Genomic DNA, 57,671 nt, shown 5'->3' on the forward strand with positions numbered 1-57,671 from the left:
CCCAGAGTACAACTACACCCACCAAACCCACCACACCCCAGAGTACAACTACACCAGCCAAACCCAGTACACCCTCTACCACAACAACACCACAAGCTACTCCCAAACCAGCAACTACTGCCGGCGGGCAGGAACGGGTTATCTTAGTACAAATAAATCAATACACTAAGCCACATCGCTATGATTGTTGGATGCCTAAGCATGAACTTAAAAAGGTAACTATCTTCGTTAATGACGATGATGTGTTGGGTAGTATTGGAGATGATGATAATGACGATGATGACGACGAGCAGTATAACGAACTTGGCTGTATGGTGCCAACCTTAAAAGTTATATTTAAGGATTATACCTATGTTTTTTCAACCTATTGTACCGCCAGTTTAAAGTTTAAAAATTCATCTCCTTATATTCCTTCCGGAATCTCTGTCCCCACAGATTTTATCTATAATGCCAATACACTTTCGTACTTAGAAAAACTACAACTTAAACATTTTGGTATTCAACCACAAAGTGCCTATAGGCAAACAGCGGCTACCTATCGAAAACAAAATGCAGATGACGATAAAGATGAAGATATTGACTTAGATGATGATGACTTAGACTCACAAATTGATTCGGCAGGCGGAAATGATGATTATTTACTTGATTCCGATGATGATGACCTACTTGACGATTTAGATGATGATTTTTAAGGGCGTTTTATCCTAAAAAAAACAACAGATTTGGTATCAATTTTGATACAATAAAGCAATAAAAAAACTGGAAGTTTGTATTATCCTTCGCTGCTGAACTAATTTAGGAAGAAATCTCTGCGGACTTTGGGGTTTGTAAAATAAGGTAAAAGTAGGAAACTGCCCCCAATGAAACCAGCATCAATAACTGAGATGTATGTAGAAAAAGTGCTAAAATACGCCCCCAATCGGCAGCAGAGACCCCTAAAAATGCTATAAAAGTAAATATCACTGCATTATGAAAAGGCCCTACCCCCCCCGGCACTGGTATTACCATACCAATACCCGTCATTGTCATGACTATCCACGCAAAATAAAAACTTAACTCAGACGTAGGGGGGTACGCAACAAAAGCAAGGTAAGTAGCCAATGTGTATAAACCCCATAACAAAACTGTATATACCAAAAACAAACGTACCTCCCGAAGATTGCGAATACTCGCTGCTGCCTGTAAAATATTCTTTACCAAAGCTATTATTGCCCGAACAAATGTGATTTCAGCAATCCTTTTCCGCAAAAGCCAAACGACACCGGCTAAAATTCCACCAATAATCAGTGTATAAAACCAAATAGTTTGATAAAATGGCGTTGTACTTTTTTCGGTCTTGTCAAAATAACTTAATAAACGGCTGGATTCCAGCAGAAAAGCTATTAATACTTGCAGTGCTAATGCAATAACATCTAAGGCTCGTTCTGTGAGAACAGTGCCGGCTCCGGTAGTGAAAGGCACTTTGTTTGAGCGTGTTAAAATAGAGCAACGGGAAACTTCCCCTAAACGTGGTACGGCATTGTTAGCCATATAACCTACCAATAATGCCGCAAACGTATTCTGAATAGGAGGGGAGTATCCGGAAGCCTTTAAAAGCAGATTCCAACGTAATGCCCGAACAAAATGGCTGGATAATGAAGCCAATAAACCGACTAACAGCCAAAGATAACTTACTTGACCTAAAGCATCTTGTAGTAATTTCCAGTCAAAGTCTTTAAAAGCAAGATATAGCAATCCGCCTCCTAAACCCAAACCTAGTACATATTGAATTATTGTTTTAATCATTCTAATAAAAACATATTATCAATTAGGCGAGTAGTTCCAATATATCCGGCAACTAAAGCTATGGGCTTTTGTGAATGTTCTATTCTATCTAACCCAGATAGTGTGTAGCCATTCCTGATCTCAGCGTATTGTAACTGAAAATAGCCGTCTGACTGAGCAAACATCGTTTCCATAAGCTGATTCAGTAACGGAAGAGAGGCCCCTTCTTGAGCTGCTAAACGAACTTGAGATAGCACCTGATGTAGCACTAATGCTTGTTTTCGCTCACTTTCACTTAGATAGCGATTTCGGGAACTTAAAGCTAAGCCGTCTAAATCACGAATAATTGGACAAATAATAACTTCTGTATCTATACAGAGTTCTTGAACCAACTTCTGTATCAAAATACCTTGTTGATAATCTTTTTGGCCAAAATAGCTTCGGGTAGGTTTAACCAACAACAATAGCTTTGCTACAACTCTGGCTACTCCTTCAAAGTGATTCGGGCGAAATTTATCACACAATATTCCGGTAAGAGACGGAAAAATAATCTTAATTTCTTCATCCGGAGAATACATTTCTGCTGTAGTAGGTACAAAGACAGCGTGTATTCCGGCGGATTTTAACAAATCACAATCAGCCTCGAAAGTTCGGGGATATTGAGAAAAGTCTTCATTCTGGCCAAATTGGGTTGGGTTTACAAAAATACTGGCTATTCCGTAGTCATTTTCTGCGACTGCCTTTTGCATCAAACTAAGATGACCTTTATGCAGCGCACCCATTGTAGGCACAAAGCCAACACTTTTTCCTGCTTGAAGAATTGAAAGCAAATATTGCTTCAGATCTACCCGGGTTGAAATGATTTTCATTCAGTATTTTGCAACTTGGCCTACAAAAAGCGGAAAGAGTTGCCGCCGTATTGGGCATATTCTCCTAAGTCTTGTTCAATACGTAGAAGTTGATTGTATTTTGCGACACGGTCAGAGCGGCTTGCTGATCCGGTTTTAATTAAGCCGGAATTCATTGCTACTGCTAAATCTGCAATAAAAGTATCTTCTGTTTCTCCGCTACGGTGGCTGATGATATTGGTAAATCCGGCACGGGTAGCCATCTGGATGGCCTCAATAGTTTCTGTTAATGTTCCTATCTGGTTTACTTTTACTAAAATAGAGTTAGCTGCTTTTTCGCGAATGCCGCGTTGTAGCCGTTTGATATTCGTAACGAAGAGGTCATCTCCCACAAGCTGAATACGATTACCGATTGCTTGCGTAAGGGTTTCCCAGCCACTCCAGTCGTCTTCATGGAGGCCGTCTTCAATCGAAATAATGGGGTATTTTTGGCACCATTCTTTCCAAAAACTGACCATTTCATTAGAGGTTAGTTTTTCTTGGGAAGATTTATGGAAAATATAGGCTTGTTGTTCTTCGTTCCACAGTTCGGAGCAGGCGGCATCCATTGCGATAAAGATGTCTTCGCCGGGGCGATAGCCGGAGCGTTCTACGGCTTCCAAAACAAGTTGGATAGCTTCTTCGTTAGAGGCGCAATTTGGGGCAAAGCCTCCTTCGTCTCCTACGTTGGTGCTGAAACCGCGCTTCTTTAAGACGTTTTTGAGTGAGTGAAATATTTCTGTGCCGGTACGTAATGCCTCCGCAAAATTTTCTGCACGAACCGGCATTATCATAAACTCCTGAAAATCAACTTTATTATCTGCGTGTGCTCCCCCATTGAGAATGTTCATCATCGGTATAGGCATTACGTAAGTACCTACTCCACCCAGATAGCGATACAGCGGTATGCCTAATGTAGCTGCCGCCGCTTTAGCCACTGCTAACGAAACTCCCAAAATAGCATTTGCACCTAAATGGGATTTGTTATCAGTACCATCTAAGTTAATCATCATCCGGTCTATTTTTCGTTGGTCAAACACTATTTGCCCAATGATTTCTCCTGCGATGTTGTTGTTTATGTGGTCAATAGCCGTTAAGACACCTTTTCCGTAAAAGCGTAGGTTATCAGAATCCCGTAATTCTACGGCCTCATGTTTACCGGTAGAAGCTCCTGAGGGTACAGCAGCCCGCCCAACAATTCCTTCGGTGGTGGTTATCTCTACTTCAACTGTTGGATTCCCACGTGAATCCAGAATTTCTCGACCTAAAATATTTGCAATAATACCCATATCTCTAAAATCGGGCAAAAATACAGAGTATTTCGAAAGAGAATACGAACAGAACTAAATTAAACGATTTCAATAGACCAAGCGATGAATTTTATCGTCAATCTAAGTTAGATTAGACATGGTTTAGTTAAATTGACCGCTATTTTCGCCACAATTAAAAGTTAAACATCAGGTGGCTTGATTAGTTCTACAATTAAATGGTTTGAGTCTATTGCGATGATTTTCACAGAACTACCGCGGGTAACAAACGTCCCTTTTGTCTGAACATCGCGAATCTTACCCTCAAAATCAGCTTGACCGATTGGTTTTAAATCCGTAACTGTAATTCCCTCTAAACCAATAAGTTTTTTTAACTCACTGGAAATAGAGGTAACTCCTGCAAGGGTGTTGGCATTTAAAACCGCACTTGAATAACCAATTGAGATAAGATAACGTGTTAGCCAAACTGCGCAAATAATACCTACAAAAAACGCTACTACCACAATGGCCGAAGATTCAAGTAGTTTATTGGTAGAAACAAAGGTTAAGTCAAGGTTGTAATTATGGATTAATCCGGCTACTAAGCCTAAGGTCATCAACAATATACCCACAACTCCAAAGAAGCCAAAACCGGGTATTATGAGTATTTCTACGGCCAGAAAAATCGTTCCTAATACAAAAATGGCTATTTCCCATATATCTGCCAAACCTTCTACATAATGGGGGGTAAAAAATAAAATAGAACAAACAAAAGCCATTCCTATGGGGAAGCCAAGCCCGGGTACTTTGAGCTCTAAAATAACCCCAATAAAAATCAACAGTAATAAAAATGACGATACGGCGGGGTGTACTAACCAACTTATGATAGTATCAACTGCGCTGGGTGTGTGTGTTATTACTTTGTAACCACTCCATTGGCTTTTAACTAAGTGGTCGAAATCTTCAAAAATACCTTTGGCATACTTTACCCGAACAGCTTCTTGAGCAGACAAAGTTAAAATAGTATTATCGGGAGCTGCCTCCGGAATAGAGATGCTGGCATCAACCATTTTTTCAGCAATTTTAGGGTCTCGTTGATTTACTTCGGCAGACCCGCGCATCAGCCCGCGCATATAAGACTGATATTTTTCGGGAGCCGGATCAGAACTATTCCCCATAAGAACCGTAGCTGCGCCAATAGTAGAACCCGGTGTCATATACATTTCCTTACAACTGATTGCAATCAAAGCACCGGCAGATGCTGCGTTATGGTTCACAAAAGAAACAGTCTGGAACGGGGCATTAAGTAATAATGAACGAATTGAATCTGCTGACTCTAATAAGCCCCCAAAAGTGTTTATCTCAACCAAAAATACCTGCGCCTCTGATTCCTTCGCTATCCTCAGTGCTTCACGTACCTGACGAACCATAAATGGATCTACATCTCCCTGAATCTTAATATGATACAAAGACTGCCCGCGTAATAATATCGGGAAAAATACGATGCAACTAAATAATAACTTTTTTATAAACACCACAACCTCAAATTATACTTTGCCCCAAATATACGAAAGATCAGATAAAATGTTTTGCATCCTGAAAACTTCTGTATAAGAAAGTGGGTTCTGATTCAGAAAGCATGATAAAAATTATTTAGGACACTATTGAAGTAGTAAGTATAAAATATCTTTACCCGTCCAATATTTTTTGGGTAGTGTAACTTTGGAACACTTTTTGACGTTTAAATTCAGTTGATAACAACGACACACACAACCATGAAATTTTTCGGATGTTTTCTATTTTGCTGGATAACTCTCTGGGCAACCGCACAGCCACAAAGACAGGGGGAAATCTTTTTAGCTGCCGACTCAAACGGGATTCCTATTTCTTTTTTAGACCCGGTTATTATTGAGGGAAAAACACCTACTAAAAAAGAGCGTGAAGCCTATCTAAAAAAGATAGAAGCCTATAAACGCTATGTGCGTAACATCGTATTGGTATATCCATTAGCCAAAGAAGCAGCCCGCATTTTAGCACAATTAAATGCAGAAATGGCTAAATTACCTACTGAAAAAGACCGTGAAAAATACTTCCGCCAGCGCGAAAAAGAACTCTTTCGCCAATATGAACATAAACTCAAAGACCTAACCGTTTCTCAAGGAAATTTATTGGTCAAACTGATAGACAGAGAAACCGGCAGCAATGCCTACAGCCTGATTAAAGACCTGAAGAGTGGACGTTCTGCTTTTTTCTGGCAAACAGTAGCCCGTATCTTCGGAGGAAATCTCAAAATGGAGTATAACCCCCAAGAAGAACAATTTATCGAAATGATTATCCAAAAAATTGAAAATCACGAAGATTTGGGATTAGAGTAAAAAAAGCCTAACTTTGGAACAAAAATTGCTATATTCAATAATAAACATTTAATTAGAACCGCCATGAAACTTAATCATTTAGCTATCATAATCTCAACTACCCTACTGTTGTTGAGTTGTAGTGGTTCAAAAAATACCACTGGCTCCAACTATGACGATGTGTATGCGTCTTCATCTAACCGGAATCAAAAGCAAAATAACCCTAATGGAAATACTACCAATCAAGAAAATAATCCACCTACCTACCGGCAGGATCAAGATTATAGAAACGATAATGGAAACAATAGTAATAACTCTGAATATGACTATACCAAAGCCGATAAGAACGGGAATAATTCCTATTACAACCAAAATGGATACGGAAATAACGGAAACGGAAGTTATTATTACGACCCAGATGATGACTTCTATTATGCAAGACGCATTCGCCGTTTTAGCCGCCCTACTTTCTACAACTATTATAGTCCCTACTATACTGATGACATATACTACCTAAATTATACCTACAACGGTTGGTCAAATTGGCAGTATTATAACTCTTGGAATTATCGGAATAATTGGTATAATTGGTGTTATGGCCCCACAACCAATGTTTCGGTTTCATTTTCAAATGGCTGGTACTCAACAACTTATTCTTATGGATACAACCCATGGTGGGGATATGATCCTTGGTATGGAACCAGAAGTTACTGGGGCTATTCTCCTTGGGCGATGCCTTATCGCTATAATAACTGGTGTAATAATTATTGGAATGGTTACAACTATGGCTATTACAATGGATACAATAACGGCTACTATCAAGGATACTATAATGGTTACAATCAAGGAGTTGGAAATTATTATGGCGGAAGTAGCTCCGATAATAGATACTATTATGGTCATAGAAATTCTGGTTCAAGTGCTAACACATATACCCCGGAAGGGAATAATCGTCCTGGTGGACGTTTTCGTGAAGGGAATCCCAACACCAATCCTGCTACAAATCCGACCAATAATACCACTACTCCACGTGGGCAAACCCAACCTACTGATTATACTACAGTTCGCCCGGGTAGTAATCCAACACCTTCGGGAAGCCCAAACGACCCAAAGAATACACCTACTCCATCCGGAAACCGCTCTGTTGATAACTATACACCAGCTCCTAATTCCGGCAGAACTGTAACCGACCAGCAATCTAAGGATAACACTATTTCTACTCCAAATTCCGGCCGCCAGACAGATAATAACGGCTCTAATTTTAGCACTCCTTCAACCGGCAGAGACTATCAGTCTGATGCTCCCAGCCGCAATAACTACAACACAAACCCTACACCTAACCGTAGCTACGAGCAGCAACCTACTCCACAGCCCAGCCGCAACAACTACAACACAAACCCTACACCTAACCGTAGCTATGAGCAGCAACCTACTCCACAGCCCAGCCGCAACAACTACAATACCAACCCTACGCCTAACCGCAGCTATGAGCAGCAACCTACTCCACAGCCCAGCCGTAACAACTACAATACCAACCCTACGCCTAACCGCAGCTATGAGCAGCAACCTACTCCACAGCCCAGCCGTAATAACTACAATACAAACCCTACACCTAACCGCAGCTACGAGCAGCAACCTGCCCCGCAACCCAGCCGTAATAACTATGAAACCAGACCTACTCCTAACCGCAGCTATGAACAACACTACTCACCCCAGCCCAGCCGCGGCTATGAATCCAGACCTTCCCCAGGTTTTTCCCCGAGTTCTTCCCCACGTCGTAGCCCTCGCTGATAATTTTTAGCTTTGCCAAAAATTTAAGCCTAACTCCTAAGAATTATGTCTAAAAAAAATATTACAGAGCACACTTTCATTATGTGTGCTCTGTTTATAACACTGCTCTTTCAGAAAGAGAATATTTCAGCACAAAATGAGCTTGATGTGTATCGGCTTTCTTTTCAGGGGATTACTGGAACAGCACGTTCCCAAGCTATGGGAGGAGCTTTTTCGGCAGTAGGCGCAGACTTTTCCGCCGCCTCCCTAAACCCGGCCGGACTTGCACTATACAAAAAAAGTGAAATATCTCTCTCCCCAACATTCCGAGTAGCTACCACTAACTCAAACTTTATCGAAGGAGCCCCATATAAGATTTCTCGCAACACATTTGGATTTTCCCAGTTAGGATGCGTTATTCATGGTTCAACCGGAAAAAGTTCTGACATCGTTAGCTATGCAGTCGGATTTGGGTATAATCAATTAGAAAATTTTAACCGAAAAGTAGATGCTACCGCCTATAATCCCTACAACTCTATCACGGATTGGTTTGCAATGGAAGCCGGCAGACGCAGCTATAACGACCTTAATGATAATTACGAAAACCCAAATGATGTTGCTGCTATGGCTTATCAAACCTATTCCATAAACCCCTTAGACAGCTTAGACCCTCGATATGCAGAGCAAAGTTACATCGGTGCAGCCCCTTTCGGAATGGTTTATCAACAATACAACCGAGTAGAATCCGGCAGAATCAACGATTGGAACATCAGTTTTGCCGGAAATTGGTATAATAAGCTATACATCGGAGCCGGACTGGGAATTGTGGGGGTGAAATATACCACTGAAATCAGTACTTGGGAGCGGGATTTAGACAATAACTATCGTTATGAATTGGATTCATTAGGCTTCAAAAGTTTAAATCTATACGAAGAATTTGCAACCTCCGGAGTTGGAATCAATGGTCGGTTAGGGCTAATTTACAGACCCTCAGACTTTATCCGCGCCGGATTTTCAATAACTTCTCCCACTATTTACACCCTTAAAGATAAATATACCCGAGAAATAGAGCAAACTTTTGACCGGCAAATACAAACAAGCAGCGGACTAAAATCTAAAATCAACCAGCAATCATCAGAAGGAATCTCGGATTGGCAGTTGGTAACTCCCTTCCGTTTAACACTTGGTTTAGCCGGTTTTATTGCCCAAAAAGCTATGATTTCCGCTGATTTTGAACTCATTGACTATTCCAGCTCTCGTATGTCTGACCAAAGCGGAAACTACAACTATAAACAAGAAAACGACAATATAAAAAACCTTTTTCAGACAGGGTATTCCTTTCGTTTAGGAGCAGAGTATAGGTTAGGAACATTTTATTTTCGAGGCGGAACTGCTCTTATGACCTCTCCGCTAAATGCCGGCGCTTTACGATACCAAGACTTCAAAACTGCTGCCGTAAAAAGTACCAAAGGGGGTAAGCAATCTTTTACTGGAGGAGTGGGTTATCGAACAGAGTCTTTTTTTATTGATTTTGCCGCCGTTTTGACAAACTTTACAGACAAATTTACGGTATATTCAGTCCCAAGTAGTTTCTTTGCCGCTGGAAAAGGAATTTCACCATACATTATTAACAGTAGAAATCTACTCTCTTTCACATTTTCCGTAGGTATTAGATTTGGGAAATATGTAGAAGAAGAGTAATTTTCACCAAGTTATTATAGCCAATGTCCTTTTTACCTTTAATTTAAGGTATTAAAATCTCAAAATATTACTTATTTAGCGAATTGAATAGATTTTAGTTCAATTTATATCCTAATTTTTATTTATTTTGTAGGTATGACTGATGTTGTTGAAACATTAAAGGTAGTTTTTCGCAAAACATTTGAAAATAAAAATCTGGAAATCACGCGGGAAATGACCGCCCAAGACGTTTCCGGCTGGGATTCCTTGACACACGTTACCCTTATAAACAACGTAGAATCAACTTTTGGAGTTCGATTTAAACTTAAAGAAATTAAGCAAATGAAAAATATTGGAGATTTAATAGATACTATAAGTCGCCATCTTTCTGCATAAAAATCATGAAAAGAAGTATTTTATTTTTTAGCATCTATTTGATAATCAATTTATTAAATGCTCAAGATAAAGGTTATCAAAAACTAAGCCGGCAGCTAACATCCGAAAAACCGGCTGAAGAATTATCCATTTACTTTAAGGATAAGTTACCGGAACTTGCCCATTCTGAAATACGCTTACTATATGACCGTTTTTCTGCAAAAGGTAGGCACATAACCTTTGCGCAGTTTGTAGAGAACCTTCCGGTATATCACGGTATGCTCAAAGTAAATATGAATCAGCAGTTGTATGCTTATGATTATTTCAATGACCTCGTTGATATAACGCTACCTGTAAAGGGGAAATTTCAGTTTGATATTGATAATTGGGCAAACCATATACGGGAAACACGTGGAGGGTATCCTTATTTTAAAACCTCCGTTCAACCAATTGTTTATGCAACGAACCAAGAAGCTGTTTTTGCTTATCAGGTTACAACACATAACGACAGACTTAGCGGAGCATACGAATTTATAGTAGATGCCGAAAAGGGGAGTATTTTAACAGAACGCCGCATTGCCAGTGATTCAGATACCTCCGGACGTGGAAAAGTATTTTATCCTGACCCGCTTACTTCCGCTATGCGCACGTACGGAAGCCCTTATGTAGATAATAGCAACCAAGATATAGCTGTTTTAAATAATGAACGCATTGAAGTTACCTTAACAGACATCACTTATGATTCTAATTTAGGGATTTTTAAGTTAGAAGGTCCTTACGTAAAACTCAGAGATTTAAGTCCGCCTGTAATCCCACCAGTAACCAGCACAACCGGTGATTTTTTCTATACACGCGCTCAAAACGGCTTTGAAGATGTGAACGCCTACTATCATATCAATGGATACCAACGTTATGTACGTAGCCTTGGCTTTGACGACGGGCTACTGCAAGTGCCTCTATTGTTAGACCCACATGGCGGAACGGACGATAACTCATACTTTTCTCCAGATTCAGAGGAGCCATCTATCAATATGGGTACTGGAGGTGTTGACGATGCCGAAGACGCTGACGTGTGCATCCATGAATACGGCCATGCACTGTCTTATGGTGCTTCACCAAATACAAATGGTAACGATAATGAACGCCGCGGCCTTGACGAAGGATTTGGGGATTATATGGCCGCATCTTATTCTAAAAGTATCTCTAATTATCGCTGGAACGAAACCTTTACATGGGACGGCCATAACTCTTTTTGGGACGGAAGACTTGCTAATAAAAATCAGAACTACTCTACTAATCTAATGAACTTCTATGACTACGGAGAAATATGGGCTTCTGCTCTGATGATGGTTTATGATAGAATCGGCAGAACCGCCTCTGATGCCAATTTCTTTACTGAATTGTATATGAACTCAACTAACACTAACGTAAAAGCCGCTGCAAACAAAATTATTGTTGCAGACTCCATAAACTTTTCTGGCCAGCACACCAATGACTACATTATAGCCTTTTGTGCCAAAAAGATATTTACCGGTGCAATCTGCAATTCAGTGTCAAGAGAAGTTTTATTAGAAAGGGCAAAAACAGAACTTAGTGTATTCCCCAATCCGGCTAATGGAAGTATTTGGCTACAAGTGGACGGCAAATTAGTTACCTCCGGCCAAGCCAGAATTTGGAATATTCATGGCCAACTTGTTCGGGAAATTAATGTAATCCCAGAAACCCCAATAGACGTATCAAACTTAACACCAGGAGTTTATCATATTGACTTTATCGTAGATAACCACATTTGGAACACTCGTTTTGTACTTACAGACTGATGTGAAGATTTTCCACACATTGGGGAAAAGTAGTTTTTGTAATATTGTGCAAAACAATTTAATTTTGGACTTTCAGAAGCAGTTTAAAAACAAATTATGTTTTCACTTCAAACGAAGCACTTATTCATAGGGTTAGGATTACTCGGTGCTTCTTGCGTCTTTCACGCATGCAAATCTACTAGTGCTAGCATCACTTTAGAGCTATCTGGTCCTTGTGAAAACTGCCCACCAGATAGGCTAAATACGGTTCTAAAGGATGTCAAAGGAATTGAAGCCGTTAATTTTAGTGATGCTAATAACGAAATTAATATTCAATACGACTCCTCGCTGGTTAAGTTAAGTTCAATTATTGGAATACTAAATGAATCCGGTTATGATGCCGGTGAGAATCTATCCACTATGGTTAGCAATCCCTCCCCTTGCTGCGTACTATCCGCAGAAGGAATTACAGATGAATTAGACATTGAAGAAGACGAATCCGAAGCAGATTCCTTAGCTAATGACCTTGATTTATCTGACTTAGATGATTTGGATCTTGATGATGTAAACCAGAATGACGATATTAATTTAGATGAATTTGACAAACTTGATATTTAATGACAATTTATGAAGTTGTAATACTGTTGCTTGTAGGGGCAATGGGAGGGATTTTAAGTGGCGTTGTGGGCGTAGGAGGCGGCGTTATCTTGGTTCCTTCCTTAGTGTTTTTCTTAGGGTTTTCGCAGCATACTGCTCAAGGAACGTCATTAGCTATGATGGTTCCTCCCGTTGGCATTTTAGCTGTATTGAACTACTACCAAAAAGGTCATGTCAATATTAAAGTTGCAGCAATACTATGTTGTAGCTTTATAGCCGGTTCCTATATAGGCTCCAAAATAGCCATTGGCCTAACCCCAACTCAAATTAAAAGAACTTTTGGCTGCATATTATTCTTAGTATCCATTAAATTTATCCTCGGAAAATGAACCCAATTATTTGTATAGATTTTTCAGACTTTTTATATGCCTTAGAAAATCGGGATATAAAAACCACGTATTATTTGGATAAAAATACCGGCGAAATTATTCCGCATTCACGTGAAGAAGAAGAAGAAAATCAGGAAGATACAGGTGATACAGAAGCCACTAAACTTCCTCCATTTTCAGAGCTCCTTCAACGCTTCCCTGAACGTTATCTGCCAATTATTGCCTTTCCATCAAAAGATTACTTTTCTACCATGCGCAGCTTTATAAGGCAGTTACCTAATAGTTTGGCCAAAACATTGCTGGGCAAAGCCTTAGATATGCCTAAACCTACCATGAACTTTAAACAATATCTAAAAAGATACCCAAACGAGGCAGCACAATGGTATAGTTTTTATGACGAAAAACTACAAACTTTTGGCGAAGATTGGCTAAAATCTAACCAAATAGATTTTTCTTGGAAAGATACTGACGAATAGCTCTAATTTATCTGTGTGAAAATAGAAGAAGAAATCCATAGCTCCTTTGCAAGCAACCGACAAAAAATCGGTATAAACCTGATTTACACCGGAAATTGGTATCTTTATCATTCTACCACATTCTTCAAACGCTTTCATCTTACCGGACAGCAATACAATATTTTACGCATTTTACGTGGTGCTGAATCTAAGGTTTCCGTTAAATATATCAAAGAAAGAATGTTAGACAGGGTTTCTGACGTTTCCAGGGTTGTAGAAAAACTAAGACTACGAGGACTGATAACTCGAAGCGAATGTAACATAGATAGACGCTTGGTTGATATTTCCATTACACTAAAAGGTATTAAACTCTTAGAAACTATTGACCCTGAATTAAGTTGCTTAGATAGTTTCTTTACACATTTTACCGAAGAAGAACTTATCGAATTTAACCGGTTAATGGATAAACTCAGAGAACGAAACAAATAGCCGCGATAACTATTGCTATACCTACAAACGATACACAGAGATTAAAGATTATAATTGAGAAGTTTTCTTACTTTTAACTATTTGATTATCAATAGATATTTTATAGTTTTTTTTGCAAAAAGAGTCTTATCTGTTTATGCTATCTAAAATCCAATATACAGATGAAGTTTAGACTTTTTTAATTTGGGCTTTGGTTAGGCTAATCCACCCCCCGCCCACAACGTCATCTCCTTCATAAAAAACTGCCGCTTGCCCGGGTGTAATTGATTTTACGGGTTCAGCAAAATAAACAAGAGCTTCTTGCTCGTTTTGCTGCGAAACAATCGAATAACTTCCCCTATCTCGATAACGAATTTTGGTATTTACGGGTAATTTTTCGGGAATAGTTTGATATTTTACCAAATTTAACTTTTTGACCAACAGTGAGTTATTGTATAAATCTGCTTCTTTTCCGATTATAACTGTATTTGATTCCGGAATAATCTGCACTACATAGTAAGGTTCCCCCATAGCCACAATTCCTTTACGCTGGCCAATGGTATAGTACGGATATCCTTGATGAGTTCCGACAACTCGCCCGTCTGTGGTAACAAAATTACCCTCTGAAAGTTGGTTAATAGCTTCCGGATTGCGCCGGCCTATAAAGCCCCGGTAGTCATTATCCGGAATAAAACAAATTTCATACGATTCTGATTTATTTACTAAGCTCTGAAACCCCATCTGAGAAGCCATCTGGCGAATTTCTGTTTTTAGAAATTTACCCATCGGAAAAAGTGTACGTGTCAAACTTTCTTGAGATAACCCCCAAAGTACATAAGATTGATCTTTTTGATTATCAACGCCTTTTGAAATTATATGACGATTATTTTCTGTACGCACATTTGCATAATGCCCTGTTGCAATAAACTCACAACCCAATTTATCTGCTCTTTTGAGCAAAGCATTCCACTTAATGTAAGTATTGCATACAATACACGGATTAGGGGTTCGGCCGGCAAGATATTCAGCTACAAAGTAATCAATTACAGATTCATTAAATTCTTCTCTGATGTCAAATATGTAATGCGGGAATCCTAACCTAACGGCAATATCTCGTGCGTCATGGATAGAATCTAAACTACAACAGCCTGTTTCCTTTTTTTCTCCCCCGCTGCTGGCATAGTCCCACGTTTTCATCGTTAGGCCAATTACCTCATAACCAGCTTCATGTAACAAAACAGCGGTTACAGAACTATCTATTCCGCCGCTCATAGCAACTAATACTCGGCCATGCTTACTCATTTAGCAGACAACAATATTCAGGCATGAATTGGTTCAGCAAAAGGGAGGCGAACGAGTTTATCTCCGTCAAAAACAGGGATTACGGGGTGAGTATCTTTACGAAGACAATATTTTACGTCTTCTTGTAAATTTAGTGAAATCAGTTTCGTATAGTGAGAAGAATTTTTGATATAAAAACGTTTATCGGCAACGGCGCATTTATAGAGTGTTAAAGAAAGCATTGCGGCATCGTCAATGGGGGCATAGTGCCCTTGTAAGGCGGTTATCATTGCTCCGGCAAATACGGTATCTTCTAAATTTACCCGATTTTTCCAACCGGAACATAAAAAGATTACTTCCCGTTGCTGTGTTTTTAGATATTCTATGAGAATACTCATGTTTGAAAATGACCCTATCAAAATTTGATATGAGTTTTTAGCAGCATGGATAGCTTGGGTGCCATTGGTAGTTGTCATGGCAATTTTAGCCCCTTTAATTTTGGAAGAATTATAGGAAAATGGTGAGTTTCCAAAATCATAGCCGGGTATCGGGATCCCGTTCCGTTCGGCTCCACATAAGTAGCCTAATGAACGGTATTCTTCGCAACTTTCTACCTGCTCTACCGGCACAATAAATTCCGCCCCGCTGTCTAACGCTGCACACATACAGGTAGTTGCCCGTAAAATATCAATAACCACTACATTAGAATCTTCCGTTCTAAGTGTAGGTAGTAGCATCGGGGATAAACAAACTTTCGCCTTGGGCAACATACGCAGAACTGTTTCGTATAGCAAAATTAATAAAACAATCTTTTAGAAAAGACAATTTTTAGATAATCGTCTTGATAATCTGTAAAATTTTACCCCAAGATAACATCGCCAAGAGCTAAACCACAGCTATTCAACTAACTATTTTTAAGGGTTTTGATTAGCTATCTTACTGATTTTTTTGAAAAAATTCTTCTACTTGTTTTATTCTACGTTGCTTGCTTTCGGTGTCTAAAAAACTGGCTATGAAAGAATTTTTGGCTAACTGGGTAATCTCTTGTTTGGTTAGGTTCAGGGCATTTGCAATAGCGAGGTAGTTTTCGTTTACATATCCGCCAAAATAGGCGGGGTCATCAGAATTTACGGTTGCCAAAAGCCCTAACTGGAGCATTTTTCGGATAGGATGATTTGACATTTCTGGCACAACCCTCAACTTTAAATTGGAAAGCGGGCAAACGGTAAGGGGCATTTTTCTGCGAATCAGTTCTTGAACTAATTTTTCATCATCCAAAGAACGGTTTCCATGATCTATTCTCGAAACGTTCAGTAAATCAAGGGCTTGCCAAACATATTCTGCGGGGCCTTCTTCGCCGGCGTGGGCTACTGTCAAAAATCCTTGTTGCCGAGCTTCTGCAAATACACGCTCAAATTTTTCCGGTGGATTTCCCACTTCGGAAGAATCTAAACCCACCCCGACAATAAATTCCCTGTAAGGTAACGCCATTTCTAAGGTAGCAAAAGCTGAATCCTCATCTAAATGCCGTAAAAAACACAGTATCAACTTATAAGAAATTCCCAACTTGGACTGCCCGTCTTGCAATGCCTCGTTAATTCCCTCAAAAACAGTTTTGAAAGCAACGCCTCTTTCGGTATGCGTTTGGGGATCAAAAAATATTTCTGTATGACAAACGTTTTGGGTATGAATCTTGGTTAAATATGCCCAAGTCATATCATAAAAGTCTTGTTTATGTAGCAAAACAGATGCTCCGGCATAATAAATATCCAGAAAATCTTGCAGATTACTAAAGTTGTAAGCCTGCTTTAATGCCGAAATGCTGGAATAGTTGAGCTTAACTTGATTTCGCTTGGCAATTTCAAACATCAACTCCGGCTCAAATGTGCCTTCAATATGCAGATGCAATTCTGCTTTTGGAATATGCTGAATAAAATCTTGAATAGACATAAAAAATTACTACTGCAAGTTTAATGGTTTTATTGGCATTCGTTACATTGATTTATGTTTTTTTAGATGGCTTTATTAGCTGGTAGCCTAAAATAGAAATAGCACTCAATAAGGTTATTCCGGATGCTAATACTCCAATCCAATCTCCTATTTGGGTATAAACTGTTTGCGCTTGATATAAAAGCAGTTTATTATCCAAAACAGCTGGAGTATCATATTGAGACATTTGGGTTATATTCCCCTGATTATCAGTAAATAATGAAGTTCCGGTATTAGCTGATCTGGCGATACATCGGCGAATTTCGATTGACCGTAAGGTGCTGTGATAGCGGTGCTGAATGTATCCAGAAGATTGCTTCCACCATCCGTCATTGGTAATAATGCAGGCTAATTGAGCTCCTTTCTGGGCAAATTTTCGGGTATGGTCTCCAAAAACAGATTCATAACAAATCCAAAACGCTACCGGAACTCCCGTAAAAGTTTTCAAACAGAATAAAGAATCCGGATAACCGCAATTTCCAAAATTGCCTCCTAAGTCAATATGAAACTTTTTCAAAAAATTCAGGGATTCTAAAAATGGCATTCTTTCGATAAGCGGCACCAATTTTGCCTTTTGATACGTAAATTCATCTCCTCGTCCATTCATAATCGCTACCGAATTATAAAGTTCAAAAAATAAATCATTAGAATACGGTCGGGCACTTGCCGGCGGAGTGCCTTTAGGGCGAAAAATATGATACTCAACCAATCCTGTGGCCAAAGAAATATGCGGATTCTCTTCGATAATTTTTCGGACAGGTGCTAATAGTGGTATAGTAGCAAACTGGTCTCGCAATATTCCTTCGGGTATTGCAGTTTCCGGCCAAACCACCAAATCAATATCAGATAGACTGTGAAGCGTTGTTAATGAGCATAACCTCGCTATCTGTTGTTCGGGAGTTAGTACTTGAAACTTCTGGTAAGGGTCAATATTGGGTTGAATAACTCGAACATTCAAATATCCGTTCGACTTAAAAACATCTCTATTTTCATTTAAAATCCAAAAATTTGAAATAAAGGGGATTAGCCACAGCGTTAGTAGAATAGTAGCGCGGATGAAAATCTTCCGAGAAGAGTAGGTATCAAAAAATACCATAAACTGAACAATCAGTAAATTGCTTATCCATATCAAGGCAGAGCCCCCCAAAACTCCCGTAAATTCGTAATACTGAACATAATAAGGAAAGGGCGCAAAGGCATTTCCAAGCGTTAGCCACGGCCATGTTAAATCCCAACGAAAGTGTAAATACTCAAAAGTCAGCCAAAGCGGCAGCAATAACCACAAAGAAAGTAGCTGATTAGTTATAAATTTCCTCAAAAATCCCCAAACCAAGATTGGAATAGTCATCACTAATGGATTTAGCACTACTGCCGCTAAACCAGCTAAAGCACTAATAATAGCCTCTGTTAAATCAGGTGCGCTTAATGCCGTGAGAATCAACCAATAGCAACAAAGTAAGTTCCAAATAAAAAAACTTGTGTAGCTATAAAAAAATAGCTGGCTTAGAGCCGAAAATGACTTCACCGTCTTGGGAGCTATCGTTGCTTTTTTTCGTAACCACGTAAAAATAATGATGTTCCAAACCGTCTGCCTACCTGCACGTAAATACGAAATCCACACAGGCTCAGTAGGTTGTTCTTGAATATTTATCAACAACCATACCAACGGAACTAAGGCCCCCAAAGCTACAAAAGCTAAAGGTATAGGGGGAAAACTGAATGCTAATAGAACGCCGGCAAAAGCGGCTAATCTAAATGGATGCTTTTCTGCAACGAACAGCACAAGTGATAATCAATTGGAGGAGCTATGATTTTTAGCGTTGTTTCGAGTAGTAATAATCTTCGGGATTTATTTTTACACCATTTTTGATTACTTCATAATGTAGGTGCGGGCCGGTGGACCATCCGGTGCTTCCAACCAAGCCAATTAGCTGCCCGCGACTTATCGCCTGGCCTACTTTTACTAAACTCTTACTCATGTGGGCATATTTCGTTACAAAACCATAGCCATGATTTATTTCCACCTGAATTCCGTATCCGGTTTCTGTAATGCCTGAGGTGATAACTTTACCGTCTCCGGTAGCATAGATTTTGTCACCAATATGGGAGTCAAAGTCTATACCGGTATGAAAGAAACCTGCCCCAAAAAACGGGTCATTTCGGTAGCCAAATCCACTGGAAGTTCTGGTATTTAGCGGTTTTATGGCGGGTATATGGCTTAGTTCATTTGACTTCTCTGGAGCTAATTTTTCGATAGTCGAAAAACTATTATGCTGCAACTTTGTTCTATACAGTAACTTATCGCTCAAAATAGCAATTGGGCGAACTTCCGGTAACAGTTTGGTGTACTTTGCAGACCCCCCAGTACCTCCTTCCCACACATCAGCATCTAAGGGGGTTAAACTTAAGAGCGAACGATAATATCCATTGTCATTATCATGTATTGTACCCAATCTCTTTTCTAATTCTTTGTACTTTGCAAGTAGCTGGTCATTTTTAGCTACCTTTTGCTGCCAAGCCCATTCCAGATAAATAATCTGTAAATCTCCTAACTTCTGCTCTATAAAATAGAGGCCGAAACCAGCTATTACAATAGAAAGTAATGAAACTATCAAAATCCTGTGCTTCAATAATTTAGCATCATAACGAGCTGCTCTATATTGAAATGTTTCTGGATTAAGTACGAATTTTCCTTTTTTTGTCCGCATTAGTTCAAGGTGGTTTTTACATTCCCTAATTAATATTTCAAGGCGCGAAGTTATAACTTATTTTTAATTATCGAGCGTTTTTTTAGTAATTATAATTTCTTTTTTCTTCACAACAATTTATCTCTCAACAAATTAAGCATACGTATTTCTACCAAAGTTATGAATTTATGAAAATATTCTTAGGTATAAAATAGATGTTTCTGTTAGCTTATTACTGAATACTACTTAGCTCGTATGGTCTGCAATAATTTTCCATTGTTTTTTGATTTTTTGAAAAATCAGCAGGAAGTGCCCCTGAATTATTTCATTTTTTCGTTCTATTTTCCACTTTCCAATCACATAAGCATTATTCGGATTTAGTGGTTTTATTTGATATATCTCAAAATTTAAAGTACCCCGTTTTTCGGGTGAATCATAGTTTTTCTGATAATTATTCAGTACCGGCTCCCAGCCCCAAGTTAGGCCGGATTTTCCTACAAATACCAATTTATCTGAATGCCAGTAACCTTGCATAAACTCTTCTATTCGCCCTTTATTCCAATCAGTTTGCTGTTTTTCAAGAACTTGCCTTATTTCTTGTGAATTTTTATCTTGGGCATTTAGGTTTTGAAATTGACATATTAATATTCCCCACAACATAGTAGTCAGTAAGTTCTTAGATGAAATAGACACAAATAGCGTTTGCATAGCAAGAGTCCGGTACAGTAATTTTAAAGTTCTCATAAACAAAGATATGCAATTTATTTAGCAGCTTCAATTATACTACAAAAAGCGTAATATAGAAGAGCAGCCTTTTCATCCATAAAAATACATAAACGGATAGATATTCTAAGTAGAAATCTTTTATTACTTTAATTATCTGGTTATCAGCTATTTTTTTATAAAAAAATAGCTGATATAGTAATATTTTTAGGTAAAAAAGTGTTACATTTGCCATAGAAATTTATATGAAAAAAGTATTATCATCAGTTATATTTGCTTTGTTTGTAGCAAGTTGTTTGGGTCAGGTTTTGCGGCAAGCACCTTTTGTGGGGGCAGTTACGGAAAATCAGGCAAGGTTTTATGTGCGCACAAGTCAAGCTACTCCGGTAGTGTTGCTTCTTTCAACAGATTCGGCAGCTTTCTCAAATCCGATTACCGTCAATGGAGCTACCATAGCTGCTGACGACTCTTCCGGTATTTTATCCGTTACGGGGCTTTCTCCAAATACCCAATATTTTTATCGAATAAAAATTAACGGGACATTTGTGGGTAAAGTTCAATCATTTTGGACGTTTCCGGCACCGGGTACATCCGGCCATTTTACTTTTGCTTATGGTTCTTGCCAAAACGCTCCGGCTGGACCTGAACCTATTTTTCAGCAGGTCATAAAAGCGAATCCACGCTTTTTTGTTCAATCCGGAGATTGGGGATATCCAGATTCTACGGATAATATGCCCAATAACAACGATTTCTATGCAGCAGACTTTAATCGGGTGGTAGCAGCCTATCGAGCCCGCTACTCAGGGCCGGATATGGCCGAAATGCGGGAAAAAGTTCCCGTAGATTATGTTTATGATGACCATGACTTTGTAAACGATAATTCCAGTAAAAACTCATCTTCATACTATCAAGGGCCATACGTAGAAGTTGCTTATCCTTCGGGCACCCGCAGAAACGTTATTGATGCCTACACCCGATTTTTTCCCCATTATCCGCTGCCAGATACCTCACAGGGAATATACCACAGCTTTCGCTATGGAAATATTGAGTTATTTGTGATAGACAACCGTTCATCCAGAAGCCCTAACTTAGATGCCTTAAACCAATCAAGCAGCACATTTACTTTTTCACCCCCTCCCGGGCGCACTATGTTAGGTGATATTCAACTTAATTGGCTGAAAAATGCCCTAAGAACTTCCACTGCAACATGGAAATTTATCGTAGGTCAAGTTCCATTCAACAAAGGTTACCGCCGTTTGATAGATGCTTTATCTGGAAACACAACGGCGCAAATAATCGGAATTCCGGGGGTCGGCTCGGCTAAATCCTTACTTTCAGAATACATCGAAAAATGGTCAGGTTTTCCCCAAGAACAGGATTCTATATTGGCATTTATTACTCAAAACAACATTCAGAATGTCGTTTTCTTGTCCAGTGATGCCCATTCTTCGGCTATGGACGATGGCCGAAATGCCGGCTTAATCGAGATGATGGCCGGTAACTTACATCAAACTAACCTTCGAGAGCCGGCTATGTTTAGCACACTCGGTACAATTTTACGAACTGACTTAAATATCTGGAACGCCGGCGGGCAGGGAATCGGGAATAGTAATTTTAATGATGCCTACGGAAAAGTAGAAGTCTTTGGAGATGATTCACTAAGACTTTCGCTGATAGATGACCAAGGCGTAACTTTTGCCAAAATGACCGTTTGCCCCGGTGGCGTTTTATGCCAAGTTTCTCAAATCGAAAATCAAAAGCTGAATGAACAATTAGCTATATTTCCGAATCCGGCAACGAACAGCATCCGCATCTCATTAGGAGAGCAAAGTAGGGCAAACACTTCCAAAGGCGGAGAAATTATCATTTCTTCAGTAGTAGGCCAGCGAGTAAGAACCATTTATCTGGAACCCACTAAGAGTGATTATGATATTTCGATAGCTGATTTGCCGCCCGGCTTATACCTCGTTGAGTTAAACCAAGCTAACAAACTGTTTGCCCGTAGCTTTATCAAGCAGTAAATTACCGGCATATATCAATCAAAATCATCTCTTTCTTTCGGAACTCCGACATTCTATTTTTAATAAACATAAGAGGCTGTCTTTTTCGGGCAGCCTCTTGTGTTTATTAAATTAGACTTATATGAAATTAGGCTTATTTTCTATGAAATTTAAGTCTTTTTATTCAGACTTTGAATCTGTATTGGGATTTTTTCCTTCTAATTCGGCTAACTTACTTCTAAGCAGTTCGTTTTCTGCCTGCATCTTTTCAAGTTTTTGCTGAATTTCAGATAGCGTTTCATCTACTCCATAATAATTACAAATAGAAATATGCTCTACACGAATTTCTACCTTTTTTTTATGGGAAGATAAGTTGTTATTGAGAAAATCTTCAGGTAAAAAATCTGCCAAAGAGAGATTTAACTTTTGAACGATTTTTAACAGAAGTTCAAGGTCTATGCTTACTTCATTTCGCTCTAAACGCCCATAAGTAGAAGAAGATACACCAATGAAGTCGGCAAACTCTGCCTGACTCATTCGTGTATCTTCCCTACATTGATGTAACTTAGCACCCAATTTCACACAAACTAATTCATTATTGGTTGGAAAATAGGTGTGTATTTTGTTCGGATAATTTCCTCAAAAATTAAAGTACAGGCTTCCAACTCCACTCAGAGCAAGCATTCTGGGTTTGGACATCTGTAGCCACAGTGGGATAAGCTACATAACCACTTACTTGCTCTACTTTTAAGCTATTATTAACTCCGGCTGGGTGCACAAAAGATTTTGAACTATTTCCGCTAATGGTTCCTTGCAGCACACCATTCACATAAAACCGATAAGGATTACTCGAAGTGATAGTTACAGTAGTTTTTGCTGTAGCGTTTCTGGCACAATCTTGGGGATTTTTGAGGGTAAATGATTTATTCGCATAACGGGTGTCCGTTCCATTAGATACTGCTAATTTTACATTTACTTTTAGTTCCGGTAAATTTGCCGCTCCCGAATTACTTGGCCATTGAACATTAAACCCGGCATCCTTAGTAGTAGCTGAGTAAGGGGTAAAAGGATCATAAGCACTATTTTCAAAATTTAAAGTCCAATTGTAGCTGGTTGCACCCGTTGAGCTGTTTGTAAGCGTTAAAGCTAGGGGAGCAATACCGCTTGTTGTATTCATCCAAAAATCAGCAACTAACGGGCCTAACGGGCCGGGATTTTTGAGGGTAAATGATTTACTCACATAACGGGTGTCCGTTCCATTAGATACTGTTAATTTTACATTTACTTTTAGTTCCGGTAAATTTGCCGCTCCCGGATTACTTGGCCATTGAACATAAAACCCGGCATCCTTAGTAGTAGCTGAGTAAGGGGTAGAAGGATCATAAGCACTATTTTCAAAATTCAAAGTCCAGAGGTAGCTGGTTGCACCCGTTGAGGTGTTTGTAAGCCCTAAATATGCGGTAGCAATACCGCTTGTCGTAGCCATCACAAAATCAGCAACTAACGGGTTATTGTTATTGCTGGGGGGTTGATCTTTATCCTTTTTACAAGAAATTACAAAAAGGAAAGCGCTCATGAGCATGATTAATTGAATTCTTTTCATTGTGTTGAATTTATTCCACAAAGAAAAAAAAAAAAAAATACGATACAACTCTTTTTTGGTATCTTTCAACCCATTTTTGGGTTAAAAAATACCAAAATCATGAGAATCCTCCCCTATTTTTACAGTAATAGATTTACTGCCCAAATCTATGTTATTCTTTTACTTTAATTACCCTAACTTTCCAGTCATCAGGGCCTTCTGCTAAGTATTCCCACCGAAAAGGTTCTTTACTCTCGGCTTTCATTTGATAATAAAGCGGTTTGGGGTCATGGTCATTGATAAACTCAAAGGCTTCTCCGGCTTTAATTTCGTCAAATGCTTGATAAAACATTTCATGTCTATCTGCTGGGGAGTAGGGGCGGATGTCAAAAGATTTAACGACAGCATAGCCATCGTCTCCCAGCCCGCTATCGCCTTTTTTGGTGATATGGATGATAAATTCTCCTGGGACTTCTTTTTTGTATTCCCAAGTGTGTTTGTTTTTGAATTTTTCATCAAAAATTGCATGGATTTCTGTTGGTTCGGTATCCGCTATTAATGCCATTTTATCTTCTTTAAGCATCATACTGTAGCGATGAAAAACAACTTGTTTCCATTCTTTTTTGTCAATTTTTCTCAAATCTAATAATGTGGAAACTTCACTCATATCTCGTTTTTGGGATTCACTTTCACGAGTTACTTGAACTTTCCATTCTCTATTATCTTTGTTTAGGTATTTCCAGCCTACCACATTGCCATGAATTGAGCAAAATTCATAATACAGTGGAATCGGGTCATGGTCATTGATAAACACAAAGCTATCATTGACAGGTAGTTCGGTAAACATTTTGAGCAATAATTCGTGTCTTTTAATGGGAATTAAAACTCTAACGTCAAATTCTCCATTCTTATTTAATACTCCTTCCATAGTTATTGTTTTTGTAGTTATTGGTTATATTTTTCACAAAAGTATTTAGGATAAGGATTAAAAGCAAAGAGAAACTTTTATTTAGTCTAAGTTTATTTTTAAATAATTGAATTAAGTATAAAACGAATTATGAATCAGTTAGTTATGTAAATTAACTTCTGGGAAAGTGTGATTTGGGGGTATTTGGATTTTTGTTTATCATTATTTAAGAAAAATTTTTTATATTGATTTTAAGTAGATTATATGAATTTTATTATTTTTTTGTATTTTTTAGTTGGTTGGGATAAATTTTGGAGTATCTTTGCAACTCGAAAACGGTCTGGTCGTTCAGTTGGTTAGGATGCCGCCCTGTCACGGCGGAGATCACGGGTTCGAGTCCCGTCCGGACCGCAAGCCTTCTTCTTAGAAGGCTTTTTTTGTGGTTATTTCTATGAATACTCTAAGCCTTTCTGAAATAGATTTAATCCGCTACTTTCCAGCTATTTCTGATTATCAGCAAGAATTATTGGTTCAATTTGCCCAAGAAATAATCTTTTGGAATAGTCAAATCAACTTGATTTCTCGAAATGATATTTCTCATTTATGGGAAAGGCATTTGTTTCATTCGCTGGCTATTCATCATTTTGCGACTTTTGAAGATGGTACAACCGCCATTGACGTTGGTACCGGTGGCGGATTCCCGGGAATACCTTTAGCTATCATGAACCCAAATGTTCATTTTACTTTGTTAGATTCAATAGGTAAAAAAATCAATACTTTAACCAAAATAGCTGCATCTCTTAAGTTAGATAACGTTACCACAATACAAGAACGTATTGAAAATCATAATCTTAAATATGACTACGTGGTAGGTCGAGCTGTTACTGATTTGAATCTTTTTTATGCGGATGTGAAGCATTGTATAGCTCGGAGATCCGACAAAAAGGTTTCCGGAGCCGGAATTTGGTATCTTAGAGGGCCTGATATTGTTAGCCCTAAAAAAATAGCTGCTAAAATATTCCCTTTAAACCAATTATATCCACAGATTTTTTTTGAAACAAAATTACTTGTTTATATTCCAACCTATATCTAATTTTGGCCCCGAAGCGATATGATACAAGAATATATACCGATTTTTATTTTATTGGGGCTTGCTTTAGTGCTATCGGGAGCGTTAGTAGCCTTATCTGTTTTATTAGGGCCAAAACGACCGGATAAAATTAAAGATATGCCCTACGAAAGTGGTATGGATCCGGTTGGTACAGCCAGAGATAGGTTTGCGATTAAGTTTTATTTAGTGGCAATGCTCTTCATTTTGTTTGATATAGAAGTTGTGTTTATGTATCCTTGGGCAGTACAATACAAGCAATTAGGTCTTTTTGCGTTTGTGGAGATGCTGGTGTTTGTGGCAATACTCTTTGTGGGTTATATTTACGTTATCAAGAAACACGGGCTTCGTTGGGATTGAGTACTATTATTGAGTTCAATTTTTGTTAAAGATTATTTTATTATTGATGCGAAATGGGAATTGAGAAGGCATTAGCGGCGAATGGGTTCATACTTTCTACTATGGATGCATTGGTTAATTGGGGACGGACTAATTCACTTTGGCCGATGCCTATGGGTTTAGCTTGTTGTGCTATCGAGATGATGGCATTTGCGGGTCCTAAATTTGATGTGGCACGTTTTGGGAGTGAGCGTTTTAGTTTTTCTCCCCGTCAAGCAGACGTTATGATAGTTGCCGGCTGGTGTTCATATAAGATGGCTCATGCGGTAAAACGGATTTGGGATCAGATGCCTGACCCCAAATGGTGCATTGCTATGGGAGCTTGCGCCTCTACTGGCGGAATGCACCGCGTTTATGGCGTAGTTCAAGGAATAGACACCTTCCTGCCGGTTGATGTGTATATCCCAGGATGCCCGCCACGCCCAGAAACAGTTCTGCACGCCTTAATCACATTGCAGGAAAAAGTCCGCAAAGAACACTCTATCGCCCAAGAATAAGCTACTATTCATGCTATAGTAATGAAAAACGGTCAAAAATATATCTTGACCTTAGATACGACTGCAAAAGTTATAAGTGCTGCTTTTATTGTTGTAATTATAACTTTAATGCTCGTTTATATCGTTATGGTTACTTTTTTTAATCACTCGTTTGAAATAGACGAAGAAAATTTACCGTTTTTATTAGCTTTAAATTCTTTGCTGCTGCTGTTATTACTATTGCCTTGCTATTTATATGCCCCGCTTTCTTATGAACTTACAGATACTCAACTACTAATATCGCGCCCAATTGGTACACTGTCATTTCCATACAAAGAGATGAATAAAATTACCCCCATGGAGAAGTGGGGAGGAATAACCAGTTTTATCCGCTTATTGGGCGTTGGAGGGCTTTTTGGCTATTATGGACTAATGTATTCCAGAACAGAAGGACGTTTTTGGGCATATTTAAGTGCATTAAAACCAATTATATTTATCCAACTGAAAAACGGAAAAAAAATAGCTGTTAATTTAGTACATCCTGACTTTTTAAATCAGCTAACAGAAAAAGTGAACCCATCAAAATGACATTTGAGCAAAGATTATTGCTTTTGATCTGGATAAGTTTGGTTTTAATGACGTGCTCTCCTCCATTAGAACGCCCCAAAATAGCCATAATACCCGTAATTGAATGGGAATATGACTATCCGGAAAAATCAATTCTACAAGATCAAAAAAAACTGCAAGAATTTAATTTTAAGGAAATTACACTTTGCTTACCGATTAAAGTTAATGTTGAAAAAGGATTAGTTTTGCAGGATTCTGTGTTAATTCAGTCTTTTATTCGGGCAGCTCAGAGCTATTTACAGATTTACGGATCTTATACATTGTGTTTTCGTTTTGAAGGAGATACCGAAGTCTGGTTAGCCCAGCAGCAAGATTTACTTCCTTTTTTCAGTTCATATCAACGTTGGATTACCAAAATAATAACTTTATTACCGAAACCTCCGGAAAGAATTATTTTAGGGAATGACATTTATTCTGTTCACCAAGAAATAGCTTGGGAGTTTTTAATCAAGCAGTTACGAAAAAACCAAATACAGGGTAAGTTTCTTATCGCAAGCCTTCCGGAAAGGATTTATGCCAATATTCCTTGGCAACTGTGTGATGAAATCGGGATTCTCTTTAACTCACCGGAAGATGGAAATTATAAAAAATACGCCAGGAATCATCATCCCAAAATTGCTGCGTTATCAGACCAACTAAAAAAACCGATATACATAGTTCGGCCAAACCTATTGGAAACCCATGCTACAATTCCCTTTAAAAACTTACTGCGCTTTTGGCCTGATTCTACCAAAATATCTGGTATTCAAATAAGTACAATTTTCCCAACACCTGTATTTTCTGATACCAACCAACCATACGGACGCGCAAAGGATGTTGAATTTCTCCAAACTATTCGTAGCTACACCGCCCAATAAGTAGCACGTTATTTTACTATTAAGATAGATTTAGGTTTTTAGAATCATCTTTTTGGTTAAACTCGCAATCAAATTTAGGTGCTATCACGCATCAGTAGTTCATCATTAAGCTTCGGGACGTATGTCCAAGAAAAAAAAACATTCACTAAAATTTCCGGTAGATTTACCTCAGTTGGTATCTTCTTATTTGGAACAAAACTCAGGCAAAGCATTTAATCCCAAGCAGTTACTTTCTAAACTAAATCTACGAGGACTGGTAGATAGCCAAGTTATATTGGATACTTTACGAACCTTAGTTAGCCAAAATAAAGTACAAGAGGTTCAGTTTAGTAGGTTTCAGTTTCGATATGAACATGAGTTTTATGAAGGCATTATCGAATTTAACAGAGACGGCTACGCATTTGTAACTCCTCAGGAAGGTATCAAAATCCAAATATTTCCTGACGATACCGGAAAAGCGTTATTTGGGGATTTAGTGCGGGTAGAAACATATAGCAAGAAAAGTGGCTCATACAAAGGGCGGGTGCAAACGGTGCTTCACCGGAACAAAACTGAATTTGTAGGCACTGTTTTCACCAAAGGAAGAAATCTTTTTTTTGACCCGAATGACCCCAAAATTCATGTAACCTTTAAAATTAACGATAAATCTACACAGTATGTAAAAAATGGAGAAAGAGCTTTGGTAAGACTCACCAATTGGTATGATATAATGCCGGAGGCTGAAATAATCCATGTTTTAGGCGCTGCGGGTTCCCACCAAGCAGAAATTCATACAATCATATTAGAATTTGGATTCCAAACAGAATTTTCGCCGGAAGCTATTCAGGAATCCGCAAATATACCAGCACAAATAACTGAAAAAGAAATACTTAATAGAAAAGATTTTCGCCAAACTACAACTTTTACCATTGACCCTGTTGATGCCAAAGACTTTGACGATGCTTTATCATTCAAGATTTTACCCAATGGTAATACCGAAATCGGGATTCATATAGCAGACGTTACCCACTATGTATTACAGGGAAGCGCCCTTGATAGAGATGCTGCCTACCGAGCTACCTCCGTCTATTTGGTAGATAGAACCTTACCAATGCTACCCGAGAAATTAAGCAACGAACTTTGCAGCTTACGCCCAAATGAAGATAAATTAACGTATTCAGTTGTAGTTGAGTTAAATGAAAAAGCACAAGTAGTGCAGCAATGGTTTGGTAAAACAATTATTCATTCTGATAAAAGATTTACCTATGAAGAAGTTCAGGCTATTTTGGATGCCCAAAGCGGGGAATTTTACACAGAATTAAATCAATTAAATTTATTAGCCAAAAAACTACGAAAAACTCGCTTTGAACAAGGAAGTATTAATTTTGAAAGCGAAGAGATACGCTTTCGCTTAGATGACAACTTTCATCCTGTTGAAATAATCAAGAAAATACGGGTAGATTCCCATAAGTTAATAGAGGAATTTATGTTATTAGCTAACAAATTAGTGGCAAGTTATGTAGCTCAAAAAAGACGAAAGCCGCCATTGCCATTTGTGTATCGGGTTCATGATTCTCCGGACACAACCAAACTACAGCAGCTTGCCGGCTTTGCTACTCACTTTGGATACAAACTGAACTTTGATGACGAAAAACAAGTCTCAGGAAAGTTAAATCAGTTAGTTGATTCCATCGAAGGAAAGCCGGAACAGTCGGCCATTACCCAAGTAATGATACGAGCTATGGCAAAAGCTGTTTATTCTACCGAAAACATTGGTCATTACGGACTTGCATTTCGTTACTACACCCATTTTACATCCCCAATAAGACGCTATCCGGATATTTTAGCCCATCGGTTACTAACACAATATTTGAGCCAACCGATAACCGAGATAGGTTCATCACAAACACTCAAAGACCAATGCCAGCACTGTTCCGAAATGGAAAAGAAAGCCGCAGATGCAGAGCGCGCCTCTGTAAAATATAAACAGATAGAATATATGTCTCAGTTTATCGGCAGAACTTTTAAGGGATTTATATCCGGTATTACAGAATTCGGGATTTTTGTGGAACTGAAAGACCAATATTGTGAAGGAATAGTACGCCTAAAAGATATTGCCTATGACTATTTTGAATTTAAGCCGGATAAACTTTGCTTAATTGGTAGAAAATCCCGAAAAATGTTTAAACTCGGAGATGCTATCCGAATAAAAGTTGTAAAAGCAGATGTTATTAAACGTCAATTAGATTTTATTTTGGCGTAAAAATGTTGTATTTAAAAGCGTAAAGTATTCAGATAAGTTTCCTTTTTTCTTTCTAATTAAGCAGAAAATCGTAATATTGCGCCATAGTTTTCTACAATATGAGTATTTATTTACGAACTTTTGGAGTATTTGTTTTTGCTATGTTATTTTGTTTAAGTAGCTATTCTCAAAAAAACAAACAAGACCCACCTAAGAACTCTACCGGAACCGGTTCACCTGCTCCAACGACCATCCCACCCTCAGGCAATCCTAACCCAAATCCCAACTCCAGTCTCTCAAAGGATACTGTTGATGTAGATTTAATGATTTACAGTTTTGCACTGAAAAATAATGATTACGAAGTAGCTATCAATAGTTTATATCGCTTGATTGTACGCTATCCCAGTGCTTCCGGGTTATTAGACACGTTGGCTAATCTATATTTTTATTCAAATCGCTATGTTCAATGTATTTCGGTTGCTAAACAGCTACTTCAAACAGATCAAAATAATGTTCATTTGTTAGAAATGGTAGCCGTTTGCGAGCAATATATCGGCGATACAAAGTCTGCATTGGCAGCCTATGAAAATCTTTATGGTAAAACAAAATCTGTGGCACATTTGTATCAAGTAGCTGTTTTACAATATGTTCTCAAGCGAATTGGGGAATGTTCACAGTCTATTAATACAATTCTTCAGAATGCCCATGATTCCGTAAAGGTAAATATCACTATTTCAGAACAATATCGCCAGCGGGTTTCGGTAAGAGCAGCGGCCTTAAATCTTCGCGGGGTTATTTTGCGTGAGCAAAAAAATTATGCAGAAGCGCGTATCTCTTTTGAGCAAGCTCTTAAAATTGAGCCGGAATTTATCCTGCCCAAAGGAAATTTAGACGATATGCTACGCCCCTCAACTCCCGTCAATAACAATAAACCAAAATGATAATTCGGTTTATTAGGCTGATATTCAGCTTATTATCGTTATGTCAATTTGTTTTTTCACAGCCAGCATATAAAAATACAGCACCTGATTCGGCTCTAATTCCGAACGGATCATTTGAACGCTACCTTAATCTACCAGAAGAAGAGAATAATTTTTATGGCTATATCCAGAATTGGGATGTAAATGCCTCTAAAAAATCCCCTTTTTTAAGGTCTCCTTCATTTTTGCATCAGCATAAATATTCAAGAGAGAATAAGGTTCAGCCACATTCTGGCTACGGAATGGCTTCTATTGAGTTTAACTGGCAGTCTGCTGAACGTAGTTATTTGCAAACAAAGTTATCAAAAGCACTCATTCCCGGAAAGAGATACCAATTTTCATTCTGGGTAATGCTGGATAATACAGCTAATTGTCAAGATGTTTTTCCTGAACTTGGATTTCTATTTACGGTTAAAGACGTTGAGCCGGACACAAATTATCTGCTTCCGTCAAAACCACATTGGTATATGATGCACCCACTTGAAACAACTCAGTGGCAAAAAGTGCAAGTTATATTTACACCACAGCTTCCTTATCAGTATTTATCCGTAGGTTCTTTTTTGGACATCTCCGATATTGCATTAGCCAAACGCCCAACTTGTAGCCGGATAATATTAGATGATTATAACTTAATAGAGGTTCAGAATACCGATAATTTTGATTTTTTTAGTACGGTTTCGGTTCCCGGAGGTAACTTAGGCGGTATTGTTTCGGTTGATAGACCAGATTTGCTGTCAATTCCCAGCGAAGATATACGTATTGTAAAGCCTATTCCGGTACCCGGAAGACCCGGAAATATATCGCTTCGCGGAAGAGTGCTTGATGCTTCTACCCAAAAACCCATTGTAAACTCAAAAATTATTGTCTTAGCTCAACCTCATGATAGCGTGATTATAGAAACCAAAACGAATGTAGCACGTGAAGTTGAAGGAAGCTATAAATTAGAGATTCCCAAGTATAAGCAAAAAACCACATACTACATAATTGCCTCAAAATCAAATTATTACTTTTCTGACACTACTATTATTCCTACCGATACAACGTCTGATGAAAAAATTAGCCATACTTTTTATTTAAAACGCTTAAAAGAAGAAGAGCCAATCCAGCTAAAAAATATTCATTTTCAAAGTAGTGAAGCAATATTAACGCCCGAGTCTTTTCCGGAGTTAGATAAACTCGTTTGGCTGTTAGGAGAAAAACCAAGAACCCAAGTTTTGGTTGCCGGGCATACTGACGACCAAGGGGATGAAAAGTTCAATACAATTCTTTCTGAAAAACGTGCACAAGCCGTTGTTGAATATCTTGTAAGTAAAGGTATTGCAGAAAGTCGCCTACAATTTAAAGGTTATGGAAAGACCAAACCCATAGCAAGCAACCAAACCCCGGAAGGACGTTCCAAAAATCGGCGCGTAGAAATCATACTCTCTGAGCAGCAGTAAATTAGCTATCAAAAAATAACTCGATTTATATCATATCTAAATCATTCACTATTTTAGAGTGAAAAAAAATGAACGATTTTAGTTCCTGCAAAGGCGCAAACAAAAGACCAAAAAAGCATACTTAATGACATAGTTATGATGATTTTGGATTTCGGAGTATTGAAAGCCAAGGCTAAAGCTGTTCCAAAAGGAGGACTAATAATTGGCGGAGTTAAAAAAGCCGTCCCGATTAAACCGTATTTTTCCCATAAAACAAGAGCCCATTGCTTTTGAGTAGGCTGCTTTTGATTCTTATTTTTTTGAAATTTTTTGCGAATAGCAGAACCAAAATAAGTAAAGATAACGATTCCTAAAATCCCCCCTATTAAAGTGCAAGTTACTTGCTCCCAGAAACTTACCCCTTTTGTGATACACATAGCCACACCGAGCATAAACTTTACACTACTTGCAAGCATAGCTATTATGAAAAACAGTAACTCTGTCATAAAAAACGCTCTAAGTTAAGGATATTTATAGAAAGATAACTCTATCTTCTGCAAAGTTCTGTAAAACCCAAAAAATACATTAGCCCTGTTGCAACAGGGCTAATGCTCAATAATTTGATAACTTATTTATTCCTAATTCTTGATTATTTTTCCTGAATAAACTTTTCCGTTTATGGCTAACTTATAGAAATAAATTCCATTAGATAAGTGGGTTACTGAATGTTGGATATTATAATAACCACTGGGTAAAGATTTATTAATCAGGTTTTCGGTAATTTTTCCGGTATAATCAAAAATCTCAAACTGAATATCAGCAGCTTCTGTAAGTTGGAACTCCGTATAAAAACACTCATTAAAAGGATTTGGGTAAACTCGTGCAAATAGTTTATCATCAATAGGGACTACGATAGATTTAACTTCGGATTCTTTGGTTGCTCCATTAAAATCGTGTTGTGTTAAACGATAGTAGTATGTTTTTCCGGGTGTTAGTGTGGACTTATCAATAAATTCATAGTTATTTTCGAGCGAACTTCCTTTTCCTACAAGTTCTGGATAGTTTTCAAAAGTAGCTATTGTATGGAAGTTTAACATATCATTATCAGAACGTTGTATGCTAAATCCTGCATTATTAACTTCATGAGCAGTAATCCAGTCTAAATCTGCCTGTTTTTCTTTGGGATTATAGTTAGCATTAAATTTTAGGTATTGAACCGGTAGTGGGTCTCCGGTAGAACCTACGACAAAGTCGCTAAATGTAGTCCAATTAACCGTAGAAATCAAAAATCCGGTAGAAGTATTGCCATAACCTCCTGGCCCTGCCGGGGTAAGATTATCCCAATTAAGACCGTCTGCACTTTCTTTCAACAATCGTAATGTAGTTTCTGAAAGCAAACTAAGTGAGGTAGCATCGTCTTCGTTATATTGAATGATTACTTTGGCATAGCTGATGGTTGTTGGTTGAATTTTTGAAATTGTAAAGTAGTGAGCATTGGAGATAAAGGGTACTTCTTCGGGAAGGGTAGGTGTAGTTCTGCTAGGAGGTGCAGCGTTAAATTGCTCGCCAACAATCTCTGTATTAATATCGTCGCCTAAGCGCATAGATAATTCAAATGGCAAATACACACCATCTTTACCGATTGTATAAAATTTAGTGATGATAGCAGCAGAGGAGTTAAAGATAAAACTCATTTGACCATTCACATAGCCGTTAGTTCCTTTTTTGTTTACTCCAACAGCACTTGCAGCAGCCATCATTCTAACCCGTTTACCGGAACAGTTTATCCGTGCACGGTTATTGGTTGTAAAGTTTAGTGTGCTGTTAATATAAATGTCGTGGAATAAATTAATATTACCTGCTCCTTTATTCATTTCTAAGTTATTGAATTTTTGTGCATTTGCATTATTGATATTTTGCCCAACTATTCCGGTAAAATAAACTGTTCCATTTCTGGGTGTAAACAAGCCATTAGTGCCCACCCAATGGCCGCCGCGCATATAAACGCCATAATTACCTGTGCCCACATCAAAATTTCCGCTGGTAAGTGATATATCTTTATCAATTCGAATGTCATCTAACAAACGGGTAGTGTTAGATCCGTTGTTAATCGTTATATTATAGAAAGCGTTTGTAGCACCACTCGCTATTGAGTTGGAATTTCCCACGAAACGAACGTTGCTGCCGGTTTGCGGTAGAAATATCCCTTTGTTCATTAGCCAATTACCCCAAATGTCAATAATACCATTGGAAATGAGTGTATCTAATGAAGATTCCATTTCAAAGTTTCCTTTTATTGTTAATTGCTGATTGGTAGTATTCAACTGAATCGCATTTGTAGCTCCTGAGCGCATTGTTAGGTTGTTGCAATTACTTGCGGCATCAACAGTTATTGTATAAGTGCCGGCACAATGAGTATGGTCGAGCAATACGTTATCTATATTTGTAGGGATAGGTACAACAGATCCACCTAAGTTACGCCATTTACTGGGCGCATCATTCCAATTTCCAGTAGTAAAATTGCCCCAGTAAATATAATTATCAGACCACGAAATAACTCCGGGCGTAGTTGTTCCGACAGGATCTTTCTCGTATTTTGGCCCTGAAAGGTTTCCTTTAGCGTTATTAAATGTTGATATTAAAGCACCAGATGCTCTATAGACATTAAAGTGTGTGCCTACAGATGGATTTCCTGAATAATAAAATAAAACTTCTTGGATAGGACCAACGGTTAGATTAGGAAGGTTTAAAAGTTGGCCGGATGTTTGGGTAAAGTTACTAAATGAGCAATAGCTAAAATTTTTAGTTGCATCAATTGCGGAAGCACCTGAAACATTTATACCGCTACCATTCATATACTCAAAGTCTGTATAGATAGCGCTAACAGTTGGAGCACCTGCTGATAAGTCAAAGGTGTAAGTACCATTTCCTTGTCTGGTAACTAAGCAACGTTTATCTGGAAGGCCATCAAAAATTACTGCTGCGCCTGTACCAGTTGTCCTGATTGTAAAGCCAGAATTTATAGAGAGTATAGAGCCTTGGTTTAACGTTAAGGTTGCAGAACCAGCTACGCCACTGCTTATATTTAAGTTATTGACATACAAAGTGTATTGATTTAATTCTAAGGTAACAGTTTGCCCACTTGCACCGGTTAGTAAAATTGATGTTCCTAAAGCACCTGTTCCGGTACCGGGGCTAGTTGCATACATATCATCGGATAGTTGATAAACACAGCTTCCGCTTGCTACCGGGTCAAAAGAAATCGTACTGAACACCTGACCACGCGATAAAATTGTTTTTGTGCTGGTTGTATTACTCGCAAAAGTAATTCGGCTACCCACTGGAGTAAAGTACCCACCGTTGTTTGTCCAATTTCCCCTAACATTCAGGTTTCTTTGTTGGTTCACAAATACTATATTTCCATTTGTTAAGGTAAAATCTACTACATTGCAATTATCTCCTGCGTTGCTAATAAAGATATTTCCTGCCATTTCTACATTTCCAAAAGTGTAGGCATTATCCCAAGCTGTAACGCCAAAGAATTCTGTGGTAGAATTAGAGGCAGCAGAGAAGTTCGCTGCGGTCGTGAATGTAAAACCATATTTTACACGTAAACGTGAATTAGCCGGCAAGCTAAATGTTCCTGACGCAGTAGATTTGTTAATAGATCCGGTTACGGTAAGTACCTTTGCATTCACATCAAAAATAGTCTTGGCGGCTACGTTTGCCGTGATAGAGAGATTGAAAACCGTTACATCGGCTTCCAAAACAGGGTATCTGGTGGATGCTGCTGTTGGTATTACGATATTATCTCCTGCTACCGGAACTATCCCTGATAACCAGTTACCGGCAACATACCAATTTGTGCTAACAGCACCTGTCCATGTTTGGGTTGCCCCTGTATTATTCCATTGAATTTTCCCATCTGTATCTGGGAGGCCGCCACCCGGGGTTGGATCTGCCGGATCGGTTTCGTAACCTGGGCCGGAACGAACCCCATAACAATTACGAAAAGTAACAACGCCAACGGCAGCCGCAGGCCTAGAACAGTTCTTAACGATTGCAGAATAATTAAAATTTACATTCTCGATAGTTGTTCCTCCGGGAATGTCATTATTAAGTGTTAGATATGTAATACTTGCACCGGCGTTTGTTTCATTAAAAGTGCCGTCACTTAGATTATTGGGGGCATTATCCAAAGTAGAGCCGGACTTCATAATTAAACCGGACTGATGAATTAGATTTATCACGTAATATCTGGCGGATAGAAATCCCCCATCGTTAATTTCTACTCTAAAATAGTTTCCAGATAAAGCATCTCGTTGAATCCGTACAAGTGCCTGATTAGAAGTTCCGACAAAATTTATTCTTCCACCGTTTCCTGTGGTTTGTAATATTGGACCGGGAACATCCACTGATGAAAATAGCAGGGAAGAACCTCCGTCGCAATCTAATACACCGGCAGCGTGTACATTAAACGTTCCGGCATTCGGGCTGGCTAAGGCATTTCCGAAAATTAGGGTACGCCCATTTAGGCGAAAAGTTCCGGAAGAGACCACACAAGAATCTAAAATACGGCAACCGTCATTTTCTAAGTATAAAACTGAGGCAGTATTGACAATTACAGAAGGAAGAACACAGCCTCTCAACAAACTGTTTCCAGCATTGTAAGCCGTAACAGGACTGTAGCCACGAATAACCTGATTAACAGCTGGGTCTGAACCATTGAACGTAAAAAGTGCCTTTCTATCTGTGTAGTTAATTCCATTAGCAGTGTTAGCAGATACATTTCTACTTGGAGGTAATGTATTGAAATCAATTAAGTTACGTCCGATTTGGATTTCAACATTTCTGACTCCAGCTGTGTTATTCAGAAATAACGCAGCATCTCCTACTATACGTAAATCTACTTTAACAATTAGGTCTATACCAACACTTGGATTAATGACTAACTCTCCTTTTTGTATCTCTAATGAATTATTGATTGTAACTGGGTCAGTAATCGTAATGGCTTGCGCTCCGCTACTTTTAGAAATATTAACATCATAAAATGTTAGGCCAAGCGAGCTAGAACCTCCTATTGTTTTGTCTATTCCGCCGTCAAAAGTAACTGCTCCAAAGTTAGGTTGAAATTTTCCGCCATTACTAACCCAGTTACCATCAACTTCTAATGGGTTAGAGCCTGTTCCTGAGCCTAAGCAAAACAAGCCGGAAACTAATGTTACATTGCCCGTTACTACGGTAACCGCTTGGATATACACAGAATCAGCCGGAGAAAGTGCGGTATTGTTTATCGTAATATTTTGAAAAGTATTACGTCCGGCTATAATTTGTTTACTATTTGTTGATTTGAACTCAACAGTACCCCCATTTGCCGTAAAAACCGAAGCATTGGCTTTTGACCAATTGCCATAGACCTCTAAGGTACCACCGTTCATCGTAAACATAACCGCGTTAGTCATAGATAGCGTTCTACACCGATAGGTTCCTGAATTGATAACCGGATAGTTCGGTAATAACGCCGTATTGATATTAACGTTATCTATTAATGTAGGTATCTGATTAGGTGTCCAATTTAATGGATCTCCCCAATCGGTGGAAACACTGCCATTCCAAATTATTTGCGAAAAACCGTTGAACGGAAAGATATAGAATGTAAAAATTATTAAAAATAACTGTAAAACGTTTTTCATAGAGTAAATCCCAAAATATGCTGAGAGTAAATTGTGTAATAATACGTCATTCTTAGGTTATTAGTTTCATATCGCTTTCAAAAATAGCAATAATTTAAAAAAATGTTAATAACTATTATTTTAGGTACATTTTTTCAACCGTATAGTATCTAATTTTTTAAATAAATATTTTTGTTTTTTATCAAAAATATATTTTTGTAAGTATTTTTACGATAACAACTATCCTTATGGTAATACAAATAACAGAAAGAGGCTCTCCTTTTCGGAGAGCCTCTTTCTGTTATTTGATGTTTATGAAATGATTACTATCGTTCAGATAGCTATATTCTTACTCAAATATAAATTTGCGAGTATATTGGCGATTATCTTGGGTTACTAATTGCAAGACATAGAGGCCATTAGATAGGTCTTCACGCGGAATGCGAATAGTTTCCTGTCCTTGAGTATTCATGCGGAATACTTCTTGCCCATGAACATTTAGCAGTGAAATCACGCAGTTTTGGGATGCAGCACTTCCTAATTCAACAAATAACTGATTATTAGCTGGATTTGGGAATAGTCGTACTTCTTGAGCTAAGGTTGGATCCTGTGGGCGTGCACTAATAGAATTACATACCCAGCCTTTAACATTCCGAGACACAAATGCTACTGTAGAATCCATAGCTTTTTGGTCAGTAACATAGGGAACGTGCCCAGCTCCCTGCCATGTAAATAACTGGCTGGAAACATTTATCGTTTTAGCAAAAGAATCTATTACATAGCTACCATCTACCAAAATTATGTTCAATGTAGATACTTTAACATAACCACTTTTGTAGGGAACTGTTGCATCGTCTGTTCCGTGCATACTAATAAAAGGAACATTACCGGGTTCTAACCATTCTTTTTTGGCAAGTGCTCCACATAAATTGATAACCCCATGAACGCGGGTTGAAAATCCTGGATTCCCGCTATTACCTTCTAAACCGCCCAAACTATCTAAACTTCCTTGTGTACCAATTTCGGTAAATTCACTATCTTTGTCTAAGTACGCTAAATGTAAGGACAACAAAGCACCGGCAGAAGAGCCACCTATATAAATCTTATTTGTGTCAATATTGTAAGGATTACCATTTTCTATTACAGAACGATAGAAATAACGTACAGCTGCTTTACCATCTTGAACGGCTCGGATAGCAGAACGCAACATAATAACTGCGTCTGGTGGAAAACCGTCTAAGCCTAAACGATAGTCTATGGTTGCCGTTGTGTAGCCACGCTTCGCAAATGCACGAGAAAGATACTTTACATCATAATCGTTACGAGTACCACTGATAAAACTACCACCATGGCAAAAAATAATTAAAGGACGTTTAGCCATTGTATCTCCCTTGGGAGTATAAACATCCATAACTAAATCTATTGGGGTGGTAGATTGAGCTGGAACTGCACTTCCATAAACTACCTTTACTGAATCAAATTCAGTAGCAATCTCTGAGTCATAGCGGCCAGACGGGCACTGTGCAGAAACCTGCAGATATAATGCCGCAAAAATTAAACCAATTACTTTCTTCATTTTGAGTAAAAAATAAACTGCGCAAATTTCGGAATTTTAACAATTACTTCAGCATTTATCTATAAAAACTTTGGTATCTTTTAATTTAAGTATTGATGTTTGTGATACCATGCTTTTTTAGCAATTCAAAAAAACGCTGCCTCGCTATATACAAAACTATTGGTTATGATGTACTTTATAGAGCTAATAATCAGCGATTAATGTAAAATATGATTTTTCTTCTCAAAAAATAAGGTTACAAATTCTAAGTTTTCCTATTAATAATAGGATTGAGCAATTTATTAATTGCTTCCATTTTGAAGCAGAGATGCTTGCACGTGAGACATAGAGTAAAGTCTGACACATAGTTTGAGAGAGTTAACAAGTCTTATCCAGCGGGTAAGACTTGTTATTTTTTTATAAAAACCATTTATTCAGTAGCTAATAAGATTGTAAATTTGCAGTATAAAAAACATCCAAATGACGTTTGACATCGAAATGATACGGGCGGTATATGCTCGTATGCCTGAGAGAGTTGATGCAGCCCGTAAATTAGCGGGTAAGCCACTCACTTTATCTGAAAAAATCTTATATGCTCATTTATGGGAGTCCTTACCATCAAGTTCTTATGTGCGAGGAAGTTCTTATGTGGATTTTGCACCAGACCGCGTAGCTATGCAAGATGCAACAGCTCAGATGGCATTATTACAGTTTATGCAAGCCGGACGTAGCAAAGCAGCAGTCCCTTCTACGGTTCATTGCGACCACTTAATAGTTGCCCAAAAAGGTTCTTCGCCCGACTTAGCTACCGCAGTGGTAGATAATAAGGAGGTATATGATTTTTTAGCTTCCGTTTCTAATAAATATGGAATTGGCTTTTGGAAGCCCGGAGCAGGGATTATACATCAAGTAGTACTTGAAAACTATGCCTTTCCGGGTGGAATGATGATTGGAACTGACTCTCATACTGTTAATGCTGGAGGTCTTGGGATGCTGGCTATTGGAGTAGGAGGAGCAGATGCCTGTGATGTTATGGCAGGTTTAGCTTGGGAGCTAAAATGGCCAAAACTTATCGGCATAAAACTTACCGGTAAGCTATCCGGGTGGGTTTCTGCCAAAGATGTGGTACTAAAAGTTGCCGGAATACTTACCGTAAAAGGTGGAACAGGCTGCATCGTTGAGTATTTTGGAGAAGGAGCAAAAAGCCTAAGCTGTACCGGAAAAGGAACTATTTGCAATATGGGCGCAGAAGTAGGTGCTACAACATCAACTTTTGGTTATGACGATAGCATGAGCCGTTACCTCCGCTCTACCGGAAGAACTGATGTAGCAGAATTAGCTGATCAAATCCGGGAATACCTTACCGCAGACCCAGAAGTCTATGCTAATCCACAACAATATTTTGACCAAGTAATAGAAATCAACCTCAGTGAGTTAGAACCATTTGTAAATGGCCCTTTTACGCCAGATTTAGCTACCCCGATTTCAAAAATGCGGGAAGTAGCTGCCCAAAATGGATGGCCTCTAAAAGTAGAAGTGGGTTTGATTGGTTCTTGCACCAACTCTTCATACGAAGATATTTCCCGTGCGGCTTCATTAGCCAAGCAAGCTGTTGCCAAAAAATTAAAGCCGAAAGCCGAATTTACCATTACACCGGGATCAGAGCAAGTTCGATACACTATTGATAGAGACGGACTTATAGATATTTTTAATCAAATGGGAGCTAAGGTATTCTCCAATGCTTGCGGCCCTTGTATTGGTATGTGGAACCGTATGGGAGCAGATAAAAAAGAAAAAAATACAATAATTCACTCCTTTAATCGCAACTTTCAATCCAGAAATGACGGAAACCCGAATACCTGTGCTTTTGTGGCTTCTCCCGAAATTGTTACAGCTCTTGCAATAGCCGGTGATTTAGGGTTTAACCCAATGACAGATACATTAATCAACGAAGATGGTCAAACCGTTCGCTTAGATCCGCCAACCGGAGATGAACTTCCGACAAAAGGCTTTTCCGTTGAAGATGCAGGCTATCTCGCACCCGCCAAAGATGGAGCTTCGATAACAGTTGCGGTTTCCCCAACATCTACCCGCCTACAACTCCTTAACCCATTCAAAAAATGGGAAGGAACTGACATAAAAGGACTTAAACTCTTGATTCGGGTAAAAGGAAAATGTACAACAGACCATATTTCAATGGCTGGCCCTTGGTTAAAATACAGAGGGCATCTCGATAATATTTCCAATAATCTACTAATTGGTGCTACAAATTCATTTAACGGAAAAATAAATTCTGTTAAAAATCAGCTAACCGGTGAATACAACGAAGTACCGCAGGTTCAACGTGCCTATAAAGCAGCGGGTTTTGGCTCAATCGTTATTGGGGAAGAAAATTACGGGGAGGGTTCATCACGCGAACACGCCGCTATGGAGCCAAGACATCTTGGCGTAAGAGCTATTTTGGTTAAATCTTTTGCCAGAATTCATGAAACGAACCTTAAAAAGCAAGGAATGTTAGCATTAACGTTTGCAAACCCAAGCGATTATGACAAAATTCAGGAAGACGATACTTTTGATATAACAGGCTTAACTAACTTCACTACCGGAACGCCTTTGTCTTTGGTTATTCATCACAAAGGTGGTTCATCCGAAACAATTTCTCTAAATCATTCATATAACAGCCCTCAAATTGAATGGTTTAAGGCCGGTGGAGCGTTAAATATTATTAGAGCTAACGCTCAGTAATAATTCATAGACGATATTTTAATGGCCTCTAACAATTCGGAGGCCATTTTTTTTGAGAGAGAAATTTAGTTTTTTAGGGTGTCGTTTTCCTGCTCTTTTTTGCTATCGTAGGTAATGTCTTTGAGGCGGTCTAAGCCGGCTTTGGCTTTTTGCTCTAAGCCTTTTTGAAAATCATAATTGCTGAAAGAGAGTGCTAAACGATAAAACCGTCTGGCAGAATGCCAATCCGCCAAGTTTTCCATCAATACGCCGCTGTAATAATGTGCATAGACTTTCATCCAGAGGTTGTAAGTTGGGTTTTGCTGGATAGCTAAGTTTAGGTATAATTTTGCTTTAGGATAATTTTTTTTTTCGAGAAAAAGCCTACCCATTCGGTAATAAACTTCGCAACGCTCGTCATAGTTAAGCTGTTGGATTTTGCTGATGAGTATTTCGAGGGTTTCTTGGCAGGCGATGAAGTATCCGCCATCAAATTGGTTTCGTGTTTTAAGTAAGACGGTTTCTGTTTCGGTAAGGGGTCTTTTAGAGAGCATTCCTGCCCATTTTTTGGCATAGTTATCTTCATCTAAATCGGTGCTGGGGAGTTCTAAAACGGATAAATATTGTTTTCGGGCAGATTCTCGATTTCCTAAAAGTTCGGCACATAGTGCTTTTTTGTAAGATACTTCACTGCGAATATTTTTCCCGCGATACTGGCCTAAAAACTTTTCATAATACTGAGCAGATTCAAAATATTGCTGCTGAAAGAAATATGTTTTGCCAAGTAAATATTCTAAGAATGGGAATGATATTGCGGGCGTTGTTTCTTGTATTTTTTCGGCTTCATGGAGCAGTAAAATGGCTTGATTGTTTTTCTTTTTATCCATACTTAAATTTGCTTTTAGGTATGTAAAGAGTAAGTTACTGGGGTCAGTTTTGTGGAGGGAGTCAATTTGTTTGTAAGCGCCGTCTATATCTGCGAGGATATGTTTTTGGACGTATATGAGCAGAATTTCACATTCAGTTCTCATCAGTTCACTTTTTTGGGCAGCAAAACGAAGTTTTGCAATTCCTTCTATAACATTTCCTTTGTAGCCTAAAAGTTCTATAATACCTTTAAACTCAGATGGAATAGTTGTGAGCGCGATTTCATAGAGACCTAACAAACGTTTGGTCATAACTATATTCGGGTAGTTTTTCAGGTTGTTTGTAAGTATGTTATGCGATTTTCGGATTTCATTAGCGGCAGAAAGATAATTTCTGGTTTTTAGGTTTAGCACGGCTCTTTCAAAGAGAAATTCTGCCATAAAGACGTTGCGCATTCCGTCGGGCTTCTTTTTTTCTAATGTTGCATAAGCTAAATTTGTTACAGCATTAAATTCATCTTGATAGCCTTGATTTTCACTAATAAGAGCTTTGTAAAAAGCTATATGATGTGAAAAATACGTTTGGTAAATTGGATTATATTCATATTCAATAAGTTGTGATGCTTTGTCTAATTCTAATCGCAAGCAGTACTTTTCAATTCGTTCTCGAACAGTACCATTTTCTTGCCCGTAGGCAAACAGCGGCCATAAAACTCGGCTTAGTAAACAACCATAAAAGAGTAATCTTTTCCGCATAAAAATTATACTGCAAAGATGTTCACTCTTACTGGTAGGTTCTACACTCTTTTTCCACACAATTTCTACATTAGGTGCATATTTCGTACCAAAGCCTAATTTTGCAGTATGATACGGGTAGGTATATTTTGGTTAGTTTTGAGTTCGCTACTTTATGCTAAAGAATTTGATGCGGATTCAGTTGGTAATAAAATAATTAACGGGAAAAAGTACATTCTGTATGAAGTGGAGCAGGGTGAAACCCTTACCCGAATTGCTAAAAAGTATGGCATTACTGTTCAGCAGCTACGGGTTATCAATAAATTGGGAAATGATAATCTTACTCCCGGCCAAATTATTAAGATTCCCCCCACAGAACCATTAGAGAACACAAATACTTCTAATACTGAGCCTAAAACCCAATCGGTTCTTATCAAGAAACCTCGTTATTATACCTGCGTTAAGGGAGATAACTTGTATTTAGTTACTAAAAAAAATAAGATTTTACTACGCGATTTACTGGATATAAACGAATTAAATAGTCCTGTTTTGTCTGAGGGTCAGGTTATTATTATTGGTTATGACGAAGAGCGGGTTACTGTTCCCGTTGAGCCAGAAGTAGCCGCTAATCCCACCACAAAGCCCTCTCAAAAATCCAATCCGGAAACACCTCGTGAACGTGCACGTAAAGATTCGCTGGCAATGTTTCCTAACCCGCAAGAAAAAATCATGGATGCTCCGGAAGGCCGTTTGCCTGATATGCCCGCTTATGCCACTGTAAAAGAAAAAATTGATGCCAAGAAAAAAGCCTACTTTGAAGTAAGCGAAGCAGGAAAAATGCAACTTATTGAAAATCAAGGAAAAGACGCATTTCGGTTAGTTATTTATCATCCAACTCTTCCGGTGGGCACAGTGGTAGAAATTCTTTCAAATACAACCAACAGAACCGTTAGTGCTGAGGTAATTGGTAAATACGAATACAATCCAGATACAAATTACATCATCAGCGGAACAGACCGCGTTTTTAGGTATTTGGGAGCAGCTAAATTAGAACCTATGGAGATTACAGTTCGTTATCGGCTATAAAAATTCAGCTACCAAAATTCAGATAGGCTTGATGTAAGGAAATAAAGTCAATTATTTCGCTGCGTTATACAGTTCAGACTGTATTAACTGCTGAATAACTATTTTTTGGTTAAAAACTTGCTCCAAAAGTCCTTTCATTTCGTTAGCACTTTCTACTTCAATATTTAAGAAATCATCTCCTTTTATATTGATAATCAATTCTTTGGGATTTCTGGCATCTACTTCAATGTACCTAACCATACCTCGGTGCCCGCGGTCGAGGTTATCAGCAATACGTAAGATTCCGGATAAAGTACGCACCATTAGCTTGGTATCTTGCGGCAAAATATTGAAATGCAAGTGGTCCCGGGTTGGAAAGCCTTTTCGATGATAACGGACGATATTTCCCAATAAAATCAGTTCATCGGTAGAGAATCCCTGCAAGCCGCTATTCATAATAACGTATTGGCCGTGTTTGTGATGCCCGCTTCGGGCAATAAAGTGGCCAATGTCGTGGATTATTGCAGCATATTCTAATAACTCCTTTTCGGCTAACCCATAGTGATGTAAAAAACGGGTTTGGTCAAATAATGACAACGCAATTTTAGCTGTTTGGGTAGCGTGCCCAGAGTCATATTGATATTTTTTCCCCAATGCTCTGATAGCTTTTAGCCGTAAGCTATGCTCATCAGGGTTTATCTGCACTTTGTTGTTGTTTCTATGTGTATCCAAATAGTCATATAAAATTCCTTCTTTTAGGGCATACAAAGATATTTCAAACAAAGTTGCTTTTGTTTCTTGCATCAAGAAGTGAATTAAGATACTGCTATAAACGATTATATCTATGCGCATTGGGTCCATTCCGGGCATTGCAGCACGGTCAGACCGGTTTGAAGAAAGTAGCCGATAATGTATTTCTAAAAATTTTTCTCGGTTAAATTTATATCCGTTTAGGTTTTCTAATGAAAGTAAATCATTATTTTGGTTAGCGATTAGAGCTGCTATTGTTTCAAACGACCCGGAGCTGCCAACAATTTTTTTTATTTTAAATTCTTGAATTTCAGCAAGTAGTTCTTTTAATTCTTGGGCGAAATAGGTGTGTATTTTTCCAATATCTGAAGATGAGGGTTGGTCTTGAAAGCGGAATTTATCCAATAATCTGGCAACACCGATATTTAAGCTACGTAATAGCTTTACTTGATGAGAGTTAGCTACAATAAATTCTACTGACCCGCCGCCAATATCAATCATCAGTACATCTTGGTCGTAGGGAAGCTGAATTCCATTTTTGATTCCGGTATAGATAAATGCTGCTTCTTCATTTCCATTAATGATGCTAACCTCAATTCCCGTTTGTTGTTTAACTTGCTGAATAAACTCTTTTCCATTTTCAGCACTACGAATAGCACTGGTAGCATAGGCAAACACCTGTGTAGCTCCGTGAGAGTCAATAAGTTTCTTTATATTCGAGAGGGCTTTTAGCCCTCGTTGAAAAGCATCATTTGAGATTTGGGCATTTTGGATGCCATTTTCTCCCAACTTAACGGGTTCTTTATATTTTTCTATAATAACAAACTCTTCCCGTTCACCAATTTCGACTATCAATAAATGAAACGTATTGGTACCTAAGTCAATAATTGCAACCGTTTCGCGCACGTTCACGGGGCAAAAATAAGTTAGTCTTTATTGCGAAATATATTTTTGTTGAAAAATTTTATCAAAACTTCAAGATATTGTTTTTTCGGGATGAAACTCTCCTTCCCACTTGGCTACGACACAACTTGCTAAACAGTTTCCAATAACATTAACTGAAGTTCTGGCCATATCCATTAGTTCATCAATTCCCAGTATGATGAATATTGGCTCTACCGGTAAATTAAAACTTGCCGCTGTGCCCAATAAGATAACCAAAGATGCTCTTGGAACTCCTGCAACTCCCTTACTGGTAAGCATTAGCGTAAAAACCATTATTAATTGGGTTCCCCAGCTAAGTTCTATTCCGGCGGCTTGGGCTACAAAAATAGAGGCTAAAGCCAAGTATAGTGTTGTGCCGTCTAAATTAAAACTATAGCCGGTGGGCATCACGAAAGCAACTATTTTTCTGGGAACACCCAATTTTTCCATCGCTTCCATTGCTTTGGGGAGTGCGGCTTCAGAGCTGGTAGTCGCAAAAGCTATGGAAACCGGCTCACTCACCAAATTGATAAACCGCCGTATCGGTAATTTGATAAACCACGCTATCGGCAACAGCACACCCACTAAAAATAATGCTAAAGCACCATATAAAGTTAATAATAAGGCAAATAGATTTTTTAAAATCCCGATTCCCATGTGCCCAACTGTAACAGCAATGGCGGCACCTACCCCTATCGGTGCAAAATACATGATTAGTTTGGTAAACTTAAACATCGTTTCTGATAAAGATTCAGCAAAAGAAAGCATTGGCTGCCTTTTGGAAACCGGCACTAATATTAACGCTACCCCAAAAATCACACTAAAAACCACAATTTGCAGCACTTGACCGTCAGCAATAGATTTAGCAATATTTTCTGGAAATATATGCAAGATAATATCGGCTGTTGTTTGCTTTACCGGAGGGGCTATCCCTTCATGATTCTCCGGTGGCGGAAGCTGTATTCCCACGCCTGCTTGGCTAACGTTTATGGCTATCAAGCCAATAAACAATGCAATGGTGGTAACAACTTCAAAATAAACCAGTGATTTGATACCCATTCTGCCTACCTGCTTTAAATCAGAATGACCGGCAATTCCGACAACCAAGGTTCCAAACAATAGCGGAGCTATTATAGTCTTAATCAGTTTTAGAAAAATCTTACTAAGCACCTTGAGGTTTTGGGAAAACTCCGGAAAGTCTAAACCAATTTCTGCACCGATTAACATAGATACTAATATCCATGTAGTCAGCGATTTATGTTTAATAGCGTAAAAGATAAAAGTCAAAATAGTAATCCACCGAGCTAACGAGAGTACCTTTTCTGATATATCAAATTGGTGTAAGACAGCCGTAACCCCGCCACAAGCTAAGGCAATTAAAAAAATAACGCCGGTTTTTGTTTTCATAGCTAAACCTTAGTGCGCAAAGCTACGGAAAAGCAATACATTTTTTATGACTGGTAAATTTAAAGCCATAACGATAACCAACAAGATAGCTCATAGCATGGGCGTGCTGTTAAACTTATCCTGATTACGCGCCGGCATTTTGTATCTTTGCGCCATATTTGGAATGGGACACTATAATCACAGCGAAATAGAAGCTAAATGGCAGCAAATTTGGCAACAAAATTCATCTTTCTCGGTATCAGATGACCATAAAAAACCGAAGTTTTATGTATTAGATATGTTTCCCTACCCTTCGGGGTCTGGGCTTCATGTAGGGCATCCCTTAGGTTATATCGCAACGGATATTGTAGCACGCTACAAACGTTTGTGTGGCTACAACGTATTGCATCCTATGGGATACGATGCTTTTGGATTACCGGCAGAGAACTACGCAATCGCTACCGGAACGCATCCGGCACATTCTACCGAAAAAAATATAGCTCGCTATCGCCAGCAGCTTACCAAAATGGGCTTGGCCTACACTCCCAATACCGAAATTCGTACATCAGATCCAAACTATTATAAATGGACACAATGGATTTTCTTAAAATTATTCAATAGCTGGTACAATAATTCGTTAGATAAAGCCCAGCCCATTGAAACATTGGTTCAGCAATTTGAGGAAAACGGAAATACAGCTATTTCTGCCTGCACAAGTTTTGAAGAAACATTTACTGGCGAAGAATGGAAAAACTTCTCTCCCAAACACCAACAAGAGATTTTGCTGCACTACCGTTTGGCTTATCTATCTTGGATGGAGGTAAATTGGTGCCCTGTTTTGGGAACTGTTTTAGCCAATGAAGAAGTTAAGGACGGGCTTTCTGAGCGTGGCGGGCATCCTGTTTATCGTGTGCCTATGCGTCAGTGGTCATTGCGCATTGTGGCTTACGCAGAACGATTACTTCAGGGGCTAACCGAAATAAATTGGCCAAGTTCGGTTGTAGAAATGCAAAGAAACTGGATAGGCCGCTCTACCGGAGCATATTGTTTTTTCTCCATAGATTCAAAGCCGGAAATAGCTCCTGTTAAAATCTTTACTACTCGACCGGATACGCTTTTCGGAGCTACTTTTTTAGCCTTAGCACCGGAACATCCTGTTGTAAAAGAAATTACGACACCGGAACAGCAAGAGGCAGTATTTACCTATTGCGAAACTTCCGCCCGCAAGTCAGAGCGAGATAGAATCGCTAATCTCAACACCACAACGGGCGTGTTTACCGGAGCCTACGCCCTGCACCCAATCACCCAACAAAAAATCCCAATATGGATAACTGATTATGTATTAGCATCTTATGGCACAGGCGCAATTATGGCCGTTCCAGCCCACGATGCAAGAGACTTTAAGTTTGCACAAAAATATAACTTACCAATTATTCAAGTTATTCAAAATAAAAACGTTAAGGAAAACTCTGCTTATGAAGCCAAAGAAGGCATCCTGATTCAGTCAGACTTTCTGAATGGAAAATCTGTCTTAGAAGCCATTGAAGCAATGGGGCAATATTTAGAACAAGCCGGATTCGGTAAAGTAACAATTCAATATAGGTTTCGGGATCCCGTTTTTTCTAGACAAAGATATTGGGGGGAGCCGTTTCCTATTGTTTATCAAGATGATATACCATATCCTTTGTCTGAAAATGATTTACCGGTTACGCTTCCAAACGTTCAAAGTTATAAGCCGGCCGGAAATGGAGAATCTCCCTTAGCGAATGTTTTTGACTGGCTAAACCACCCAAAGGGACGCCGAGAAACCAACACAATGCCGGGTTGGGCAGGCTCCAGTTGGTATTTCTTACGATACATAGACGTAGAAAATAACAATCAACTAATTGATTTTCAGAAACAAAAATACTGGATGAATGTTGATTTGTATATCGGAGGGGCTGAACACGCTGTAGGGCATTTATTATATGCCAGATTTTGGGCAAAATTTTTATACGACATAGGAGTCATTTCTTTTCAAGAGCCATTTCAAAAGTTGGTTAATCAAGGAATGATTTTGGGAAATTCCTGTTATTTATTCAAAAAGAAAAACGAACAAACATTTGTTTCTAAAAATGTATTAGACCCAAAAGAATCCTACATTAAAGTACGAACTGATGCTTCTTTTGTTCAAGACGAAGTTTTAGATATAGAAAGTTTTAAAGAATGGATGCCTGATTACAAGTCAGCTACATTTGAAATGGATTCTACTGGGAAGTTTTATTGCCATATTGAGGTAGAAAAGATGTCTAAGACTTTTTATAATGTGGTAAATCCCGATCAAATTTGTGAAACTTATGGAGCTGACACCTTACGGATGTTTGAAATGTTTTTAGGTCCTTTAGAGCAAACGAAGCCTTGGAGTTCGCAGGGAATCAGCGGAGTTTATTCTTTCCTAAAAAGATTTTTTAACTGGCTTACCGATGATACCGGAAATATTTGCTGGACTACTGAAGAGCCTACGGCAGAAGAACAGCGGGTTTTGCATACCACCATAAAAAAAGTAGCCGAAGACATCGAAAAGCTGTCTTTTAATACCAGTGTTTCACAATTTATGATTGCCTTAAATGAGTTAATTCGCCTAAACTGCCGTAAACAGGCTATTTTTGAGCCGCTTTTGGTTGTCTTATCTCCCTTTGCGCCTCATTTAACTGCTGAATTGTGGGGATGTGCCGGAAATAAAACACTTATCCATGAAGCTAATTACCCAAAATTTAACGAAAAATATTTACAATCAGATACTTATGATTATCCTGTTTCTATAAACGGAAAAATGAAGTTTAAGATAAATTTAGATATTCAGCTTTCAGAGGCGGAAGTTCGAGAATTATTAGCACAACACGGTGATTTTCAGCGTTATTTAGGGGATAAGTCCCTGAAGAAAATCGTGTATGTTCCGGGAAAAATTATAAACGTTGTGGTATAATGCCAAACAAAGTAGTTTTATTTGGCCCGGGTCCACAGTTTAAAGGGGGGATTTCTAACTATAACACCTCCTTAGCCCGCGCAATAGACAAATTTCAAGGTTGGGAAGTTTATATTGTTTCTTGGACCCAGCAATATCCTGCTATTATTCCCAGAGATTTTATAGACCGTTCCAGCCGATCTAATCTCTTAGAAGGCACTCAGATTCAGGTGGTTTACGTAACAAATTACAATAACCCGCTTTCTTGGCTCAAAACAGTCAAAATAATTCAGGAAATAAATCCCCAGAAGATTGTTTTTCAGTGGGCAATTGCGCTACAAGGGCTACCAATGGGGTTTATTGCCAGAAAGTTATACCATTCTACCCAAGCTGAAATCATCTTTGACCTGCATTTGGTTGTTCAAAAGGAAGCCAGTTTATTGGATAAGTTATTTACAAACTACGGCTTAAAGGTAGCACACACATACGTTACCCACGCACACAAAACTGCTGATGAGTTAGAAACGTTATTTCCTAAAATTTCTTTTAAAAGAATAGAATCCGGAATCCGTTTTCCAAAACCAACCCGAACTATCTTAAAGCTGTATCATCCGGTTTATGATATGTTTCGCGAAGACCCCAACTTTGATATACCAGCATTTAAACAAAAAATGGGGCTAAAAAAACACGTATTTCTATTTTTTGGCTTCATCCGAAAATACAAAGGACTACACCACGTGATTCCGGCTTTTGCTAAAGTCGCAGAAAAAAGAAATGACGTTTCACTGTTGATTGTAGGAGAATCTTTTTGGAAAACATTAGACCAAACCAAATTTTCTACTCGATTGAAACAGCATCTTTTTGGTTTAGCGAAAAAAATATTTCTTCGGAACTCTGACGATGAATCTAATTATCAGCCACTTAGTTTAATAGAAACCTACCATTTACAGGAAAATGTTCGGGTTGTAAATTCCTTTGTCCCGAATGAGGAAGTACACCAATATTTTCAAGTTAGCGATGCAATTGTAACTTATTATTTAACAGCTACGCCGTCTGGCGTGGAGTCTTTGGCCTATAATTTTAAGATGCCGGTACTTGCTACGCGGGTAGGGCATTTCCCAGAAACCATTCAAGATGGCTACAACGGATATTTAGCTGAGCCGGAAAACATTGATTCTATGGCTGATACGATGTTACGCTTCTTAGAAAGTCCGATAAACCGTGAAAACGTAGCCCAATCAGCCCAGACAATGAGTTGGGAAAATTATGCTGCTTGCCTCCTTGAAGCCAAAAAGTAGTCACTTACTTTCAAACATAGATTAAGGCTTTGGCTCATCTGAAATCAATGAGTATTCTGCTTCTTTATTTTGTTTATAGTAAAGTGGTATATTTTTTCCCTCAAATAGCTTTCTGATGTCCATTAGCTTTGTTGTTCCTGCTTCGATTTCGTAGTTTTTTTGCTCCGTCTCAATGTTAATCGTTATATTGGTGCTAAATTTTGCCCCTTTATTGTGCAGCTTAATTGCTTTTATATCATCATAACTAATTTCCCACTGGGTTTTTCGGAACCAATAGAGATTACTTTTTAGCGTTTTGCCATCTCCTTTATAGATAGTTAATCGTATAGCTTGAATTAAAAACGGTACAAAAATCCCGATTTTTACCATCCATTCAAACAACGATGTCTCTTCGGATTCAGGGTTTTCTCTTGGAAAAAATGTAACAAGAAATATCATTACCAAAAAAAGTAGTGCTAAAATCAGATAAACATAAGATAATACAAGGTTAAAACTTCTAATTTCCCAATGGTCTTTTTTGTGATGTATCATATAAGTGAGCTAATATTGTTTTTTAAAACCACTTACGGTGTAAGAATACTAATTTTATCATTGATAATGAGCAAGTTGCAATATACACTATAAGTCCGCAAATTTAGACAAAGAACGAATAAAAGGAAGATATTGTTCCTTTTATGTTGAAAAACAGAAGGTGTTTTTTTGTGATTAGACATAAAGACAATATTGATTTCAGAAGTGTAAAAGAAAATCCGTTGCCTGACAATCGTCATCAACACATCTTGATTGATGAAACCATTGAATTAACTGGTAATCAAACAAAAAACAAATACACTAAGAAGCTACGAAGGATTGCTGTATGGGATGCGGAAAACAAACAAGAGATAGAGCTCATTACCAATCAATTTACTTGGACAGCAAACACGATTAGCGAGCTTTATAAGGCAAGATGGCAGGTAGAAATATTTTTTAGAGAGAAAGCAGCTACTCCATATAAAATCTTTTATAGGAACATCCGAAAATGCGGTTATGATACAAATATGGACTGCGTTAATAGCTATTCTCGTCCTAAAGGCACTTAAAGCAATGGCTAAATATCCTTGGTATTTATCAAATTTAGTGGCTTTCATCAGGCTGAACATCTTTGTTAAAATTAACCTCCAAAATTGGTTAGACGAACCATTTGTCGACCCTGAGCCTCCACCTAAAATACTATACAGGGGTTCTTTTTTTTAACGTGAGAAAAAACAGCACGTATTCCAATGGATACCTTAGATTTTTATTGTTAGAAAATTGTTTAGGATACTATTGAAAAAATATTAAAAATATGTAATATTTAGTAGGAATTACAAAAATAAAATAGCTAACTTTACCAACGAGTTACAATGTCATCGAATAGGTTAGCAAGTAATTCATTAGCACACTTTTTCGTTGGGCTAATGAAAGCGGATGGAGGGTTATCTATTTCTGAAGAAGAAAAGATAGAGATTTTGATTTATAAAATGCGTCATCATTTACCTGGTAATTATGAACACACGATAGAACAAACTAGGGGGATTCGTCATGCTGAAGAATACGCATCGTGGGTGCCAGGCGAGCATTTAGAAAAAGGGTTGGAATTTTTAGATAAGTTTGTTGCAAGTGGTGGAGCTGAGCCAGACCATTTTACGGGCATCATGGAAACATTGGAAATTATCATGGAAGTTGGCTCAATAACTCCGGGCGAAAAAGAATATATTGATAGGATGCACCGCGAGTTTACCCAAAAATATATTAAGTAAGTTCTTTTTTTAGTTTCTTTGCTGCATGAATATAATCGTTCCCATGGCTGGTTTGGGCAAACGACTCAGGCCGCATACATTATCAACACCCAAACCGCTTTTTCCGATAGCCGGCAAAACCATTGTCCAAAGATTAGTGGAAGATATTGCCAATATTTATCAAGGTGATATTCAGGAGGTTGCCTTTGTTGTAGGTAAGTTCGGCACAGAAGTAGAAGATAATTTGCTGTCAATAGCGGCATCATTGGGAGCTACCGGTAAGATTTTTTATCAGGAGGAGGCATTGGGAACTGCCCATGCAATTTGGTGTGCCCGTGAATGTTTGGTTGGCGAAACCATCATAGCTTTTGCAGATACATTATTTCGAGCAGATTTTTCCGTAGATAAATCCAAAGACGGAGTTATCTGGGTGCACCCTGTAGAAAACCCACGTAACTTCGGCGTAGTTACACTCGATAACACTGGAAACATTGAGCAATTTGTGGAAAAACCGGAAAATTTTGTTTCTGATTTAGCAATCATCGGAATTTATTACATCAAAGACGGAGACACCCTAAAAAAAGAAATCCAGTATTTGTTAGACAATAAGGTTCTGAACAAGGGAGAATATCAACTTACAGATGCCTTAGAAAATTTAAAATCAAAGGGATACAAGTTTGGGCCGGGAGTCGTAACTGCTTGGATGGATTGCGGCAATAAAGAAGCTGTTTTAGATACAAACCAAAAAGTGCTAACTTTTGACAAAAAGTCTGTCTGTATTTCCCCAAATGCCAAACTAACGAACTGCGTAATTATTGAGCCTTGCTTTGTCGGTAAAGATGTTGAAATTCAAGATTCAGTTATTGGGCCTTACGTTTCCATAGAAGCAGGAACAAACATCCATAATGCGGTTATCAAAAACAGTATTATCCGAGAAAAAAGCCAAGTAAACGGCCTTTTTTTGCAAGATAGCATTGTAGGAAGACATACTTGTGCCGCAAAAGACCCCGGAGTTTTAAACTTAGGAGATCACACAAGTTTGTGAATCAGTTAGTTAATCGGAGAGTTGCTCCCAAAAGCTAAATAACGTTATAAAACTTACCCCGACCTGTCTTTCTAATATAGATTCGGTGAGCATTGCAACCAAAACAACACTCCAAAAGGCTAACTTTCGGTAGGAAATTTTTTTGCCTCTATATCCCCAAAAAATAATATTAACTAAAAATAGTATTCCTACCAAACCAAGCCCAACTCCGGTTTCAATCCATTGATTATGAAAGTCATGCAGATAGCATTCTGGTTTCATATTTACTTGGTTTTGGATATATTTTTCCTGTAAAACGTATTTTGCGTCTCCATTTCCGACCCCTAACAATGGGTTTTCACGAAAAATTTGCCATCCTATTTGCCAAGTTGCTAAACGCATGGACACCGAACGCCAGCTAATATCCCCTCCGGTTTTCCAAATACGAATATCTTCTTGGGAGTTCCAAATACGTTTATTGAATGAAGTACTTGTGTAGTAAGCTATTACAGGAGTTATTCCCAAAGAAATAAGTCCTAAGATTGCCCATTTCCAGAGTTTTTCTCGGAACATCCATACCAGTAATATTAAGCCGATAGCGGCATATAAAGCAATAAGCCCCGTTCGGGCTGCAAAAATGTGAACACAGCAAAATAGAAAACAACATATTCCCAAAGCTACCCAACGAATAATTTTATCAGAATTTTTTCTAAAATGATAAAATGACAAAATAACCGCCCAAGCCGCCAACATACTGAAGTAGATATGAGACATTTTTGGCTTTATCGGAACTTCTTGAGATTGAGCTACTAACTCGTTAATCTCCTTGTAATGAAGAAAGTAGTTTGTTAATGTAGCTACTGCTGAAACCATAACGGCAGCTAAAAAAGTGAGTTCTACCCACGTTCGCTGTTTTGAAGATAATTTTTGTACCGCAATCCAACCCAATGGAACCAGCAAAAAAGGTAGCTTGATTCTGATTTCTTCCTGAAAATCATCCAAATGCGTTTCCTGAAAAAAACCAATTAACAAAACCACATAAAAAGCTATCCAACTAATAAACAATGGATTCCATAGTTTATTTTTTTGTATTTTGAGCAAGCCAAGCAAAGCAATTCCACCAACACCGATACTGATTAGTGCCGGAGATAAGGTTAAACCTGCTACAATACTGAATGAAAAAATAAGTGTTAATGCAGTATAAAGATTACTATTTAAAAATTTTGAAAACAAAGTATCGGTGCGTTGGAACACAAAAGTAGTAATCTTGCTAAATTTTCAATGACTTAGTTTCAATATAATTGAATTATATTTTAGCGTTTAAGTTGGTATGCTATCCAATTACGGTAAAAAAACATTTTGTAAATTTGCTGATTAAATTCTTTTTGTAAATGGAGTTTCCGTCCCAGTACCTTGGTGAAGCTGTAAAACAATTATCGCAATTACCCGGTATTGGTAAAAAAACGGCTTTACGCCTTGTTTTGCATATTTTAAATTTACCGGAATCTACTGTTTCTGGCCTTGCACAGTCGTTGATTCAACTGAAAACGTCTTTGCTGCGTTGTTCTCGTTGTAATAATATTTCTGATACGCAGATATGCAGCATTTGCCAGAATCCTCGACGGATACAAAACCAGATTTGTGTTGTTTCAGACATCCGCGATGTGTTGGTTATAGAGCAAACGAATCATTATCATGGATTATATCATATTTTAGGCGGAATTTTAGATCCGTTGGCGGGAATAGGACCTGATAAATTATTCATAGAACACCTTCTCCAAAGATGCCAAACAGAGCCTATTCAAGAGATTATTTTAGCATTAAATTCTGATTTAGAGGGAGATACGACTGCTTTATATGTTGCCACAAAAGTTCGCCAAGTTTCTTTAGATATTCGTATATCAAATTTAGCGCGGGGCGTGGCTTTCGGT

General features: G+C 38.3%; 48 protein-coding genes and 1 tRNA gene (1 of these 49 only partly in view). 28 read left to right on the forward strand and 21 right to left on the reverse strand.

All coding sequences use genetic code 11. From position 1 onward, the window contains the following. Positions 1–692: hypothetical protein (locus LC115_02295; GenBank protein MCZ2355511.1), on the forward strand; the 692-nt coding region annotated here is incomplete at its 5' end. 103 nt (positions 693–795) lie between these two features. Here LC115_02295 and LC115_02300 read toward each other — a convergent pair. From LC115_02300 to LC115_02315, 4 genes are all read right to left on the reverse strand, one after another. After that, complete coding sequence (locus tag LC115_02300; GenBank protein MCZ2355512.1) at positions 796–1,785, reverse strand: flippase-like domain-containing protein; 990 nt, start codon at positions 1,783–1,785, stop codon at positions 796–798. Next, positions 1,782–2,633 (reverse strand): pantoate--beta-alanine ligase, encoded by an 852-nt coding sequence (panC, locus tag LC115_02305; GenBank protein ID MCZ2355513.1) that lies wholly within the window; start codon positions 2,631–2,633, stop codon positions 1,782–1,784. The genes LC115_02300 and panC overlap by 4 nt, the downstream gene beginning before the upstream one ends. A 20-nt stretch (positions 2,634–2,653) precedes the next feature. Beyond that, on the reverse strand, positions 2,654–3,940 hold the full coding sequence (gene eno, locus LC115_02310) for a phosphopyruvate hydratase (protein MCZ2355514.1): 1,287 nt from the start codon (positions 3,938–3,940) through the stop codon (positions 2,654–2,656). 161 nt (positions 3,941–4,101) lie between these two features. Then, the gene (locus tag LC115_02315; GenBank protein ID MCZ2355515.1) at positions 4,102–5,436 is read right to left on the reverse strand and encodes a hypothetical protein; all 1,335 of its coding nucleotides are present in this window, start codon (positions 5,434–5,436) and stop codon (positions 4,102–4,104) included. 237 nt (positions 5,437–5,673) lie between these two features. Between LC115_02315 and LC115_02320 the strand changes: the two genes are divergently transcribed. The 9 genes from LC115_02320 (at position 5,674) to LC115_02360 (ending at position 13,806) form a co-directional block, all read left to right on the forward strand. After that, entirely contained in the window at positions 5,674–6,273 is a 600-nt protein-coding gene (locus tag LC115_02320; protein MCZ2355516.1) for a DUF4294 domain-containing protein, read from the forward strand. Between the two features lie 63 nt (positions 6,274–6,336). Next, positions 6,337–8,043, forward strand: a complete 1,707-nt coding sequence (locus LC115_02325) for a hypothetical protein (protein ID MCZ2355517.1) — start codon at positions 6,337–6,339, stop codon at positions 8,041–8,043. Positions 8,044–8,088: 45 nt separating this feature from the next. Then, positions 8,089–9,723, forward strand: coding sequence for a hypothetical protein (locus LC115_02330; protein ID MCZ2355518.1), 1,635 nt, complete (start codon positions 8,089–8,091; stop codon positions 9,721–9,723). Between the two features lie 135 nt (positions 9,724–9,858). Next, positions 9,859–10,098, forward strand: a complete 240-nt coding sequence (locus tag LC115_02335; GenBank protein ID MCZ2355519.1) for an acyl carrier protein — start codon at positions 9,859–9,861, stop codon at positions 10,096–10,098. A 5-nt stretch (positions 10,099–10,103) separates the two neighbouring features. After that, entirely contained in the window at positions 10,104–11,897 is a 1,794-nt protein-coding gene (locus LC115_02340) for a T9SS type A sorting domain-containing protein (GenBank protein MCZ2355520.1), read from the forward strand. A 96-nt stretch (positions 11,898–11,993) separates the two neighbouring features. Continuing rightward, positions 11,994–12,494, forward strand: coding sequence for a heavy-metal-associated domain-containing protein (locus LC115_02345; protein ID MCZ2355521.1), 501 nt, complete (start codon positions 11,994–11,996; stop codon positions 12,492–12,494). Further along, on the forward strand, positions 12,494–12,862 hold the full coding sequence (locus LC115_02350) for a sulfite exporter TauE/SafE family protein (GenBank protein MCZ2355522.1): 369 nt from the start codon (positions 12,494–12,496) through the stop codon (positions 12,860–12,862). The genes LC115_02345 and LC115_02350 overlap by 1 nt, the downstream gene beginning before the upstream one ends. Continuing rightward, the gene (locus tag LC115_02355; protein MCZ2355523.1) at positions 12,859–13,338 is read left to right on the forward strand and encodes a UPF0158 family protein; all 480 of its coding nucleotides are present in this window, start codon (positions 12,859–12,861) and stop codon (positions 13,336–13,338) included. The genes LC115_02350 and LC115_02355 overlap by 4 nt, the downstream gene beginning before the upstream one ends. Positions 13,339–13,353: 15 nt before the next feature. Beyond that, the gene (locus tag LC115_02360) at positions 13,354–13,806 is read left to right on the forward strand and encodes a MarR family transcriptional regulator (protein MCZ2355524.1); all 453 of its coding nucleotides are present in this window, start codon (positions 13,354–13,356) and stop codon (positions 13,804–13,806) included. A 168-nt stretch (positions 13,807–13,974) separates the two neighbouring features. On the opposite strand, the gene mnmA is transcribed toward LC115_02360, so the two are convergent. The 6 genes from mnmA to LC115_02390 all read right to left on the reverse strand — a co-directional run bounded on the left by mnmA (position 13,975) and on the right by LC115_02390 (position 20,486). Continuing rightward, positions 13,975–15,087: a tRNA 2-thiouridine(34) synthase MnmA gene (gene mnmA / locus LC115_02365; protein MCZ2355525.1), complete on the reverse strand. Its 1,113-nt coding sequence runs from the start codon at positions 15,085–15,087 to the stop codon at positions 13,975–13,977. 17 nt (positions 15,088–15,104) lie between these two features. Beyond that, positions 15,105–15,803, reverse strand: coding sequence for a 2-phosphosulfolactate phosphatase (locus LC115_02370; GenBank protein ID MCZ2355526.1), 699 nt, complete (start codon positions 15,801–15,803; stop codon positions 15,105–15,107). Positions 15,804–16,002: 199 nt separating this feature from the next. Continuing rightward, entirely contained in the window at positions 16,003–17,016 is a 1,014-nt protein-coding gene (locus LC115_02375) for an adenosine deaminase (GenBank protein MCZ2355527.1), read from the reverse strand. Between the two features lie 52 nt (positions 17,017–17,068). Next, positions 17,069–18,838 (reverse strand): apolipoprotein N-acyltransferase, encoded by a 1,770-nt coding sequence (gene lnt, locus LC115_02380; protein ID MCZ2355528.1) that lies wholly within the window; start codon positions 18,836–18,838, stop codon positions 17,069–17,071. A 31-nt stretch (positions 18,839–18,869) separates the two neighbouring features. Further along, positions 18,870–19,763 (reverse strand): M23 family metallopeptidase, encoded by an 894-nt coding sequence (locus LC115_02385; GenBank protein MCZ2355529.1) that lies wholly within the window; start codon positions 19,761–19,763, stop codon positions 18,870–18,872. 225 nt (positions 19,764–19,988) lie between these two features. Further along, complete coding sequence (locus LC115_02390) at positions 19,989–20,486, reverse strand: nuclear transport factor 2 family protein (GenBank protein ID MCZ2355530.1); 498 nt, start codon at positions 20,484–20,486, stop codon at positions 19,989–19,991. 224 nt (positions 20,487–20,710) lie between these two features. On the opposite strand from LC115_02390, the gene LC115_02395 reads away from it, so the two are divergent. Continuing rightward, entirely contained in the window at positions 20,711–22,486 is a 1,776-nt protein-coding gene (locus LC115_02395) for an alkaline phosphatase D family protein (GenBank protein MCZ2355531.1), read from the forward strand. Between the two features lie 159 nt (positions 22,487–22,645). Here LC115_02395 and LC115_02400 read toward each other — a convergent pair whose 3' ends face one another. The 3 genes from LC115_02400 to LC115_02410 all read right to left on the reverse strand — a co-directional run bounded on the left by LC115_02400 (position 22,646) and on the right by LC115_02410 (position 24,975). Then, the gene (locus tag LC115_02400; GenBank protein MCZ2355532.1) at positions 22,646–23,047 is read right to left on the reverse strand and encodes a helix-turn-helix transcriptional regulator; all 402 of its coding nucleotides are present in this window, start codon (positions 23,045–23,047) and stop codon (positions 22,646–22,648) included. 64 nt (positions 23,048–23,111) lie between these two features. After that, positions 23,112–24,068 carry a hypothetical protein gene (locus LC115_02405; protein MCZ2355533.1) on the reverse strand — a complete coding sequence of 319 codons (957 nt, stop codon included), beginning with the start codon at positions 24,066–24,068 and terminating at the stop codon, positions 23,112–23,114. Between the two features lie 151 nt (positions 24,069–24,219). Continuing rightward, positions 24,220–24,975 carry a DUF2249 domain-containing protein gene (locus LC115_02410; GenBank protein MCZ2355534.1) on the reverse strand — a complete coding sequence of 252 codons (756 nt, stop codon included), beginning with the start codon at positions 24,973–24,975 and terminating at the stop codon, positions 24,220–24,222. Positions 24,976–25,291: 316 nt separating this feature from the next. On the opposite strand from LC115_02410, the gene LC115_02415 reads away from it, so the two are divergent. From LC115_02415 to LC115_02455, 9 genes are all read left to right on the forward strand, one after another. Next, positions 25,292–25,365: transfer RNA gene (locus tag LC115_02415), tRNA-Asp, on the forward strand. Positions 25,366–25,405: 40 nt separating this feature from the next. Then, positions 25,406–26,047 (forward strand): 16S rRNA (guanine(527)-N(7))-methyltransferase RsmG, encoded by a 642-nt coding sequence (rsmG, locus tag LC115_02420; GenBank protein ID MCZ2355535.1) that lies wholly within the window; start codon positions 25,406–25,408, stop codon positions 26,045–26,047. Positions 26,048–26,065: 18 nt separating this feature from the next. Continuing rightward, positions 26,066–26,422: an NADH-quinone oxidoreductase subunit A gene (ndhC, locus tag LC115_02425; GenBank protein MCZ2355536.1), complete on the forward strand. Its 357-nt coding sequence runs from the start codon at positions 26,066–26,068 to the stop codon at positions 26,420–26,422. A 53-nt stretch (positions 26,423–26,475) separates the two neighbouring features. Then, positions 26,476–26,958, forward strand: coding sequence for an NADH-quinone oxidoreductase subunit NuoB (nuoB, locus tag LC115_02430; protein MCZ2355537.1), 483 nt, complete (start codon positions 26,476–26,478; stop codon positions 26,956–26,958). Positions 26,959–26,979: 21 nt separating this feature from the next. After that, positions 26,980–27,525 (forward strand): PH domain-containing protein, encoded by a 546-nt coding sequence (locus LC115_02435; GenBank protein MCZ2355538.1) that lies wholly within the window; start codon positions 26,980–26,982, stop codon positions 27,523–27,525. A gap of 47 nt (positions 27,526–27,572) precedes the next feature. Continuing rightward, a complete protein-coding gene (locus tag LC115_02440; protein MCZ2355539.1) occupies positions 27,573–28,421 on the forward strand; it encodes a hypothetical protein in 849 nt (282 codons plus the stop codon). A gap of 121 nt (positions 28,422–28,542) precedes the next feature. Further along, positions 28,543–30,663, forward strand: coding sequence for a ribonuclease R (gene rnr, locus LC115_02445; GenBank protein ID MCZ2355540.1), 2,121 nt, complete (start codon positions 28,543–28,545; stop codon positions 30,661–30,663). Between the two features lie 98 nt (positions 30,664–30,761). Continuing rightward, the gene (locus tag LC115_02450) at positions 30,762–31,583 is read left to right on the forward strand and encodes a tetratricopeptide repeat protein (GenBank protein ID MCZ2355541.1); all 822 of its coding nucleotides are present in this window, start codon (positions 30,762–30,764) and stop codon (positions 31,581–31,583) included. Then, on the forward strand, positions 31,580–33,061 hold the full coding sequence (locus LC115_02455; protein MCZ2355542.1) for an OmpA family protein: 1,482 nt from the start codon (positions 31,580–31,582) through the stop codon (positions 33,059–33,061). Before LC115_02450 ends, LC115_02455 begins: the two co-directional genes overlap by 4 nt. A gap of 53 nt (positions 33,062–33,114) precedes the next feature. Here LC115_02455 and LC115_02460 read toward each other — a convergent pair whose 3' ends face one another. The 3 genes from LC115_02460 to LC115_02470 all read right to left on the reverse strand — a co-directional run bounded on the left by LC115_02460 (position 33,115) and on the right by LC115_02470 (position 40,288). Continuing rightward, entirely contained in the window at positions 33,115–33,546 is a 432-nt protein-coding gene (locus tag LC115_02460; GenBank protein ID MCZ2355543.1) for a hypothetical protein, read from the reverse strand. Between the two features lie 132 nt (positions 33,547–33,678). Continuing rightward, the gene (locus LC115_02465; protein ID MCZ2355544.1) at positions 33,679–38,733 is read right to left on the reverse strand and encodes a T9SS type A sorting domain-containing protein; all 5,055 of its coding nucleotides are present in this window, start codon (positions 38,731–38,733) and stop codon (positions 33,679–33,681) included. 328 nt (positions 38,734–39,061) lie between these two features. Further along, entirely contained in the window at positions 39,062–40,288 is a 1,227-nt protein-coding gene (locus LC115_02470; GenBank protein ID MCZ2355545.1) for a T9SS type A sorting domain-containing protein, read from the reverse strand. 459 nt (positions 40,289–40,747) lie between these two features. On the opposite strand from LC115_02470, the gene LC115_02475 reads away from it, so the two are divergent. Beyond that, complete coding sequence (locus LC115_02475; protein ID MCZ2355546.1) at positions 40,748–43,012, forward strand: aconitate hydratase; 2,265 nt, start codon at positions 40,748–40,750, stop codon at positions 43,010–43,012. A 65-nt stretch (positions 43,013–43,077) separates the two neighbouring features. Here LC115_02475 and LC115_02480 read toward each other — a convergent pair whose 3' ends face one another. Then, positions 43,078–44,613, reverse strand: a complete 1,536-nt coding sequence (locus tag LC115_02480) for a DUF3808 domain-containing protein (GenBank protein ID MCZ2355547.1) — start codon at positions 44,611–44,613, stop codon at positions 43,078–43,080. A gap of 108 nt (positions 44,614–44,721) precedes the next feature. Here LC115_02480 and LC115_02485 point away from each other — a divergent pair, with 108 nt between their 5' ends. Next, entirely contained in the window at positions 44,722–45,678 is a 957-nt protein-coding gene (locus LC115_02485; GenBank protein ID MCZ2355548.1) for a LysM peptidoglycan-binding domain-containing protein, read from the forward strand. Positions 45,679–45,729: 51 nt separating this feature from the next. Here LC115_02485 and LC115_02490 read toward each other — a convergent pair whose 3' ends face one another. Together LC115_02490 and LC115_02495 are read right to left on the reverse strand one after the other, a co-directional pair. Next, positions 45,730–47,319 (reverse strand): Ppx/GppA family phosphatase, encoded by a 1,590-nt coding sequence (locus tag LC115_02490; protein MCZ2355549.1) that lies wholly within the window; start codon positions 47,317–47,319, stop codon positions 45,730–45,732. 63 nt (positions 47,320–47,382) lie between these two features. Further along, positions 47,383–48,738, reverse strand: coding sequence for a cation:dicarboxylase symporter family transporter (locus LC115_02495; protein ID MCZ2355550.1), 1,356 nt, complete (start codon positions 48,736–48,738; stop codon positions 47,383–47,385). 163 nt (positions 48,739–48,901) lie between these two features. Here LC115_02495 and leuS point away from each other — a divergent pair, with 163 nt between their 5' ends. Then, positions 48,902–51,682 (forward strand): leucine--tRNA ligase, encoded by a 2,781-nt coding sequence (gene leuS, locus LC115_02500; protein ID MCZ2355551.1) that lies wholly within the window; start codon positions 48,902–48,904, stop codon positions 51,680–51,682. After that, on the forward strand, positions 51,682–52,959 hold the full coding sequence (locus LC115_02505; protein ID MCZ2355552.1) for a glycosyltransferase family 4 protein: 1,278 nt from the start codon (positions 51,682–51,684) through the stop codon (positions 52,957–52,959). Before leuS ends, LC115_02505 begins: the two co-directional genes overlap by 1 nt. Before the next feature lie 21 nt (positions 52,960–52,980). Here the strand turns inward: LC115_02505 and LC115_02510 are convergent, their stop codons facing one another. Next, positions 52,981–53,490, reverse strand: coding sequence for a hypothetical protein (locus LC115_02510; protein MCZ2355553.1), 510 nt, complete (start codon positions 53,488–53,490; stop codon positions 52,981–52,983). 143 nt (positions 53,491–53,633) lie between these two features. Between LC115_02510 and LC115_02515 the strand changes: the two genes are divergently transcribed. The 3 genes from LC115_02515 (at position 53,634) to LC115_02525 (ending at position 55,761) form a co-directional block, all read left to right on the forward strand. Beyond that, positions 53,634–54,038, forward strand: a complete 405-nt coding sequence (locus tag LC115_02515; GenBank protein MCZ2355554.1) for a transposase — start codon at positions 53,634–53,636, stop codon at positions 54,036–54,038. A gap of 303 nt (positions 54,039–54,341) precedes the next feature. After that, entirely contained in the window at positions 54,342–54,737 is a 396-nt protein-coding gene (locus tag LC115_02520; GenBank protein MCZ2355555.1) for a hypothetical protein, read from the forward strand. 25 nt (positions 54,738–54,762) lie between these two features. Continuing rightward, positions 54,763–55,761, forward strand: a complete 999-nt coding sequence (locus LC115_02525) for a nucleotidyltransferase (GenBank protein ID MCZ2355556.1) — start codon at positions 54,763–54,765, stop codon at positions 55,759–55,761. 9 nt (positions 55,762–55,770) lie between these two features. On the opposite strand, the gene LC115_02530 is transcribed toward LC115_02525, so the two are convergent. After that, positions 55,771–56,994: an O-antigen ligase family protein gene (locus LC115_02530; protein ID MCZ2355557.1), complete on the reverse strand. Its 1,224-nt coding sequence runs from the start codon at positions 56,992–56,994 to the stop codon at positions 55,771–55,773. A gap of 137 nt (positions 56,995–57,131) precedes the next feature. On the opposite strand from LC115_02530, the gene recR reads away from it, so the two are divergent. Then, a protein-coding gene (gene recR / locus LC115_02535; protein MCZ2355558.1) for a recombination mediator RecR crosses the window boundary here: on the forward strand, positions 57,132–57,671 show its 5' portion. The gene runs 87 nt beyond the window's last position; 540 of the gene's 627 nt are visible here — the first part of the coding sequence; it begins with the start codon at positions 57,132–57,134; its stop codon lies beyond the right edge, outside the window.

The organism is Bacteroidia bacterium (assembly GCA_026932145.1).
Classification (GTDB): domain Bacteria; phylum Bacteroidota; class Bacteroidia; order J057; family JAIXKT01; genus JAIXKT01.

What these genes read in the sequence shown, in the direction of transcription:
- LC115_02300 (MCZ2355512.1), bottom strand. Translation starts at nt 1,785, where the DNA reads ATGATTAAAACAATAATTCAATATGTACTAGGTTTGGGTTTAGGAGGC.
- panC (MCZ2355513.1), bottom strand. Translation starts at nt 2,633, where the DNA reads ATGAAAATCATTTCAACCCGGGTAGATCTGAAGCAATATTTGCTTTCA.
- eno (MCZ2355514.1), bottom strand. Translation starts at nt 3,940, where the DNA reads ATGGGTATTATTGCAAATATTTTAGGTCGAGAAATTCTGGATTCACGT.
- LC115_02320 (MCZ2355516.1), top strand. Translation starts at nt 5,674, where the DNA reads ATGAAATTTTTCGGATGTTTTCTATTTTGCTGGATAACTCTCTGGGCA.
- LC115_02325 (MCZ2355517.1), top strand. Translation starts at nt 6,337, where the DNA reads ATGAAACTTAATCATTTAGCTATCATAATCTCAACTACCCTACTGTTG.
- LC115_02330 (MCZ2355518.1), top strand. Translation starts at nt 8,089, where the DNA reads ATGTCTAAAAAAAATATTACAGAGCACACTTTCATTATGTGTGCTCTG.
- LC115_02335 (MCZ2355519.1), top strand. Translation starts at nt 9,859, where the DNA reads ATGACTGATGTTGTTGAAACATTAAAGGTAGTTTTTCGCAAAACATTT.
- LC115_02340 (MCZ2355520.1), top strand. Translation starts at nt 10,104, where the DNA reads ATGAAAAGAAGTATTTTATTTTTTAGCATCTATTTGATAATCAATTTA.
- LC115_02345 (MCZ2355521.1), top strand. Translation starts at nt 11,994, where the DNA reads ATGTTTTCACTTCAAACGAAGCACTTATTCATAGGGTTAGGATTACTC.
- LC115_02350 (MCZ2355522.1), top strand. Translation starts at nt 12,494, where the DNA reads ATGACAATTTATGAAGTTGTAATACTGTTGCTTGTAGGGGCAATGGGA.
- LC115_02355 (MCZ2355523.1), top strand. Translation starts at nt 12,859, where the DNA reads ATGAACCCAATTATTTGTATAGATTTTTCAGACTTTTTATATGCCTTA.
- mnmA (MCZ2355525.1), bottom strand. Translation starts at nt 15,087, where the DNA reads ATGAGTAAGCATGGCCGAGTATTAGTTGCTATGAGCGGCGGAATAGAT.
- LC115_02370 (MCZ2355526.1), bottom strand. Translation starts at nt 15,803, where the DNA reads ATGCTACTACCTACACTTAGAACGGAAGATTCTAATGTAGTGGTTATT.
- LC115_02375 (MCZ2355527.1), bottom strand. Translation starts at nt 17,016, where the DNA reads ATGTCTATTCAAGATTTTATTCAGCATATTCCAAAAGCAGAATTGCAT.
- LC115_02385 (MCZ2355529.1), bottom strand. Translation starts at nt 19,763, where the DNA reads ATGCGGACAAAAAAAGGAAAATTCGTACTTAATCCAGAAACATTTCAA.
- LC115_02390 (MCZ2355530.1), bottom strand. Translation starts at nt 20,486, where the DNA reads ATGAGAACTTTAAAATTACTGTACCGGACTCTTGCTATGCAAACGCTA.
- LC115_02395 (MCZ2355531.1), top strand. Translation starts at nt 20,711, where the DNA reads ATGAAAAAAGTATTATCATCAGTTATATTTGCTTTGTTTGTAGCAAGT.
- LC115_02405 (MCZ2355533.1), bottom strand. Translation starts at nt 24,068, where the DNA reads ATGAAAAGAATTCAATTAATCATGCTCATGAGCGCTTTCCTTTTTGTA.
- LC115_02410 (MCZ2355534.1), bottom strand. Translation starts at nt 24,975, where the DNA reads ATGGAAGGAGTATTAAATAAGAATGGAGAATTTGACGTTAGAGTTTTA.
- rsmG (MCZ2355535.1), top strand. Translation starts at nt 25,406, where the DNA reads ATGAATACTCTAAGCCTTTCTGAAATAGATTTAATCCGCTACTTTCCA.
- ndhC (MCZ2355536.1), top strand. Translation starts at nt 26,066, where the DNA reads ATGATACAAGAATATATACCGATTTTTATTTTATTGGGGCTTGCTTTA.
- nuoB (MCZ2355537.1), top strand. Translation starts at nt 26,476, where the DNA reads ATGGGAATTGAGAAGGCATTAGCGGCGAATGGGTTCATACTTTCTACT.
- LC115_02435 (MCZ2355538.1), top strand. Translation starts at nt 26,980, where the DNA reads ATGAAAAACGGTCAAAAATATATCTTGACCTTAGATACGACTGCAAAA.
- LC115_02440 (MCZ2355539.1), top strand. Translation starts at nt 27,573, where the DNA reads ATGACGTGCTCTCCTCCATTAGAACGCCCCAAAATAGCCATAATACCC.
- rnr (MCZ2355540.1), top strand. Translation starts at nt 28,543, where the DNA reads ATGTCCAAGAAAAAAAAACATTCACTAAAATTTCCGGTAGATTTACCT.
- LC115_02450 (MCZ2355541.1), top strand. Translation starts at nt 30,762, where the DNA reads ATGAGTATTTATTTACGAACTTTTGGAGTATTTGTTTTTGCTATGTTA.
- LC115_02455 (MCZ2355542.1), top strand. Translation starts at nt 31,580, where the DNA reads ATGATAATTCGGTTTATTAGGCTGATATTCAGCTTATTATCGTTATGT.
- LC115_02460 (MCZ2355543.1), bottom strand. Translation starts at nt 33,546, where the DNA reads ATGACAGAGTTACTGTTTTTCATAATAGCTATGCTTGCAAGTAGTGTA.
- LC115_02465 (MCZ2355544.1), bottom strand. Translation starts at nt 38,733, where the DNA reads ATGAAAAACGTTTTACAGTTATTTTTAATAATTTTTACATTCTATATC.
- LC115_02470 (MCZ2355545.1), bottom strand. Translation starts at nt 40,288, where the DNA reads ATGAAGAAAGTAATTGGTTTAATTTTTGCGGCATTATATCTGCAGGTT.
- LC115_02475 (MCZ2355546.1), top strand. Translation starts at nt 40,748, where the DNA reads ATGACGTTTGACATCGAAATGATACGGGCGGTATATGCTCGTATGCCT.
- LC115_02480 (MCZ2355547.1), bottom strand. Translation starts at nt 44,613, where the DNA reads ATGCGGAAAAGATTACTCTTTTATGGTTGTTTACTAAGCCGAGTTTTA.
- LC115_02485 (MCZ2355548.1), top strand. Translation starts at nt 44,722, where the DNA reads ATGATACGGGTAGGTATATTTTGGTTAGTTTTGAGTTCGCTACTTTAT.
- LC115_02495 (MCZ2355550.1), bottom strand. Translation starts at nt 48,738, where the DNA reads ATGAAAACAAAAACCGGCGTTATTTTTTTAATTGCCTTAGCTTGTGGC.
- leuS (MCZ2355551.1), top strand. Translation starts at nt 48,902, where the DNA reads ATGGGACACTATAATCACAGCGAAATAGAAGCTAAATGGCAGCAAATT.
- LC115_02505 (MCZ2355552.1), top strand. Translation starts at nt 51,682, where the DNA reads ATGCCAAACAAAGTAGTTTTATTTGGCCCGGGTCCACAGTTTAAAGGG.
- LC115_02510 (MCZ2355553.1), bottom strand. Translation starts at nt 53,490, where the DNA reads ATGATACATCACAAAAAAGACCATTGGGAAATTAGAAGTTTTAACCTT.
- LC115_02515 (MCZ2355554.1), top strand. Translation starts at nt 53,634, where the DNA reads ATGTTGAAAAACAGAAGGTGTTTTTTTGTGATTAGACATAAAGACAAT.
- LC115_02520 (MCZ2355555.1), top strand. Translation starts at nt 54,342, where the DNA reads ATGTCATCGAATAGGTTAGCAAGTAATTCATTAGCACACTTTTTCGTT.
- LC115_02525 (MCZ2355556.1), top strand. Translation starts at nt 54,763, where the DNA reads ATGAATATAATCGTTCCCATGGCTGGTTTGGGCAAACGACTCAGGCCG.